This window comes from Polaribacter sp. (assembly GCF_049276715.1).
Lineage (GTDB): Bacteria > Bacteroidota > Bacteroidia > Flavobacteriales > Flavobacteriaceae > Polaribacter.
On sequence record NZ_JBASWY010000005.1, the window covers coordinates 57,672 to 115,342 of the forward strand.

At 30.5% G+C, this 57,671-nt stretch carries 51 protein-coding genes (2 of these 51 cut by a window edge); 11 read left to right on the plus strand and 40 right to left on the minus strand.

Translation table 11 applies throughout. The annotated features are described in order from the left end of the window. From WAO74_RS00650 to WAO74_RS00685, 8 genes are all read right to left on the minus strand, one after another. Window positions 1-1,118, minus strand: the 5' portion of a protein-coding gene (locus tag WAO74_RS00650; protein ID WP_422158823.1) for a cytochrome c oxidase subunit I. The gene continues 664 nt to the left of window position 1, outside the view; 1,118 of the gene's 1,782 nt are visible here — the first part of the coding sequence; it begins with the start codon at window positions 1,116-1,118; its stop codon lies beyond the left edge, outside the window. A gap of 31 nt (window positions 1,119-1,149) precedes the next feature. Then, on the minus strand, window positions 1,150-2,154 hold the full coding sequence (locus WAO74_RS00655; RefSeq protein WP_422158824.1) for a cytochrome c oxidase subunit II: 1,005 nt from the start codon (window positions 2,152-2,154) through the stop codon (window positions 1,150-1,152). 35 nt (window positions 2,155-2,189) lie between these two features. Continuing rightward, window positions 2,190-3,629 (minus strand): quinol:cytochrome C oxidoreductase, encoded by a 1,440-nt coding sequence (locus WAO74_RS00660; protein WP_422158825.1) that lies wholly within the window; start codon window positions 3,627-3,629, stop codon window positions 2,190-2,192. A gap of 26 nt (window positions 3,630-3,655) precedes the next feature. Continuing rightward, on the minus strand, window positions 3,656-4,207 hold the full coding sequence (locus WAO74_RS00665) for a c-type cytochrome (RefSeq protein WP_422158827.1): 552 nt from the start codon (window positions 4,205-4,207) through the stop codon (window positions 3,656-3,658). 10 nt (window positions 4,208-4,217) lie between these two features. Further along, window positions 4,218-4,745: a DUF3341 domain-containing protein gene (locus tag WAO74_RS00670; RefSeq protein ID WP_422158828.1), complete on the minus strand. Its 528-nt coding sequence runs from the start codon at window positions 4,743-4,745 to the stop codon at window positions 4,218-4,220. A 4-nt stretch (window positions 4,746-4,749) separates the two neighbouring features. After that, the gene (gene nrfD, locus WAO74_RS00675; RefSeq protein WP_422158829.1) at window positions 4,750-6,204 is read right to left on the minus strand and encodes an NrfD/PsrC family molybdoenzyme membrane anchor subunit; all 1,455 of its coding nucleotides are present in this window, start codon (window positions 6,202-6,204) and stop codon (window positions 4,750-4,752) included. A 21-nt stretch (window positions 6,205-6,225) separates the two neighbouring features. Continuing rightward, window positions 6,226-9,291, minus strand: a complete 3,066-nt coding sequence (locus WAO74_RS00680) for a TAT-variant-translocated molybdopterin oxidoreductase (RefSeq protein WP_422158830.1) — start codon at window positions 9,289-9,291, stop codon at window positions 6,226-6,228. Between the two features lie 73 nt (window positions 9,292-9,364). Further along, window positions 9,365-10,669 carry a c-type cytochrome gene (locus tag WAO74_RS00685; protein WP_422158832.1) on the minus strand — a complete coding sequence of 435 codons (1,305 nt, stop codon included), beginning with the start codon at window positions 10,667-10,669 and terminating at the stop codon, window positions 9,365-9,367. A 197-nt stretch (window positions 10,670-10,866) separates the two neighbouring features. On the opposite strand from WAO74_RS00685, the gene WAO74_RS00690 reads away from it, so the two are divergent. Continuing rightward, entirely contained in the window at window positions 10,867-11,235 is a 369-nt protein-coding gene (locus WAO74_RS00690; RefSeq protein WP_422158833.1) for an SPOR domain-containing protein, read from the plus strand. A 76-nt stretch (window positions 11,236-11,311) separates the two neighbouring features. On the opposite strand, the gene infB is transcribed toward WAO74_RS00690, so the two are convergent. From infB to rimP, 3 genes are all read right to left on the minus strand, one after another. Then, on the minus strand, window positions 11,312-14,137 hold the full coding sequence (infB, locus tag WAO74_RS00695) for a translation initiation factor IF-2 (protein ID WP_422158834.1): 2,826 nt from the start codon (window positions 14,135-14,137) through the stop codon (window positions 11,312-11,314). A gap of 63 nt (window positions 14,138-14,200) precedes the next feature. Then, window positions 14,201-15,454 carry a transcription termination factor NusA gene (gene nusA / locus WAO74_RS00700; RefSeq protein WP_422158836.1) on the minus strand — a complete coding sequence of 418 codons (1,254 nt, stop codon included), beginning with the start codon at window positions 15,452-15,454 and terminating at the stop codon, window positions 14,201-14,203. An 11-nt stretch (window positions 15,455-15,465) separates the two neighbouring features. Then, a complete protein-coding gene (gene rimP, locus WAO74_RS00705) occupies window positions 15,466-15,930 on the minus strand; it encodes a ribosome assembly cofactor RimP (RefSeq protein WP_422158837.1) in 465 nt (154 codons plus the stop codon). A 176-nt stretch (window positions 15,931-16,106) separates the two neighbouring features. Between rimP and WAO74_RS00710 the strand changes: the two genes are divergently transcribed. Then, window positions 16,107-16,940 (plus strand): universal stress protein, encoded by an 834-nt coding sequence (locus WAO74_RS00710; protein ID WP_422158839.1) that lies wholly within the window; start codon window positions 16,107-16,109, stop codon window positions 16,938-16,940. A gap of 3 nt (window positions 16,941-16,943) precedes the next feature. On the opposite strand, the gene truB is transcribed toward WAO74_RS00710, so the two are convergent. The 7 genes from truB to WAO74_RS00745 form a co-directional block, all read right to left on the minus strand. Then, window positions 16,944-17,639 (minus strand): tRNA pseudouridine(55) synthase TruB, encoded by a 696-nt coding sequence (truB, locus tag WAO74_RS00715; protein WP_422158841.1) that lies wholly within the window; start codon window positions 17,637-17,639, stop codon window positions 16,944-16,946. Window positions 17,640-17,690: 51 nt separating this feature from the next. After that, window positions 17,691-18,485 carry an undecaprenyl-diphosphate phosphatase gene (locus tag WAO74_RS00720; RefSeq protein WP_422158842.1) on the minus strand — a complete coding sequence of 265 codons (795 nt, stop codon included), beginning with the start codon at window positions 18,483-18,485 and terminating at the stop codon, window positions 17,691-17,693. 3 nt (window positions 18,486-18,488) lie between these two features. Beyond that, entirely contained in the window at window positions 18,489-18,731 is a 243-nt protein-coding gene (locus WAO74_RS00725) for a DUF3098 domain-containing protein (RefSeq protein ID WP_422158843.1), read from the minus strand. A 3-nt stretch (window positions 18,732-18,734) separates the two neighbouring features. Then, window positions 18,735-19,613, minus strand: a complete 879-nt coding sequence (locus WAO74_RS00730) for a cell division protein FtsX (RefSeq protein ID WP_422158845.1) — start codon at window positions 19,611-19,613, stop codon at window positions 18,735-18,737. A 72-nt stretch (window positions 19,614-19,685) separates the two neighbouring features. Beyond that, window positions 19,686-20,087 (minus strand): methylmalonyl-CoA epimerase, encoded by a 402-nt coding sequence (mce, locus tag WAO74_RS00735; protein ID WP_422158847.1) that lies wholly within the window; start codon window positions 20,085-20,087, stop codon window positions 19,686-19,688. A gap of 72 nt (window positions 20,088-20,159) precedes the next feature. Then, window positions 20,160-21,548, minus strand: coding sequence for a DUF5689 domain-containing protein (locus WAO74_RS00740; protein WP_422158848.1), 1,389 nt, complete (start codon window positions 21,546-21,548; stop codon window positions 20,160-20,162). A 19-nt stretch (window positions 21,549-21,567) separates the two neighbouring features. Further along, on the minus strand, window positions 21,568-24,318 hold the full coding sequence (locus WAO74_RS00745; protein WP_422158850.1) for a carboxypeptidase-like regulatory domain-containing protein: 2,751 nt from the start codon (window positions 24,316-24,318) through the stop codon (window positions 21,568-21,570). Between the two features lie 144 nt (window positions 24,319-24,462). Between WAO74_RS00745 and WAO74_RS00750 the strand changes: the two genes are divergently transcribed. After that, on the plus strand, window positions 24,463-25,518 hold the full coding sequence (locus tag WAO74_RS00750; protein ID WP_422158851.1) for an endonuclease/exonuclease/phosphatase family protein: 1,056 nt from the start codon (window positions 24,463-24,465) through the stop codon (window positions 25,516-25,518). 83 nt (window positions 25,519-25,601) lie between these two features. Here WAO74_RS00750 and WAO74_RS00755 read toward each other — a convergent pair whose 3' ends face one another. Together WAO74_RS00755 and WAO74_RS00760 are read right to left on the minus strand one after the other, a co-directional pair. Further along, the gene (locus WAO74_RS00755; protein WP_422158853.1) at window positions 25,602-27,134 is read right to left on the minus strand and encodes an Rne/Rng family ribonuclease; all 1,533 of its coding nucleotides are present in this window, start codon (window positions 27,132-27,134) and stop codon (window positions 25,602-25,604) included. A 288-nt stretch (window positions 27,135-27,422) separates the two neighbouring features. Continuing rightward, entirely contained in the window at window positions 27,423-27,713 is a 291-nt protein-coding gene (locus tag WAO74_RS00760) for an HU family DNA-binding protein (protein WP_298782135.1), read from the minus strand. A 140-nt stretch (window positions 27,714-27,853) separates the two neighbouring features. On the opposite strand from WAO74_RS00760, the gene mutY reads away from it, so the two are divergent. The 4 genes from mutY (at window position 27,854) to gldD (ending at window position 31,322) form a co-directional block, all read left to right on the plus strand. Then, window positions 27,854-28,900: an A/G-specific adenine glycosylase gene (mutY, locus tag WAO74_RS00765; protein WP_422158854.1), complete on the plus strand. Its 1,047-nt coding sequence runs from the start codon at window positions 27,854-27,856 to the stop codon at window positions 28,898-28,900. Between the two features lie 86 nt (window positions 28,901-28,986). Further along, a complete protein-coding gene (locus WAO74_RS00770; protein ID WP_422158855.1) occupies window positions 28,987-29,424 on the plus strand; it encodes a single-stranded DNA-binding protein in 438 nt (145 codons plus the stop codon). 19 nt (window positions 29,425-29,443) lie between these two features. Then, complete coding sequence (locus WAO74_RS00775) at window positions 29,444-30,772, plus strand: gliding motility-associated protein GldE (protein ID WP_422158856.1); 1,329 nt, start codon at window positions 29,444-29,446, stop codon at window positions 30,770-30,772. Next, window positions 30,765-31,322 (plus strand): gliding motility lipoprotein GldD, encoded by a 558-nt coding sequence (gene gldD / locus WAO74_RS00780; protein WP_422158858.1) that lies wholly within the window; start codon window positions 30,765-30,767, stop codon window positions 31,320-31,322. Before WAO74_RS00775 ends, gldD begins: the two co-directional genes overlap by 8 nt. Window positions 31,323-31,428: 106 nt before the next feature. On the opposite strand, the gene WAO74_RS00785 is transcribed toward gldD, so the two are convergent. The 15 genes from WAO74_RS00785 to rplU all read right to left on the minus strand — a co-directional run bounded on the left by WAO74_RS00785 (window position 31,429) and on the right by rplU (window position 43,044). Beyond that, on the minus strand, window positions 31,429-33,198 hold the full coding sequence (locus WAO74_RS00785; protein WP_422158859.1) for a MutS-related protein: 1,770 nt from the start codon (window positions 33,196-33,198) through the stop codon (window positions 31,429-31,431). Between the two features lie 5 nt (window positions 33,199-33,203). Then, entirely contained in the window at window positions 33,204-33,680 is a 477-nt protein-coding gene (locus tag WAO74_RS00790) for a hypothetical protein (protein WP_422158861.1), read from the minus strand. Then, window positions 33,680-34,786 carry a HesA/MoeB/ThiF family protein gene (locus WAO74_RS00795; protein ID WP_422158862.1) on the minus strand — a complete coding sequence of 369 codons (1,107 nt, stop codon included), beginning with the start codon at window positions 34,784-34,786 and terminating at the stop codon, window positions 33,680-33,682. The genes WAO74_RS00790 and WAO74_RS00795 overlap by 1 nt, the downstream gene beginning before the upstream one ends. Continuing rightward, entirely contained in the window at window positions 34,783-35,913 is a 1,131-nt protein-coding gene (gene mobA / locus WAO74_RS00800; RefSeq protein ID WP_422158863.1) for a molybdenum cofactor guanylyltransferase, read from the minus strand. The genes WAO74_RS00795 and mobA overlap by 4 nt, the downstream gene beginning before the upstream one ends. 92 nt (window positions 35,914-36,005) lie before the next feature. Further along, window positions 36,006-36,479 (minus strand): cyclic pyranopterin monophosphate synthase MoaC, encoded by a 474-nt coding sequence (gene moaC, locus WAO74_RS00805; protein WP_422158865.1) that lies wholly within the window; start codon window positions 36,477-36,479, stop codon window positions 36,006-36,008. Window positions 36,480-36,504: 25 nt separating this feature from the next. Then, window positions 36,505-36,861 carry a four helix bundle protein gene (locus tag WAO74_RS00810; protein WP_422158866.1) on the minus strand — a complete coding sequence of 119 codons (357 nt, stop codon included), beginning with the start codon at window positions 36,859-36,861 and terminating at the stop codon, window positions 36,505-36,507. A 51-nt stretch (window positions 36,862-36,912) separates the two neighbouring features. After that, window positions 36,913-38,100, minus strand: a complete 1,188-nt coding sequence (locus WAO74_RS00815; protein WP_422158867.1) for a molybdopterin molybdotransferase MoeA — start codon at window positions 38,098-38,100, stop codon at window positions 36,913-36,915. Next, on the minus strand, window positions 38,101-38,394 hold the full coding sequence (locus tag WAO74_RS00820) for a type II toxin-antitoxin system RelE/ParE family toxin (protein ID WP_422158868.1): 294 nt from the start codon (window positions 38,392-38,394) through the stop codon (window positions 38,101-38,103). After that, window positions 38,381-38,623 (minus strand): type II toxin-antitoxin system ParD family antitoxin, encoded by a 243-nt coding sequence (locus WAO74_RS00825; protein WP_422158870.1) that lies wholly within the window; start codon window positions 38,621-38,623, stop codon window positions 38,381-38,383. The genes WAO74_RS00820 and WAO74_RS00825 overlap by 14 nt, the downstream gene beginning before the upstream one ends. Before the next feature lie 151 nt (window positions 38,624-38,774). Continuing rightward, window positions 38,775-39,767 carry a GTP 3',8-cyclase MoaA gene (moaA, locus tag WAO74_RS00830; protein WP_422158871.1) on the minus strand — a complete coding sequence of 331 codons (993 nt, stop codon included), beginning with the start codon at window positions 39,765-39,767 and terminating at the stop codon, window positions 38,775-38,777. Further along, window positions 39,768-40,181 carry a YeeE/YedE thiosulfate transporter family protein gene (locus WAO74_RS00835; RefSeq protein ID WP_422158872.1) on the minus strand — a complete coding sequence of 138 codons (414 nt, stop codon included), beginning with the start codon at window positions 40,179-40,181 and terminating at the stop codon, window positions 39,768-39,770. A gap of 1 nt (window position 40,182) precedes the next feature. Further along, the gene (locus WAO74_RS00840; RefSeq protein WP_422158874.1) at window positions 40,183-40,740 is read right to left on the minus strand and encodes a YeeE/YedE family protein; all 558 of its coding nucleotides are present in this window, start codon (window positions 40,738-40,740) and stop codon (window positions 40,183-40,185) included. 2 nt (window positions 40,741-40,742) lie between these two features. After that, window positions 40,743-41,993 carry a 3-deoxy-D-manno-octulosonic acid transferase gene (locus WAO74_RS00845; RefSeq protein ID WP_422158877.1) on the minus strand — a complete coding sequence of 417 codons (1,251 nt, stop codon included), beginning with the start codon at window positions 41,991-41,993 and terminating at the stop codon, window positions 40,743-40,745. Between the two features lie 92 nt (window positions 41,994-42,085). Then, window positions 42,086-42,346: a 50S ribosomal protein L27 gene (gene rpmA / locus WAO74_RS00850; protein WP_036782547.1), complete on the minus strand. Its 261-nt coding sequence runs from the start codon at window positions 42,344-42,346 to the stop codon at window positions 42,086-42,088. A gap of 38 nt (window positions 42,347-42,384) precedes the next feature. Further along, the gene (rplU, locus tag WAO74_RS00855) at window positions 42,385-43,044 is read right to left on the minus strand and encodes a 50S ribosomal protein L21 (protein WP_422158880.1); all 660 of its coding nucleotides are present in this window, start codon (window positions 43,042-43,044) and stop codon (window positions 42,385-42,387) included. A 266-nt stretch (window positions 43,045-43,310) separates the two neighbouring features. On the opposite strand from rplU, the gene WAO74_RS00860 reads away from it, so the two are divergent. Together WAO74_RS00860 and WAO74_RS00865 are read left to right on the plus strand one after the other, a co-directional pair. Further along, window positions 43,311-44,630: a M16 family metallopeptidase gene (locus tag WAO74_RS00860; protein ID WP_422158882.1), complete on the plus strand. Its 1,320-nt coding sequence runs from the start codon at window positions 43,311-43,313 to the stop codon at window positions 44,628-44,630. A 19-nt stretch (window positions 44,631-44,649) separates the two neighbouring features. Continuing rightward, a complete protein-coding gene (locus WAO74_RS00865) occupies window positions 44,650-46,695 on the plus strand; it encodes a M16 family metallopeptidase (protein ID WP_422158884.1) in 2,046 nt (681 codons plus the stop codon). Between the two features lie 71 nt (window positions 46,696-46,766). Here WAO74_RS00865 and WAO74_RS00870 read toward each other — a convergent pair whose 3' ends face one another. Continuing rightward, window positions 46,767-47,639: a DMT family transporter gene (locus WAO74_RS00870; RefSeq protein WP_422158886.1), complete on the minus strand. Its 873-nt coding sequence runs from the start codon at window positions 47,637-47,639 to the stop codon at window positions 46,767-46,769. 94 nt (window positions 47,640-47,733) lie between these two features. On the opposite strand from WAO74_RS00870, the gene WAO74_RS00875 reads away from it, so the two are divergent. After that, window positions 47,734-48,159, plus strand: a complete 426-nt coding sequence (locus WAO74_RS00875) for a cation transporter (RefSeq protein WP_422158888.1) — start codon at window positions 47,734-47,736, stop codon at window positions 48,157-48,159. A 66-nt stretch (window positions 48,160-48,225) separates the two neighbouring features. Here WAO74_RS00875 and WAO74_RS00880 read toward each other — a convergent pair whose 3' ends face one another. Together WAO74_RS00880 and WAO74_RS00885 are read right to left on the minus strand one after the other, a co-directional pair. Then, window positions 48,226-49,443, minus strand: coding sequence for a multidrug transporter (locus WAO74_RS00880; protein WP_422158890.1), 1,218 nt, complete (start codon window positions 49,441-49,443; stop codon window positions 48,226-48,228). 33 nt (window positions 49,444-49,476) lie between these two features. Beyond that, entirely contained in the window at window positions 49,477-52,281 is a 2,805-nt protein-coding gene (locus tag WAO74_RS00885; RefSeq protein ID WP_422158892.1) for a TonB-dependent receptor domain-containing protein, read from the minus strand. Between the two features lie 266 nt (window positions 52,282-52,547). On the opposite strand from WAO74_RS00885, the gene WAO74_RS00890 reads away from it, so the two are divergent. After that, complete coding sequence (locus WAO74_RS00890; RefSeq protein WP_422158893.1) at window positions 52,548-54,800, plus strand: inorganic phosphate transporter; 2,253 nt, start codon at window positions 52,548-52,550, stop codon at window positions 54,798-54,800. Between the two features lie 22 nt (window positions 54,801-54,822). On the opposite strand, the gene WAO74_RS00895 is transcribed toward WAO74_RS00890, so the two are convergent. Continuing rightward, window positions 54,823-57,021: a patatin-like phospholipase family protein gene (locus tag WAO74_RS00895; protein WP_422158895.1), complete on the minus strand. Its 2,199-nt coding sequence runs from the start codon at window positions 57,019-57,021 to the stop codon at window positions 54,823-54,825. Further along, on the minus strand, window positions 57,011-57,671 hold the 3' end of the coding sequence (gene uvrC / locus WAO74_RS00900) for an excinuclease ABC subunit UvrC (RefSeq protein ID WP_422158897.1). It continues 1,145 nt past the right edge of the window; only the last 661 of its 1,806 coding nucleotides appear in the window; the start codon falls outside the window, past its right edge; its stop codon occupies window positions 57,011-57,013. Before uvrC ends, WAO74_RS00895 begins: the two co-directional genes overlap by 11 nt.

A 57,671-nucleotide genomic window follows, 5' to 3' on the forward strand; every position in this document is an offset into this window, starting at 1 on the left:
GCTGGATTTAACTGTAAATTACCTTTCCACAAAGTGGTTATATAGTTAAAAGCTTTTACAGCTGATGGAATTGCAATTAACAAAGTTGTGAATGTAAATACAGATCCTAAAAATGGATTCATTCCAGAAATAAACATATGATGCCCCCAAACAATTGTAGATAAAAATGCAATTGCCATAATAGACATAACCATTGCTCTATATCCAAAAATTGGTTTTCTAGAATTTGTTGATATAATTTCTGATGTAATTCCTAAAGCTGGTAATAATACAATGTATACTTCTGGGTGCCCTAAGAACCAAAATAAATGCTCAAACAACACTGGTGATCCTCCTTGATAATGCAAAACTTCTCCAGAAATAAAAATATCTGATAAGTAGAAAGATGTTCCAAAACTTCTATCAAAAATTAACAATAATGCTGCTGACAAAAGCACTGGAAATGAAACTACACCAATAATTGCTGTAATAAAGAATGCCCACATTGTAAGAGGCAATCTTGTCATTTTCATTCCTTTCGTTCTTAAATTAAATACAGTAACAATATAATTTAATGCCCCAATTAAAGAAGAAGCAATAAATATAGACATAGAAACCAACCATAAAGTCATACCTGTTCCAGAACCTGGAATTGCTTGAGGCAAGGCACTTAAAGGTGGGTAAATTGTCCATCCTGCTGAAGCTGGACCTGCTTCAACAAATAATGATATTACCATGATTATACTTGACAAAAAGAATAACCAGTAAGAAATCATATTTAAAAAACCAGAAGCCATATCTCTAGCTCCAATTTGTAAAGGAATTAAAAGATTCGAAAACGTACCACTTAAACCTGCTGTTAATACAAAGAATACCATTATAGTACCATGAATAGTTACCAAGGCTAAATACATATCTGGTGCCATTATCCCATCAGTTTGATGAGAACCTAGAAATGCTTCAATAATTGTAAACGATTTTTCTGGCCATGCCAATTGTAGACGAAATAACATCGACATCATAACTGCAATAATCCCCATAAACATCCCTGTTACCAAGAATTGCTTAGAAATCATTTTATGATCTTGACTAAAAATATATTTTGTTACAAATGTTTCTTTATGATGATGATCTGACATAATCTTGTAATTTGTAGAATCTTTTTTATTATTATTGAATAACTGTTGCTAAAGTTGGTTGTTCTGCAATCCATTTTTCATATTCTTCTTGCTCAACAACTGTAATTTTCATTTGCATACTGTAATGAGATGCTCCACATATTTTATTACAAAGTAATAAATAATCGAATTCATATAATTCCTCACCTTTTTCTGCTCTTATTATATTTATACCTTTCGTTTTTTCTATTACCTCAGATTGTTGTCTCATCTCTTCAGTAGTGTATTTGGGTGTAAAACCAAACTCAGTAACCATACCTGGTACACAGTTCATTTGCGCTCTAAAGTGAGGCATATAAGCTGAGTGCAATACATCTTGTGAACGAAATTTAAAATGAATTTTCTTTCCTTTAGGTAAATACAATTCTGTTACTTGAACATCATCTTGAGAATTTTTATCAGACATGTCAACACCCATTGTATTGATGCCTTTAATATAGTTTACGTTTCCTAAACCTAACGTATTATCTTTACCTGCATAACGTGCATCCCATCTAAATTGTTGAGAATAAACTTCTATTACAATGGCATCGTCATCAGATAAATCCATTACATTATTCCATTGCCATAAACCATAACCAATTAACCCTACCAAAACAATGGCTGGTGTAACTGTCCAAATTAATTCTAACTTGTGACTGTCTGCATAAAATTTAGCTTTATTAGCTTTATTTCCTCTATATTTAAAAGTAAAATAGAAGATTAAAAATTGCATAATAAACTGCACTATACCAATTAACCAGAAGGTTAAATCGAATAATCTATCATCATGTTCTCCTTCAATAGAAGCAGATTCTGGCAGCATTATAACATTCATAGCTATTAAGCAATAAATCATCATAGCATAGAAAAACACCATAAAATAGAGTGCATATTTACCTTGCTTTGCATTGTCTTCATCGTTAGCAATAACCTCCCTAAAATTTAGAATTCTAGTGATTTGCCAAAAACTTACACCTATTGCAACACCTATAAAAATATAAAATAGAGCTAGCATATATATCTTTTCTTAATTGTTTAAATCTTTATTTATTAATGATGATCTGCTGATCCTTCTCCTCTGTGTTCTATGTTGTAATAATGGAAATGTTCACTTTCTTCTAAGAAAGGGTTTCCTTTTGGAATAGGATTCGCTTTCGCGAAAGCACTAAATACAGTGTATATAAATATTCCTAAAAAGAATAATAAAGCACTAATTTCTGCATATCCAAAAGACCAATAAGCACCAACAGTTCCTGGCATAATCATTACGAATACATCCACATAATGACCGGCTAAAATTACCAACCCCCCAATAATAACAAACCAAGGAATACTTTTATAATCACTATTGATTAATAATAATATTGGAAAAACGAAATTCATAACAACCATTGCTAAAAACGGTAATTTATATTCGTTAAATCTCGCCACGAAATATGTTGTTTCTTCTGGAATATCTGCATACCAAATTAACATAAATTGAGCAAACCATAAGTAGGTCCAGAATACTGAAAAACCAAACATAAATTTTGCTAAATCGTGAATATGGCTATCATTCACTCTTGGTAAAGCTCCTTTAGAGCGCAAGTAAATAGTTACAAATGCGATAACCGTTAATGCACTTACCAATAAACTTGCTAAAACATACCATCCAAATAATGTTGAGAACCAGTGAGGATCTAAGCCCATAATCCAATCCCAAGACATCATAGATTCTGTGATCATAAACAAGAAGATAAATCCAACAGAAACATTGTAATTTAACTTATATGTTTTTCCACCATCATTTGCTGTATCTTCTTTAATAGAGTTTCTTCTAATAAACCATCTATATGCGTTCCAAATTGCTAAATAAAGAACTCCTCTTATAATCCAAAATGGCAAATTCATCCATCCAGATTTTCCATCAATTATGGCATCATACTTATCACTTGTAGGATCAACAACACCTTCTGCCATCCATGGGAAAATGTGTGTTATGTGCATTGCAGCACAAATAATTACTACCAACATAATTATTGATGTTGGTACCAAGTTCGCAGTAATAGCCTCCATGACTCTGAATAAAACAACAGACCAACCAGATTGTGCTACTCTTTGCGAAGCGTAAAACGCCAACACTAATAATGAAACTCCCAAAAAGAAAAACAATGATACATATAATGCAGACCAAGGTTTATTCTGTAATTGATGTAAAACATGTTCTGCATGGGCATCATCATTATGATGTTCTCCATGAGCTTCTGCAGCCCCATGTGCCTCTTTCTTTTCAGAATGATGAGCGTCAGCATCACTATTATGATGAGCTTCTTCTTTAGTTTCTACATGCGAAGTTTCATGACCAGCATCGTGAGACGATTGATGAGCAATTATTTCCTTAGCTTCTTCTAAAGAACTTGGTGCATTTATAAAACTTAAACCAATACCCAATGCTCCGATTATAATAAGAGCTATTGAGAGTATTTTTAATTTACCTGAGAATTGATACATATCTTTCGTATTCTATCTTTTTGTAATTATTGAGCTAATAAATCTGTACGTAGTTTTTCAACATAATGTACTATTTGCCAACGTTCATTATACGTTAATTGAGATGAATGAGAACCCATTAAATTTTTACCATGCATTATTACATGATAAATAGAACCTGCGTTTATATCTCTATCTTTATAATTAGGAATTCCTTCAAATTTTTCTGCTTGAGATAAATAACCATTTCCATCTCCTTTTTTCCCATGACAAGAAATACAATAAACATCGTATAAAACCTGCCCTTTTTCTAAATTCGCTTCTGTAGCCTCTAGAGGATTTATTACTTCTGCTTTCGCTTTTTCATATCCTTCTGGAGTATCTGGAATATCATATGCTGGATGCCCTCCTCTTGGAATTGTTCCAGCAACAGGTTTACTATTCACTGGTTTTCCATTAAGACCTTCATCACCATCCGTATCATAAGGTACAGATACGTACATGTCTGGCATATATTCAAGTTGTGGTGTTCTTTTGTTATTACAAGAAATAAAACTTGCAAAAACTATTAAACCGATAATTAATTTTAAACTTTTCATTATCTATTTATTAGTGCTTATCAACTACATTAATTTCTACAGCGCCTGTTTTTGTTAATAAGGCAGTTAATTCTTCTACATTATTGTGAACAGGTATTTCCATTAAAAAATGATCGTCTGTAGTTCTTGGGTCCGGATTTTCAGCTGTTTTAAATGGCCAAATTCTACTTCTCATATAAAAAGTAATTACCATTAAGTGTGCTGCAAAAAATACAGTTAATTCGAACATAATTGGCACAAATGCTGGCATATTTTCGAACCAAGAAAAACTTGGCTTACCACCAATATCTTGAGGCCAATCTTGAATCATCATATAATTGGTCATCCAAATTGCAACAGCTAAACCTGTAATTCCATACATAAATGCAGTGATTGCCAATCTAGTTGGTGCTAAACCCATTGCTTTATCCAAACCATGAACAGGAAAAGGACAAAACACTTCTTCTATATGATGATGTTCTGCTTTTACAGCTTTCACTGCATCCATTAGAACTTCATCATCATTGTAAAACGCGTGAATAACTTTTGATGATTCCATATAATTATTCTTTATTTTTTTTATCTGATGTACCTTCTGAACTAGCAAAATTAATAGCTGGCTTTGTAGGTATACCTTGTTCTCTTCTCTTCTTATAAAACTCACCAGAAGATTTTAATATTGTTTTTACTTCTGCTTGCGCTATTACTGGAAATGTTCTTGCATACAATAAAAATAATACAAAGAAGAATCCAATAGTTCCTATAAAGATACCAACATCTACAAACGTAGGTTCAAAACGCCACCAAGTTGATGGTAAATGACCTTTACTTAAAACAATTGCTATGATATCAAAACGCTCAAACCACATACCAATATTAATAGCAATAGAAATTATAAAAGTCCAAATAAAACTTCTTCTTATTTTCTTAAACCAAAGGAACTGTGGAGTAATGATATTAAATATAATTAATGACCAAAAAGCCCATGCATAAGGCCCTGTTGCAGCACCTATTGATAAATATGTATAATTCTCATAAGGTGAACCTGTATACCAAGCAATAAAGAATTCTGTTGCATAAGCTACAGCTACAATTCCACCTGTAAGAATAATTACAATATTCATATACTCAATGTGCATACGAGTAATGTAATCTTCTAAATTGGTAACCTTACGCATTATACCTAATAACGTTTGTACCATTGCAAATCCTGAAAAAATTGCTCCAGCAACGAAATAAGGTGGAAAAATTGTTGAGTGCCAACCTGGATTTATTGAGGTAGCAAAATCCATAGATACAATTGTATGTACAGAAAGTACTAAAGGTGTTGCTAAACCTGCAAGAACCAAAGAAACCTCTTCAAAACGTTGCCAATCTTTAGCTCTACCTGACCAACCAAATGATAATAAAGAATATATTTTCTTTTGAAAAGGCTTCACAGCTCTATCTCTAATCATTGCAAAGTCTGGCAATAAACCTGTCCACCAGAAGACTAATGACACAGATAAATAAGTTGAGATTGCAAAAACGTCCCATAATAATGGTGAATTAAAGTTTACCCATAAAGAACCAAATTGATTCGGTATTGGTAAAACCCAATATGCATTCCATGGTCTTCCCATGTGAATTATTGGAAACAATCCTGCTTGAAAAACGGCAAAAATTGTCATGGCTTCTGCAGATCGGTTTATGGCCATTCTCCATTTTTGACGGAATAATAAAAGTACTGCAGAAATTAATGTTCCTGCATGACCAATACCTACCCACCATACAAAGTTAGTGATATCCCAAGCCCAACCAATGTTCTTGTTCAATCCCCAAACTCCAATTCCTGTTCCTACAGTGTAAAAGATGCATCCAAATCCCCAAAGCATTGCTGCCAAAGAAATATAAAATGCGATGTACCAATTCTTATTTGCTTTACCTTCTATGGCTTTAGCAATGTCTTCGGTAATATCGTGATAACTTTTATCACCTAATACTAAAGGTTCCCTAATAGGTGCTTCGTAATGAGACATATTCTATATCTTAAATTTTAATTACGCTTCGTTTGTATTTTTAATTTTTACCTGATAGATTACATTCGGTTTTGTCTGTAAATAATCTAACACATTGTACGCTCTTTTATCTACTGCTAAAGCAGCAACTTTATCTTCTTTATTATTAACATCCCCAAAAACCAAAGCTCCTGTAGTACAAGCTGATGAACAAGCTGTTTCAAACTCGTCTGTATTTACAGCTCTACCTTCTTTTTTAGCTTTTAATATTGTTGCTTGTGTTAATTGAATACACATAGAACATTTCTCCATAACCCCTCTTCCACGAACAACAACATCTGGGTTTAATACCATTTTACCATATTCGTTATTCATATTAAAATCGAACTGATTGTTATTTGAATATTCAAACCAGTTAAATCTACGAACCCTATATGGACAGTTATTTGCACAATATCTTGTACCAACACATCTGTTATATGTCATCTGATTTTGTCCTTGACGACCATGAGTTGTTGCTGCAACAGGACAAACAGTCTCACAAGGAGCATGATTACAATGTTGACACATCATTGGTTGAAAAGTAACTTCAGGATTTTCTGCTTCAGTTTCTAAACCTTTGTAAGTTTTACTTATGCTTAGCCCTAATTCTTTAGCTTCTTCTCTAGTTTCTACATCAGAAGAATAATATCTATCAATACGCAACCAGTGCATATCTCTACCAACTCTAACTTCTTTTTTACCAACAACTGGTACATTATTTTCTGCATGACATGCAACAACACAAGCTCCACAACCTGTACAAGATGTTAAATCTATTGATAAATTAAAGTGATGACCAATTTCTCTATTATGCTCATCCCATAAATCAATTTTATTAGCTTCTACTTCTTGGTGGTCATAAGATACATAAGCTGGTTTATTCCATCCATGATGATGATCTTTAGGTTCAACAGTATTGTATTCTTTTAAAGATGCTACTTTTAAAATATCATGACGTCCTGCAATTGTTTTTTGGACTTGTGTACAAGCAAATTGATGTGTGCCAGAAACTTTTTCTACAGTAACATTGTATTGTATATTATTTGCATTTGCATAAAGTGGATATGCATTTACACCTACTTGCATTTCTTCTTTTAATCCGAAAGTTCTTCCATAACCTAAAGCAAGTCCTACAGAACCAGGTGCTTGTCCTGGCTGAACCATTACTGGAACAGTAACTTCCTTACCATTTAAAGTAATTTTTGCGTAATCTCCATCAATAGCTCCATTATCTTTAACAGGATTTGTAAAACCTAAATCTCTAGCATCTGACATAGAAATGGTTAAATAATTATCCCATGAAGCTCTTGTAATTGGATCTGGAAATTCTTGTAACCAAGGATTGTTTGCTTGTTTACCATCTCCTAAACCTGTTTTTGTATATAAATTTAATTCAAAACCTGAAGCTTTCTTCGCTGAACTTGCTAATTGATTTGCAGCATCAGAAATTGAAGTACTTGATTCAAACTCTTCAATAATTTCAAAACCTAATTCTTTTTTAAAGAATCCATTATGCAAAGCAGTGTTCCATGAGCTACCTCCTAGAATATTATCAGTAGCGTAGGTTTTTAAATAATCGTAATAAGTAGTTGTACTTCCTGTCCATTTTAATAATGTTTCCTGAATTTGACGCGTATTAAATAAAGGTTGTATTGTTGGTTGCGATAAACCATAAGTAACTTCATCAAACTGTGTATCTCCCCAAGATTCTAAGAAATGTGGAGTTGGCAAAGCAAATTCCATTGCATTTACAGTATCATTATTTTCAGTCGATAACGCAACTTTTAATGATACATTTTTCAATGCTTCAGAAAAATCTGATGCATTTGGTAAACTGTAAATTGGGTCTACATTATAAGAAATGATTCCTCCAATTTTTCCAGCTTTCATATCTGAAACTAATTGTGCAACTTCTGCATCATTTCCTTGGCGAATATTTAGTGTATTTGTTACATCCATAACTTCGCTATTTAAAGCTTTATTGATTGCCAAAGTAATTAACTGTGCATTTTTATCATTTATACCAGTTAAAACAACACCTGCAGAACCAGCCTTTTTAAGTTCTTTTGCTATTTCTTTAATCTCATCATCTATAGGTGTAACTTTTGATGCTACGCTATTTCCAGTAATTGCATTGTATAAATTTAACAAAGCAAATATTTGATGGGATGGTTTTACAACAATTCTTTTATCCGCATTTGCTCCAGTTAAAGACATATTACTTTCTAACTGAACATGATAAGACATTTTACCTGTTTCAGGTTTTCTACCAGCAATAAAGCTTTTTTCGAATCCTCCATGAAAATCTCCTAAGAAATCTGCGCCGAAAGAAACAATTGTTTTCGCCTTATCTAAATGATAATTTGGTAAAGCACGCTTACCATACATTGCCATCATTGCATCTACAGCACCAGATTCTGAAACTGCATCATATATAACGTGTTTTGCATTTGGGTAAGCTGCAATAAATTCTTCTACAATTTTAGCTGTAGAAGGACTTGCCATTGTTCCTGTTAATATAACAACTGGTTTATTTGATTCTTTTAATTCATTTAGTTTTGAAGAAATTGCTAAATCTGCATCTGCCCAAGAAATTATTTCACCAGATTTGGTTGGCTCTTTTAATCGAAGTTTTTCATCATACAAAGATAAAACAGCTGCCTGTACTCTAGCGCTTGTAGTACCATTTGCTTCTTTGTTTGGCATTATTTGAATTGGACGACCTTCGCGAGTTTTTACTAAAACATTTGCAAAATCGAAACCATCTGCCATAGATGTTGCATACCAATCTGCAACACCAGCAATAATATCGTCTGGTTTAACAACATAAGGAATAGACTTTCTTACTGGTCCTTCACAAGCAGCTAAGGAAGCTGCTGCTGTTGTAAAACCAACATATTTTAAGAAATCTCTACGAGATGTAGATGTATTCTCTAATGTTTCTTTATCACCTAAAAACTTATCTGTAGGTATTTCTTCTACAAACTCATTTTTACTTAACGTTTCAACAATAGAACTATCTTTTAGTTCCTCAACACTTTTCCAGTATTTTTTGTTTGAAGCCATTTATTATTTGTTATTAGTTGTTAGTTTTTAGTTGTTAGTTTTCACCAAAACCAAACTATCTTTTCTTCTTTAATTAATAGTGGCATTTACCACATTCTAAGCCACCAAGCTGAGCAATTGTTACTTGTTCAACATTGTATTTTTCAGCCAATTCCTTATGAATTTTTTCATAGTAATCAGTACCTTTTAGATCTACTTTCGTTTCTCTATGACAATTAATACACCAACCCATAGTTAATGGAGAGAACTGACGCATTTCATCCATTTCCTCTACAGGGCCATGACATTTTTGACATTCTAGACCAGCAACAGTAACGTGTTGAGAGTGATTAAAATAAACAAAATCTGGTAAATTATGAATTCTTATCCATTTAACAGGTTTTGTTTCTCCTGTATATTCAAGAGTTTCAGTGTCCCAACCTGCAGCATCGTAGATTTTAGCAATCTCTTTGTCTAGTTCTGTTTTTCCATAAGTAACTCCATCCCATTCAATTTTTGTTCCTTCTGCAACTTCAGCAATATTTTTATGACAATTCATACAAACATTTACAGATGGAATTCCTGAATGTTTGCTGTGTTTTGCTGATGAATGACAATATTGACATTCAATTTTGTTTTCTCCAGCGTGAATTTTGTGAGAAAAAGCAATTGGCTGCAAAGGAGTATAACCCTCATTAACACCAACTTTAAATAGCGTACCAAAAACTACATAAGCACCTATCAACAATAAAAATATAGTAGACAAAACTTTTAAGAAAGTGTTTTTCTTAATACCTTCCCATAACTCATGTAAATCTCTTTTAAGATCTGAAGTGGATTCTGGTGATGTGTTTCCTTTTAATTCGTTTACTTGCTTTAGTAAGCTAGCAATCATTAAAAAAGCCACAATGATTGCGCCTGCTAAAAGATAAATAATCCATTTTGGAGCACCATCTGTGTTTCCATCACCCCCAACAACATCAGGATCTTTATCAGAAACAACTACTGGATCTCCAACAGTTGTGTAATATAAAATATCATTTACTTGCTGATCGCTTAATTGTGGAAAAGCAGACATTGCAGAACCATTGTATTCTTCGAAAATAGCAATGGCATCTCTGTCTCCAGAAGCTCTTAATTCCGCATTATTTTTAATCCAAGCTAATAACCAAGAATTCTCTCTTCGCCCTTCCACACCACCTAAGGCTGGCCCAACTAATTTTTTATCTAGTTTGTGACAAGATGCACATAAAGACTTGAATAACTTTCTGCCCTCTGTTTGACGCGCAGCATCTACATCTTGTGAATAAGAAGACGAGCTAAATGCAAAAAACAGAATAATTGTAAAACTATTAAGAAGTACTTTGACTAGTTTACTGTGTAACGCTACACTTTTCATATTTACAAACTATTTTTAGTATCGTGTATAAAATAGCTCAAAAAACGCTTTTTGAACAGTTTGACAAAAGTACTACATATTGCTAAATTTTGGAAAAGTAAAAGAATGTTAAATATTAATTTATAATAATTCTAAATAATACTTTAATCCAATTTAATTTGCCCTAAGTCGTTACTTTTGTAGAAACAAATTTAGTAATGAAAAATAAATTTTTTACAGTTTTTTTAATCCTTTTTTTAACAGGTGGATTATATACTTTAAATGCTCAAAATAAAACAAATAGCAGCCAAGAAGTGAAAAACTTAATTGCAAAAAAAAGAGCTTTTAATAAAGAATATGGTTATGGCTATAGGATTCAGATTTACTATGGAGATGAAACTAAAGCTAGAAGTTTACAAAGTAAATTTAGAATTAATTTCCCAAATGTTTACACAAAATTAGATTATGACCAACCAAACTGGAAAGTTCAAGTTGGTAATTATAAAACAAAATTAGAAGCTGATAAGGCTGCAATTAATTTTTCAGAAAAATTTTCGGGACTAATTGTCATTCCTTTGGGTAAATAAATTTTAACAATAAATCAAATAAAAAAGGGAAATTTCGAAAGAAATTTCCCTTTTTTATTTGATTAAAATTGAAGTACTATCTCAATTTCTTTTTCACTGCTACTTCTTTATAAGCTTCGATAGTATCTCCTTCTTGAATTTCATTATAATTCTTTAATTGAAGTCCACAATCATATCCTTTTGCTACTTCTTTTACATCATCTTTGAAACGTTTTAAAGATGATAAAACTCCATCATGAACTACAATTCCATCTCTAATAATTCTAATTTTAGAATCTCTAAAGATTTTACCTGAAATTACCATACAACCAGCAATGTTGCCCACTTTAGAAATTTTATATACTTCCCTAATTTCTACATTACCCGAAACTTCTTCTTTCATCTCTGGAGATAACATACCTTCCATAGCATCTTTAAGATCGTTAATAGCATCATAAATAATAGAATAAGTTCTAATATCTACTTCTTCTCTATCTGCTATTACTCTTGCATTTGCCTGAGGACGAACATTAAAACCAACAATAATGGCATCTGATGCAGTTGCTAATAAAACATCACTTTCTGTGATGGCACCTACACCCTTATGCAAAATATTTACTTGAATTTCTTCTGTAGATAATTTTTGGAAAGAATCTGTTAGCGCTTCTACAGAACCATCTACATCTCCTTTTAAAATAATATTTAATTCTTTGAAGTCTCCAAGTGCAATACGTCTTCCAATTTCTGCAAGTGTTAATGTTTTTTGAGTTCTTACAGATTGCTCACGTTGTAATTGAGAACGTTTAGAAGCAATTTGTTTTGCTTCTCTTTCATCATCAAAAACAATAAATTTATCACCAGCTTGTGGTGCACCATCTAAACCTAAAATTGATACTGGTGTTGAAGGTCCTGCTTGTTTAAGGTTATTTCCTTTATCATCAAACATAGCCCTTACTTTTCCACTGTGTTTACCTGCTAACAAGTAATCTCCAATTTTTAAAGTCCCTGCTTGTACTAAAATTGTAGAAACATATCCTCTACCTTTATCTAATAAGGCCTCCACAACTGCACCAACTGCATTTTTATTTGGATTTGCTTTTAATTCTAAAATCTCAGCTTCTAACAATACTTTTTCTAACAATTCTGGGATTCCTGTTCCCACTTTAGCAGAAATATCTTGAGACTGAATTGTACCTCCCCATTCCTCTATTAGCAAATTCATTTGTGATAACTGTGTTTTTACATTATCTGGATTTGCATTTGGTTTATCAATTTTATTGATGGCAAATATAATTGGCACATTCGCGGCTTGCGCATGAGAAATTGCTTCTTTGGTTTGTGGCATTACATCATCATCTGCAGCTACTACAATAATTACTAAATCTGTTACTTGCGCTCCACGTGCACGCATTGCTGTAAAGGCTTCGTGACCAGGTGTGTCTAAAAATGCTATTTTTTGATCGCCAACTTTTACAGAATATGCTCCAATATGTTGTGTAATTCCTCCACTTTCTCCATCAATTACATTTGCTTTTCTAATATAATCTAATAGCGAAGTTTTACCATGATCTACGTGACCCATTACTGTAATAATTGGCGCACGTGTAATTAAATCTTCTGGCTTATCGATTACTTCTTCTATGGATTCTTCTACTTCTGCACCAACAAATTCTACTTTATGATTAAATTCTTCTGCAACAATTACTAATGTTTCTGCGTCTAAACGCTGATTCATTGTAACCATCATTCCCAAAGACATACATGCCGAAATAATTTGAGTTACAGGCACATCCATCATTGTAGCTACTTCACTTACTGTAACAAATTCTGTTACTTTTAGTATTTTGCTATCTAATGCTTGAGCTTCTAACTCAGCTTCTGTATGCTCTCTATGAGCATCTCTTTTATTTCTTCTATATTTAGCACCTTTACCTCTAGAAGATTTTCCTTGAAGTTTTTCTAAGGTTTCTCTTACTTGTTTTTGGATGTCTGCCTCTGTTGGTTCTTCTTTTTTAACTGGAGTATTTCTAGTATTTCCTCTTCCTCTAGAACCTGGCTTATTGTTTCCTTGACCTGCTCTACTACTTTGTCCTCCTCTGGTATTTGGTGTATTAGTTGTAGATGTATTTGGCTTGCTAATACGTTTACGTTTCTTTCTAGGATCTGTACTTGAGTTCGCCTTTTTTACTTCAGGTTTTTTCTTTTTAGGTCTTTCAAATTGTTTTAAATCAATTTTTTCTCCTGTAAAGTTAGGACCATCTAATTTTTTATATTGAGTTTTTATTGTTTCTGCATTTTCTGCAGTAATTTCTACTTCTACTTCAATTTCAGTTTTTGTTTCTTTGGCTTTTGGAGACTCCTTTTTTACATCTTTTGCAACAGGCTCTTCTTTTTTAACTTCAGGAACTTTGGGTTTTTCAACTTCTTTTGGTTTTTCAACCACTTTAGGTTCATCAACAACTATTACTGGCTTTTCAACCAACTTGGTTTCTTCAACTTTGGGTTTTTCAACTATCTCCTCAATCTTCTTTTCTTCTACTACCTTAACTTCTGGCTTTTTACTTAAGTTATTAATATCGATTTTACCAACAGTTTTAAACTCTAATTTATCTGCTTTAGCCTTTAGAACTTCTTCTTTCTTTAAATCTTCTGCTCTTTTCTTTTCTAATTTAGCCTCTATTTCTAATCGAATTGCTTCCTTCTCTTTACGCTTTTCTTCACCAACCTCTTTAGACGCAGCTTTTTTATTAGCATCTGTTTCAAAGCCATCTTGCAACACTTGATAGATATCATTAGAAATTTTAGTAGTAGGTCTTGCTTCAATTTCATGACCATTACTTGCTAAATACTCTACTGCTCTATCAAGAGAAATATTTAACTCTCTTAATACTTTATTAAGCCTCATTGTTTTGTCTACAGACATATATCTTTTTTAACTTTATAATTGTAAAAACGCACTTTTTACTTTACTTAAATATTCAAAATATTATTCGAATTCTTCCTTTAAAATTCTTTGAACATCTATAATTGTTTCTTCTTCTAAATCGGTTCTTTTTACTAATTCAGCAACACTTGTTTCTATTACGCTTCTAGCAGTATCTAAACCAATTTTCTTGAATTCAACAATAATCCAATCTTCTATTTCGTCTACAAACTCTGTTAACTCTACATCTTCTTCTTCTAAACCTTCTCTTTGAACATCTATTTCATAACCTGTTAACTCACTTGCCAAACGTATATTTACACCACCTCTACCTATGGCCTTAGAAACTTCTTCTGGCTTTAATAAAACACTCACACGTCCTTTTTTACCATTTTTTTCTTCATCATACATGGTAATTTCCATAGAAGTTACCTTTGCAGGGCTTAATGCTCTGGCTATATAAAGTTGTTCGTTCTTAGTGTAATTGATAACGTCGATGTTCTCATTACCTAATTCTCTAACAATACCATGTATTCTAGATCCTTTTACACCTACACAAGCTCCAACAGGATCTATTCTATCATCATAAGAATCTACAGCTACTTTTGCTTTCTCTCCTGGAATTCTTGCAACACCTTCTACAGTAATTAAACCATCGAAAACCTCTGGAATTTCTTGCTCAAATAATTTATTTAAAAATGCAGGTGATGTTCTAGACAATATTATTGCAGGCTTATTACCTCTTAATTCTACTGTTTTTATAACACCTCTTACAGAATCTCCTTTTCTGAAGAAATCTGAACGAATCTGCTCACTTTTTGGTAATACAATTTCATTACCATCATCATCTAACAAAATAATCGCATTGTGGCGAATGTGATGAACCTCTGCAGTATACAACTCACCTTCTAAATCCTTAAATTGTTTAAAGATGTTTGTACTATCATGCTCATATATTTTAGAAATTAAATTTTGACGTAAAGCCAAAATTGCTCTTCTTCCTAAATGAACCAACTTTACTTCTTCAGAAACGTCTTCACCAATTTCAAAATCTGGCTCAATTTTTCTTGCTTCAGATAATTCTATTTCTTCATTATCATCTTCAGAAAAACCATCTGCAACAACAACTCTATTTCTCCAAATCTCTAAATCTCCTTTATCTGGGTTTATAATAATATCAAAATTATCATCAGACCCAAACTTACGTTTTAAGGCAGCTCTAAACACTTCCTCTAAAATAGACATTAATGTTACTCTGTCTATACTTTTGTTATCTTTAAATTCTGAAAACGAATCAATTAATGCTATATTTTCCATTACATTTTTGCTTAAAATACAATCTTCACTTTTGCTTCTTTAATATCTTTATAGTTTATAGTTGCTGTTTTTTCTACAGTAACTTTACCTTTTCCTACAGGTTTTGGCTCTCTAGTTTTCCATTGTAAAACAATTTTTTCATCATCTACTTCTACTAAAGTTCCTTCTAATTCTTCTTCTGATGTTTTAATATTTAGAATTCGATTTACATTTTTTCTATACTGCCTCTTTTCTTTTAGAGGATGAGAAATGTCTGGTGTAGAAACTTCTAATGAAAAATCTTCGATTTCTCTATCTAAATTATGTTCTACATTTCTACTAATTCTAATACATTCGCTTAAGGGCACTCCTTGGTCGCCATCGACTAAAACTTGAATTTTGTTATTTGCTGATATCGATAAATCAATCAAAAACAACGACTCGTTTAATGCTAAAGCCTCCTCTACTAAATCCCTTACTTTACTACTTTGCTCCATCTTAAAATCTTAAAATAAAATATAAAAAGAGGGGACTTTTAGTCCCCTTCATCTTCTCAATTATTGTGATTTTTCGGTGCAAATATAGTAAATCTTTGGTATTTACCAAACTATGTTTCATTGAAATATTTTTCGTAACTTTAAAATATCTTGATGTTAACTTAAAATAGGAACAGATGAAAAAAATTTTAGTCCCAATTGACTTTTCAAAAAAATCTGAATACGCCGCTAAAATGGCTGGTAAAATTGCTAAAAAATCTGGAAGTGTTGTTTATCTGTTACACATGATAGAATTACCTACAGGTATCGTAGATATGGGCGCTGGAACCAATTTTAGTATACCAGAAAGCATGCTGTACTTGAGAAAAGTAAAAGAAAGAATTTTAGAATTTAAAGAAGAATTTTTTGATAAAAAACAAGAAGTTCATCATTCTATAAGATTTCAAAACCCTTATGAAGGTATTTTAAAATATGCTGATAAAATTGAAGCAAATATTATAATTATGGGTTCTAAGGGGCATTCAGATTTTGAAGAAATACTAATAGGCTCTAACACAGAAAAAGTAGTAAGAACATCTAAAGTACCTGTAATTATTGTTAAAAAAGATACAGAAAACTTTAAAATGAAAAATTTAGTTTTTGCTTCTAGCTTTAAAAATGATGATAAAAAAGAAGTTTTTAAAAAATTTTTAGATTTCGCAAATTCTTTTAACAGCAAAATTCATTTATTAAAAGTTACAACTCCTTCTCAGTTCGAAAGCACCCACGATGCCACAGAAAAAGTAAAATCTTTTATAAAAGATTTTAGCTTACCAAAACACACTATAAATATTTATAATGATACAACCATTCAGAAAGGAATATTAAACTTTTCTAGAAATATAAATGCAGATTTAATTGCTCTAAGCACTCATGGAAGAAGTGGTTTATCTCACTTATTTTCTAGTAGTATTTCTAAAAATTTATCAAAAAAAGCTTTAAAACCTATGCTAACAATTAAGGTTGAATAGTTTTTAAATTTCTAAACTTTTGATAAAAGCATCAATAGAAACAGCATTTTCAACTGAGAAATTACCAATTTTAGTTCTTCTTAATACAGATAAATGTGCGCCAGATTTTAAAGCTTTTCCATAGTCAAAAGCTAAAGAGCGTATATAAGTGCCTTTGCTACAAACCACTCTAAAATCTACATTTGGTAAATTTATATTGGTAATTTCAAATTCAGAAATGGTAACAGTTCTTGCTTTAATTTCTGTAGTTTCGCCTTTTCTTGCTAATTCATATAATCGTTTTCCCTCTTTTTTAATCGCTGAAAAAATAGGTGGTTTTTGCTGAATATCGCCAATAAATTGATTTATGGTTTCGTTTAATAGAGATTCAGAAATATGTTCGATGGAGAAAGTTTCATCAATTTCTGTTTCCAAATCGTAACTTGGTGTTGTTGCACCCAATGTAAAAGTGCCTGTATATTCTTTTATTTGGCCTTGATAGGTATCAATTTCTTTGGTTTGTTTTCCTGTACAAATAATTAATAAGCCAGTTGCTAACGGATCTAAAGTTCCTGCATGACCCACTTTAATTTTTTTAATATTAAAACGTTGTTTAATATGCCAGCGCATTTTATTTACTGCTTGGAAAGAAGTCCAATTCAGGGGTTTATCAATTAATAATACTTGACCGTTTTTAAAGTCTTCTTCAGTTTTTATCATGATCAAATAAATTTTGAAAACAGATTCCTGTCTGCACAAGAATGACAAAAATTAGTTTAAAAGTGCATAGCCAATTGCGATACAACCAACAATTGCACAGTATAAGGAAAAGTACGAAAGTTTACTTTTCTTAACCAAAGCAATCATCCATTTACAAGCTAATAAACCTGCTAAAAAAGCAGCAATAAATCCTATCGAAATTGGAAACATTTCTGATGATTGAAAGTTTAAATCACCACTTAAAACATCTTTTCCTATTTTACCAAAAATTAATGGAACTACCATTAAAAAAGAAAAACGCGCAGCTCTTGTTCTATCAATTCCTAATAAAACAGATGTAGAAATTGTTGCGCCAGACCTCGAAATTCCTGGTAACATCGCAATAGCTTGTGAAATTCCAATAACTACAGAATTTGAAAACGATACTGGTTTATTTGTGTTTTTTGATTTGTCTGCTAATAAAAGCAAAAGAGCAGTTACTAATAACATACAGCCTACTAATAAGATTTTGCCTCCGAAAAAAGATTCTAATTCTTTCTCAAAAAGCAAACCTACTATAACAGCAGGAATCATGGAAATAATAATTTTTAGAGAAAATTTTAATTCATCATTCCATTTAAACTGAAACAATCCTTTAAAAATTTCTGCAACCTCTTTTCTAAAAATAACAAGGGTACTTAATGCTGTTGCAAAATGCAAAACTACTGTAAAAGTTAAACTTTCTTCTGGCACTGAAGTATCACCTAAAATAGCTTTTGCCAACTCTAAATGACCACTAGAAGAAACTGGTAAAAATTCTGATAATCCTTGAATTACCCCAAGAACTATTGCTTCTAAAATATCCATAAATTATTTTTTAGAATCTGCCAAAATAGCATAAATCTCTATTCCCAATCCAATAATAACCAATGTTGGTGCTAAACGAATTCTTTGCCAATTGTAAATTTCTTCGTTAAAAACTTCTGGATTATCACTACCTCCACCCACCATGAAAATAAAGCCTATTGCAATAAATGCTATGCCCACTAACATAATGATATAGTTTTTTTTACCAAATAAAAACTCTTTTTGTTGCGTGTTTTCGTTATTCATATCTTAATAATAAAGTTCGTCTGTTTGTAGGTTTAAAAAACGTTGGGTTGCAAAAAAAGTACTAAACCATGTAATTAAAAATGCAGATAAAAGCACACCAGACGCAATGTAAACTAAGGTTGTATAATCTTCTAAAAGGTATAAACTTGGTGCGTATTTATCGATATAAAAAATAACAATTGCCAAGCCAATTAAAGCTAAAATTGCCCCAATAATTCCTAATTTTATACTTCTTAAAATGAATGGTTTTCTTATAAAACCTTTGGTAGCTCCTACCATTTGCATGGTTTTTATGTTAAATCTTTTTGAGTAAATTGATAATCGAATGGAGCTATTAATTAAAATAATTGCAATTAAGCCAAAAAAACTACTTAAAACCAACAACCAAAAACTAATTCTTTTGATGTTTTTAGTTAACAGATTTATTAGAGGTTTATCATAAGAAACATCTGCAACAAATGCATTTGTTAAAAAACGGGTTTCCATTTCTTGCATATTTTCTGGGGTTACAAAATCTGCATTTAAATAGATATCTAAACCATTTTTAAGAGGGTTCTCCCCTAAAAATTTTAAAAAATCTTCCCCAATTTCTTCGCTATAATTTTTTGCTGCTTGCTCTTTGCTTGTGTAAATTACCATTCTTGCAAATGGTTCGCTTTCTAAAGATTCTTTAAAACTTTCTATTTGCTTTTGGGTTACTTTGTCTTTTAAAAAAAGAGTCATTGCCACCTTTTCTTTTACACGATTCGCAACTTTTGTAGATTTTAAAAGTATCAACCCTAAAATACCAACCATAAAAAGTACCAAAGCAATGCTAATTACAACTGAAATGTAAGAAGATTGTAAGCGTCTTTTTTGATAAGAATCATATTTTATAGACATATTATCACTTTTAAAATCGTTGCAAGATAATAATTAGTAAGCAGTTGATTGTAGTTGTTTGCAGTATTTTAACTATTCTATTTCTTGGCATAATTCAATAAGAACTCCATTGGTGGTTTTGGGATGCAAAAAAGCAACTAATTTATTATCTGCACCTTTTTTTGGAACATCATTTAAAACTGTAAAACCTTCCTTTTTAAGTCTTTTTATTTCTGCTTTTATATCATCTACAGCAAAAGCAATATGATGTATACCTTCTCCTTTTTTTTCTATAAATTTTGCAATTGGGCTCTCTGGATTTGTTGCCATTAACAACTCAACTTTATTAGGCCCAGATTTAAAGAAAGATGTTTTTACACCTTCTGTTAAAACCTCTTCTAATTTATAGTGAGATTTACCAAAAATGGAAGCAAAAAGTTGATTCGATTTTTCTAAATTTTTTACTGCTATTCCAATATGTTCTATTTTTTTCATAGTGTAAAATTGGTTGAACTAAAAAAAGCCTCAAAATAAAAATTTGAGGCTTTCCTTTTTATAAATTTTAATTTACTGCGTTAACACTTTCAAATTATCGATTTGAAAAGTTGCGGCATCACTTGTTGTTGAGGTATATTTAAAGGCTACAAAAACATTTCCACCTGCTGCTGCAGAAATATCTACTGCACCAGAAGACGTCCAAGAAGTCCAACTATTAACATTTGTGTCTAATGCTGGGCTTAACTTTACCCAAGTTCCGTTTGCTGCTACAGTTGGGTCTCCACCTGTATAATCTTTAGAATAGAAAAATTCTAAATCGTTACCACCAAACCTTTTAACGGTTTCGAAAATTACGAATGCACTTGAAGATGTTGAAATATCTATAGCTTTAGAAACTAACCAGTCTTCATTTGTTTTTGCTGAGCCACTATAACCTGAAGCTCTTGCTGCTGTTCCTGGATTTCCAAAAGTAGTTGTTCCCCAAGTTTCTGCACCAGAAATGTTGTAGGATGTCCAGTTTGTTGTTATGTTATTAAACTCTTCTACAAAAGTTTGGTTAAATGTAGAAATGTCTAAAGCTTCGCATTTAGCTCCCCCTAGTTTTACATCTGATGTAGAGTTTAGTGCTAAAACTAAATCGCTTCCATTGAATGTTTTAGACACTACTCCAGAAATTGTACCTCCTCCAGCAGGAATTGTTGAAAATTTAAAGTCTGCAAATGCACTGGTTTCTAAAATAAAATTTGCGATATCGAAACCACTACAACCATTAAAAATTCTTTGAGTATCGAATTGATCATCTGCATCCACATAAGTTTTACCAGCTAAATTATCTGCAAAAAATACATTTTGTACTTCTACAAACATTCCTATTTTTGCTTCATTAAGTTCAGAAATCAAAGCAGGTAAAGCTACTATTGCTTCGGTTTTTGAAGATCTAAACATTTTTGCAGTTACTTGATTTATGGAAAGATTTTCTACTTCATCATCATCATTTTTATCACCACCAATGGCAACTATACCATCTCCAGATCTAACTTCTCCAATAAATAATCCGTTTAAATCTATATAAATTTCTCTACCAATATTAAATTTATTGTAAGAATCTGTTAATTCCATAACAACTTTTATAGCTGCTGTTGGATTTTCTGCTTTATCTTGAATGTAAAGTTCTTTATAAAAATTACCTGTTTGATCTGATGATGTAACAAATCCTTTTACAACTGTATTCGAAGTAATTTCTGTTACTTGTCCATTAACAAATAATCCTTTTAAGTTCGCAACAGTAATTTCTGATTTTGTACCAGCTGTAATATCTGCTATAATTTTTACTACAGCATCATTTTCTGCAATACCTAAATCAGAAGGCACAGTGTAGTCTCCATCTTGCACACATGATGTGAATGAAATACTAGTTATAAAAGCTAGTAAAAGAATGATTATTTTATTTGTTTTCATTTTCGTTTATTTATTTTATTTAAAATCTTAAGTTCACATTTAAAAAGTAGGTTGTACCTCTTCCATACCAATATTTGTTTCCAAATACTGGGTTATCTAACGCTTTATCATCTCTTAATTGTCTGAAGTTTGCGTTTCTTCCTTGCTCAAATCCACCAGATTTGTATTCCTGGTTTAACAAGTTATTTACAGTTGCAAATACACTAATAAATTTATCACCAATTTTCCAAGATTTACCTCCAATTAAATTTACAACCATATAGTCATCAAATTTTTCTTGTTGTAATAAATCTCTTGCCAAAGCTGGGTCGTAATCTGCAAAAGGCAAACCATCTGCATCTTCATAAAAATTAGACGATCTAGTTAATGGAGCTACATCTACATAGGTATTTGTAAAAAAGTTAGCTGTTGCACCAACCCACCAATAATCTGGATCTCTATATTCGAACCCTAAAGAATATGCATTTTGTGGACCAGCTGCTAACTTATAGTTTTCAAGCAAAGCAACATAATCTTTCGATCTAAAATTACTATCAAAACCACCATTATCTGCAACATCTGAAGTTAAATATAAATTTGGATTGTTTGCATAGGTAAATTGACCTATTGAAGCTGCTCCTTTTAATTTAATTGTTGGAGTAACTTGGGCTTCCAGTCCTAATTCTAAACCAATATGTTTTCTTTCTATGCCTGTAAGAACTTCTTGAACGAATGCTGTATTATCTCCACCAACACCATCTGCAAAGTAAAATGATATTTCTGTTGCATCAGAAACATTTGTATAATAAGCTGTAAATCTAGAGGTGATAATAGGACTTCTTACAATGTAACTAAAGTCTGTTGAGAAAATCTTTTCACTTTGTAAATTATCTACTGTGTTATTGTTTTCTCTTGAATTAGAAAACGAGTTTCTTATAGTTGGTGCGTTAGTCATGTAAGCTACATTTGCGTCAATTAAATGACGTCCTGTAATTTTATAAGTTGCACCCGCTTTTACACCAAAATTTGTAAACTCTAACTTTTCTGACAAACCTAAAGAATTGTTTACAAAACGTCCATTTTGAAACAATCCTTCTCTTTGATGTGTTGTTTTAGAAACGTCTACAGCACCATAAAAATCTATTTTATTGTATTTAAACTGTGTTTGTAAATATGCTCCCATAACATCCGAATTTAGATTGTAATTATATCTAAAAACATCTCCTTCTCCAACTACTCTATTAGGATCCAATAAGTTATTTTGTTGACCATCTTGAGTGTTTGCAAAAGGGTTAACGTCTAAATAACCAATACCACCCAATAAATCGATTACTTCTGCAAAACTATTAGAGCGTAATCTTTTGTATTCTAATTTTGCATTTAAAGTGATATTGTTTGTTAATTCTGAATTTAAAATGGTATTTACAGTTAACTGTTTATCATCATTTCTGTCTTCGTATAAAACATAAGCATTGTTAACACCTACAGATGCGTTTGTAACGTTTGCGTCTATTATTCTATTCCAATCTACTTGACCATCTGCTCTAAAATCTTTTTGAGCCTCGTAAGCACCCCCTAAATCACCATTTCTTTCAAAAAAACTTGGTAAATATTGGTAATAAGTTGGACTTGGGTTTGCACCACCATTAAAATCTAAACGACTGTTACCAATTTTACCAAACTGATAAGCAATATTGGTTTGTAAAGAAGTTTTATCGTTTAAATCCCAATAATGATTTAACATTAAAATTGGCTCTTCTACTTCTTTAATTCGAGAGTTTGTTTTTCTTCCATTCAAATATCCCCAATATTCATTGTAAGCAATTCCTTTTAAATCAATTACTTCTTGAGTTGCAGGAGAAGATTTACCTCTTCTGTTTGGTGTAAAAATAGAAGTAAAAGTTAAACTGTGGTTTTCATTAATCTTCTTTTCTAAAGCACCAAAAATTGAGTACGCATTATAAGTTGTTCCTTCGTTAAAGCCTTCTAAACCCGATCTTCTACTCGCAGAGAACGTGAAAGACCAATCATCTTCCATAATTCCAGAAGAATAAGTAGCCATAAGTCTATGCACATAACTTCTGTTAGAAGAGGAATAACTAATTCTTGTACCTGCTCTTTGCTCTGATGGCCTTGTGTTAATATTGGTTGACCCTAAAACACCTCCAAAAGTATAGTTTGATGGAGCCAATCCATTACTGAATTCTTGGTTTCTTAATACATCATTTAAGCCACCCCAATTACTCCATTGAGCTCTACCATCGTACAATTTGTTCATTTCTATTCCATTGATAAGCACTTTACCATAACCAGAATCTAAACCTTTAATTCTAAAAAAGGAAGAACTAAACTCAAAAGCTGCACTTCTTAAAAAGATATCTTGTGTAGCTTGTAGAAGTCCTGCAATATTATCTGCTGCACTTGCATCATCATTTAACTCATCGTCTGTAATGGTAATTAAACTTAAATCTCTGTCTTCAGTAACATCTCTATAAAGTAGAATGTTACCCAAATCTATCGTTTTTCCTGAAAACTCTAGAGGGAAATTTTGAATTTCAAAACCTACTAGTTTAATTTCTAAAATGTAACTTCCATTTGGAATGTCTTTTAACAAAAAAGAACCACTTGCATCAGTCATTTGCTTAGATGATGTATCTTTCACACTAACTAACACACCTTGCAATGGCTTTTCAGAATCGCTATCTGTAACAATTCCTTTCACAATATTTTGTGCATTAATTCCTGTTAGAAAAAATAACATTATAAATATTGAAAAAATAATTTTTCTCATAAACGTTTGTTTGTATTTTTATATTTTTTAGCAAATAATTGCATGCAAAATTAACAAATTTTAACAAACTCTAATGTTAAAATAACATTATATCATCTTTGGCTTGAATATTGTTTTATAAATTTGTCAAATAAATAATTAAAAATGAAAAAATATTTACCATTTCTAACAATTCTTTTTTTTGTAATTTTTACAAGTTACTCTCAAGATAAAGGAAAAAAATACAATATTAGAACGATTGCTTTTTACAATGTAGAAAATTTATTTGATACCATTAACGACACTTCCATTAACGACGAAGCTAGCCCAATGATGGAACTTAAGGCGAACAGATCTCAGATATACTGGGATAAAATAGACAAAATAGGAAGCGTAATAGCACAGATTGGAGAAGATATGGCAAATACCAGCCCTGCAATTATTGGGGTTTCTGAGGTAGAAAACCTAAGTGTTTTAGAAGATTTGGTAAAGTCGAAGCATATTGCCAGTAAAGATTATGGAATTATTCATTACGATTCTCCAGACAAACGTGGTATTGATGTGGCTTTACTATATCAAAAAAGATATTTTAAACCTGTTTATCACGAAGCATTTAATCCTAATATTTACAGGGATGGCTACAAAGTATATACAAGAGATCAATTGTTGGTATCTGGTTATTTAGATGATGAATTAGTGCATATTATTGTAAATCATTGGCCTTCCAGAAGTGGTGGAGAAGCAAAAAGCAGACCTTCGCGTGAAAAAGCGGCTTATCAAAATACAAAAATTATAGAAAAAGTTAGAGAAAAAGACCCAAATGCCAAGATTATAATTATGGGCGATTTTAATGACGATCCAACAAATACCAGCTTTAAAGAAGTTTTAAAAACTAAAAGTGATAAAAGCGAAGTTGGTGATTTAGATATTTACAATCCTTACGAAGATTTGCACAGAAGAGGTTTTAACACCTTAGGCTATAGAGATAATATTAATTTATTTGATATGGTTTTAATTTCTTCTCCTCTACTAGATAAAGGAGAAAAAGATTTTTCGAGCTATAAAATGTTTAAAGCCATGATTTTTAACAAGCGCTTTTTAACCGGTAGAACTGGCCAGTTTAAAGGATATCCTTTTCGAAGTTTTTCTTATGGTGGTTATACAGGTGGTTATTCAGATCATTACCCAGTATATATGTACCTGATTAAAGAGAAAAAATAAAGTACTTTTTTTGCAAAACACAAAACCCCACAACTTTTAAGTTGTGGGGTTTTTTGATAAAAAATTATTGCCTTAATTATAGTTTATTCTGTTTCAGAAACAAACTTATAATATAAATATGTGTAAGCATCTCTAGGTATAATTGTAATCCACTTTTTGTGTTTTAAATACCATTTAAAACGAATTGAGTTTACTCCTTTGGTTAAATACGCAGCAATAAAAGGATGTATATGTAATTGTATCTTTTTATTGTCTTTAGAATTTGACATCAATTTTTCTAAATCTGCTTGAATTTTATCTAATAAAACTATTGGAGCCTCTACTTGTCCATTTGTATTTGGGTTGTCTTCGGTAGTTTTAATACTTAACTCTGGTCTAACCCTTTGTCTTGTAATTTGTACTAACCCAAATTTACTTGGAGGTAATATTTTATGTTTTGTTCTGTCGAAAGACATTTGCTCTTTTAAGTACTGAAACAGTTTATTCCTATTTTCAGTTTTATGCATATCAATAAAATCGATTACTATAATGCCTCCCATATCACGCAGTTGTAACTGACGTGCTATTTCAGCAGCAGCAATTAAATTTACTTCTAATGCTGTTTCTTCTTGAGAGCCTGCTTTGTTAGAACGATTTCCGCTATTAACATCAATAACGTGTAAAGCTTCTGTATGCTCTATAACTAAATAGGCACCTCTGCTCATAGAAACAGTTTTTCCGAACGAAGTTTTAATTTGTCTTTCAATTCCGTATTTCTCAAAAATAGGAACTGTAGAATCGTGCAGTTTTACAATATCTTCCTTTTCAGGATAAATTTCTTGCAAATACTCTTTAATTTCTACTTTCAAGGTTTCATCATTTGTAACAATGTTTGTAAATGTTTCATTCATAATATCTCTTAAAATAGAAGATGCTCTGTTTAATTCGCTCAGAATTTTGGTTGGCGTATTTGTATTTGCTATTCTTTTACACATTGTTTTCCAACGCTCTAAAGAGTTTTGCAAATCTTTATCTAGTTCTGCTACTTTTTTGCCTTCTGCAACCGTTCTTAAAATTACGCCAAAACCTTTTGGTCTTATACTTTTTGCTAATCTTTTTAAACGTTCTTTTTCTTTTGGATCTGCAATTTTTTGTGATACAGAAACTCTGTTAGAAAAAGGAACTAATACCAAAAATCTACCTGCAATAGAAAGTTCTGAACTTAATCTAGGACCTTTTGTAGAAATTGGTTCTTTTACTATTTGTACTAAAAGATTTTGTCCTGTTTTTAATACTTTGTTAATACTACCGTCTTTGTGGATGTCTTCCTCTTTCTGGAAATTTTTTAAAGTGAATTCTTTATACTTACCTGTGCTTACTTTCTTAATGAACGTATTTAATGAGTTTACTTGCGCACCTAAATCATGATAATGTAAAAACCCATCTTTTGGGTAACCTACATTTACAAAGGCTGCATTTAAACCTGTTAACACCTTTCCTATTTTGGCTAAAAAAATATCGCCAACAGAGAATTTGTTATCAGTTGTTTCATTATTTAATTCAATAAGTTTTCCATCTCTTAATAAGGCAAAATCAATATCAGATGAATTTGAACGAATTATTAATTCTGTTTTCATGCTGAACTGGTTTTAACACTGCACATTTTTGTGCAGATGGATTAATATTGTCAGGTATTTGTAATACCATTTGAGGTGTGTGTAACCTCGATGTCAATGAACTTTTTGTTTTTTTCGCTAAACTATAAACGAAAAAGTAAGCATTAGCTTACTTTTTCTTTTTATGTCTATTTGCTCTAGCTCTTTTCTTTCTTTTGTGCGTAGAGATTTTTGCTCTCTTTCTTTTTTTACCACTTGGCATAAATTCTGATGTTTTGAAAACCTTTAACGGTTTAGATTAATATTTTGTTACTTAACAGCCACTTTATTTTTTACACCTTCTGTAAAAGTTTTCGCTGGTTTAAAAGCTGGAATATTATGAGCAGGAATTTTAATAGTAGTATTCTTAGAAATATTTCTACCTGTTTTTTCTGCTCTTGTTTTGATAATAAAACTACCAAATCCTCTTAAATAAACGTTATCACCACTTTCCAATGCATCTTTCACTTCAGTCATAAATGCTTCTACAGTTGCCAAAACATCTGTTTTTTCTATTCCTGATTTATCTGAAATTTTTGATACGATATCTGCTTTCGTCATGTTCTTTATTTTTACTTTTTTTATTAAATTAATTCCAAAAATGCGGATGCAAATATATGATAATTAATCAATTCCAAAAACAATAAGACTTAAAATTATGTGAATTTTAAAATGTAATATTGCATTTCTATTTTTTTAAAATGATTTTTTCTAACACATTAATTTACTGGTACTTACAAAATAATAGAGATTTACCTTGGCGTAAAACTAAGAATCCATATTTTATTTGGCTATCAGAAATTATGCTTCAGCAAACAAGAGTTGCTCAAGGTTTGGCTTATTATGAGAAATTTACACACCAATTTCCAACAGTTTTCGACCTTGCAAAAGCAGATGAAACCACCGTTTTAAAAATGTGGCAAGGACTTGGATATTACTCTAGAGCAAGAAATTTGCATTTTACTGCAAAACAGATTGCGAATGAGTTTAATGGCGAATTTCCAGAAACATTTAAAGAAATTATAAAACTAAAAGGAATAGGCGATTATACAGCCTCAGCAATTGCTTCTATTTGTTTTAATAAACCAACAGCTGTTGTAGATGGAAATGTGTACAGAGTTTTAGCTAGATATTTTGGCATTAAAACAGCCATAAATTCATCAGCAGGTATAAAAGAGTTTAAAAAATTAGCACAAACTTTGCTTGATGAAACTCAACCAGGCACTTTTAACCAAGCAATTATGGACTTTGGTGCCTTACATTGCAAGCCTCAAAATCCACTTTGTGAAACTTGTCCCTTTTCTAATAGTTGCGTAGCTTTAGAAAAAAATCTGATAAAAGAAATACCTGTTAAAGAGAAAAAAACGAAAGTTAGAAATCGTTATTTTAATTTTCTGGTGGTTAAAACTAATGATGATAAAACCATTTTAAAAGAAAGAAAAGGAAAAGGAATTTGGCAAGGATTGTATCAATTTCCTTTACTTGAAAGTGATAAAATAATTGATAAAAATGAATTGATGTCATCAGAAAAATTTATCAATTTATTTCAAGAGGAAACTACTATTTCTCTTTTCAACAAAAAAGAAATTGTGCATAAATTATCTCATCAACATTTAAATACGCAATTCTGGATCGTAGAAACTAAAAATTTATACGAAGCAAAAACGAAATGGTCTGACATAGAAAAATATCCTGTACCTGTTTTAATTGCAAATTTTTTAGACAAATATCAACCAAAAAGTAATTAATATTTTTAGTACTTTTGATATACTAAATAATTTATCAGTTCTAGTGATTTTTTGAATTGATAAATGATAAAAATTGTATCGAGAACATGGCAGGAACTATAAATAAAGTAATTTTAATTGGCAATTTAGGCGATGATGTGAAGATGCATTATTTTGATGATAAAAATAGTGTTGGACGTTTTCCTATTGCAACCAGCGAAAGTTATACAAGCAAGCAAACAGGTGAAAAAGTTACCACCACAGATTGGCACAACATTGTTGTTAGAAATAAATTAGCAGAAATTTGCGAGAAATATTTATCGAAAGGAGACAAAGTTTATTGTGAAGGAAAACTAAAAAATAGACAATGGGAACAAGATGGAGTAAAACGTTACTCCACTGAAGTTCAAGTTACAGAAATGACTTTTTTATCTACCAAAAAGAGTACAGAAAACAGCCAAGATAATCATCAACCAAACAACGAATCATCATCTACAAAATCAAAATCTGTAACAACAGAAGAAGATGACGATTTACCATTTTAATCAATAAAAATTATACCATTTGGACCCAGATCCTGAACCTTTATTTATTTTATTTTCATCAATTGATTTTCTTTCTGCTATTAACGCTATTGCAATAATTATTTTACTTATCAGTTCTGCAATAATTTCTGGAACAGAAGTTGCTTTTTTTTCTCTTTCACAAACAGATTTAAATCAACTGTCTAGTGATGGTAAAAAGGAAAATATTATTGTAACTTTATTGGAGAGGCCAAGAAAATTATTGGCTGCAATTTTAATTACAAATAACTTTATAAATATTCTAATTGTTTTACTATTTGCTTCTTTAGCAGATAATTTATTTGGCGATTTTAACTACGAATTAGATCTTCATTATTTTAAAATTCCTATTCGATTTTTAATCGAAGTTATTTTAGTTACTTTCTTAATTTTATTGTTTGGTGAAGTGTTACCTAAAGTGTATGCCTCTAGAAATGCCCTTCGTTTTTCTAAAACAATGTCTAAGTTTATTCATGTAATTAACGTTCTTCTAACACCTTTTACACTGCCTTTAATTGCGCTTACAAAATTTATAGAGAGGAAGTTAGGTAATAAAAATTCTAGCTTTTCTGTGGAAACTTTATCACAAGCATTAGAACTAACTTCTGAAGGAGCAACTACCAAAGACGAACAAAAAATTTTAGAAGGAATCGTAAATTTTGGGAACACAGAAACAGTGCAAATAATGAAACCTAGAATTGATATTTTTGCACTTTCAGATGAAGAATCTTACGAAAATGTTTTGGCTAAAATTTTAGAAAATGGCTATTCTAGAAACCCTGTTTACAAAGATAATATAGACAATATTATTGGTGTTTTATACGCAAAAGATTTGTTAGCCCATTTAAATAAAAAAAGTTTTAAATGGCAAAGTTTGTTAAGAGAAGCTTTTTTTGTGCCAGAAAACAAAAAATTAGATGACTTATTAGACGATTTTAGATCTCGAAAAAATCATTTGGCAATTGTGGTCGATGAATATGGAGGAACAAGTGGCTTGGTTACTTTAGAAGATGTTATAGAGGAAATTGTAGGCGACATCAACGATGAATTTGATGATGAAGATTTACACTACTCTAAAATAGATGAAAACAATTATATTTTTGAAGGAAAAACAACCATAAAAGATTTTTGCAGAGTTTTAGACGATGAAGATGAAGAAATTTTTGAGCAAGAAAAAGGTGAAAGTGAAACTTTAGCTGGCTTTATTTTAGAAATTTCTGGCAAGTTCCCTAAAAAAGGAGAGAAAATAAACTTTAAGAATTATACGTTTACTATAGAAGCGTTAGATAAAAAACGCATCAAACAAGTAAAAGCAACTCGCAATGCGTAATATTTTTCTCTCTTCTCTTTTCTTTCTTCTCTTTTTTCTTGTTTCTTGTAATGATGCAGTTCTGCCAAAACCAAAAGCCTATTTAAGTTTAGAGTATCCTAAAAAAGAATATAAAACATTAGAACTAGAAAGACCTTATTCTTTTGAAATTGAAAAGAATACAAAAATTATTAATGATAAAAATAATTGGCTGAAAATTAAATATCCGAACTTAAAAGCATCAATAGATATTACATACAGACCTATAGAAAACAATTTACAAGAACTTTTAGTAGAAGCAGAAAAATTGGTTTTTAAGCATGCTGTAAAAGCTGATGAAATTAAACCCAAAGACTTTGTAAACCCTAAAAAAAGAGTATTTGGCAGTTTGTATGAAATTACAGGAAATGCAGCATCACATTTACAATTTCATATAACAGACAGCACAAATCATTTTATAAAAGGTTCTTTGTATTTTTATGCAAAACCAAATTACGATTCTATTTTACCTGCAGTAGCCTATATTAAAGAAGATATTTTGCATTTGATTGAGACTTTAGACTGGAAATAAAAGTCCATCCTACCCTTGCCAAAGGTAAAGAACTACTTTTTTAGCTAAAGCAATAGGTTTTTTTAGTCTTGTCTCTTGAATCTTTTCTTTCCTGTCTCAAATAAAACTAAACAATCTCCATTTTCTTCAACAAAAAGGAAGCATTCATATTCTTGCAAACTCCGTTTTTTAAAGCGTAATCAAAGTAAAGTTCATTATTTACAATTTCAGCATCAAAATAATAGTTTTTTATAGTTGGGAACTCATTTTCCAAATCGCACAAACTCACATCGTGTGTTGCAATAATTCCTGTAGATTTAGATTTCGTTAGCTTTTCTACAAACTTTTTAGAGCCAATGGCTTTGTCTTTACTATTGGTTCCTTTTAAAATTTCATCTAAAATTATTAAATAGTCTTCATTCTCAATTTTATCAACAATAAACTTTAAACGTTTTAATTCAGAATAAAAATACGATTCATCTTCTGTTAAAGAATCTGTTGTCCTCATACTCGTAATTAACTTTATAGGTTTGTATAAAAACGATTTTGCACAAACAGGCAAACCACAATTTGCCATCACAATTGATAAAGAAACCGTTCTTAAAAAAGTACTTTTCCCAGCCATATTTGCCCCTGTAACAATAAAAAACTGTTCATTATTTATGGTAAAATCGTTGTCTATTCTTTTATCAACTTTTAATAAAGGGTGTCCTAAATTACTAGCTTTTATAATTTCTGTTGATTCAATTATTTCTGGAAAAACAAAATTTGGATGATTGAATTTAAAATTCGCCAAAGAGTTTTGAGCATCAAAATATGCCACAACTTCAAACCACTTTTCCACAGTTTGTTTATATTGTAGAAGCCATTTTTCTACTTTGCAAGCATTATAAATTTCAAATAAAAAAAGTCCATTTCCAACGATAGCAATCACGTCGTTATTTCTTTGATCGAAACTGTTTAAAATTTTAGAAATTTCTTTAAAAATTTCTGAAGCTTTTTTATCCTCAGAATTGATAACTTTTTGCTTCTCTTTTAAGTTTTTAGCATTAAAAACTTTATTTTCAATCTCGTTTAATAATTGATGATATTGCTTAAAAGTATCGCTAACCTTATCTATTTCTGTATAAATTTGACTTGTTTTTTTTATATATCTACTTGCAACAAAAAGACCTATAAAAAACCAGATAATTAAATAGGTAAATGAGACAAAACCAAAAGAAATAAGCAAAATTAAAAGAAGAGAAATAATTGAAAAACCCAATTGAATTATCTTAGAAAATTTTGGTAAAATAGTGGTATAATTTTTAATCCATTGCACTGTGAAATCTGCACTCTTTTTAACCGAAACCAAACTTGCTAAAGCCGAAAAATGCTGACGCCATTTCACGTTTTCTGAAAGCTCTTCAATTACTTCATGCTTATGCAGAATTCCATCTATTTTATTTTCTGTAAATGTGTTTGCTAATTTTATTTTTCCATCATTTGTTTTTGTTCTATTTATATATTGAAAAAAAGAACCTTTGCCAAACAAATCAATGTCATTGCTATAAAAATGAGACGGATTTACAAATTCTAAACCAGTATCTAAATGATGAAAATCTCGATTTAAAACTCGTATTTCTATTGTATTAATGTCAATTTTTGCATCAATAATTTCTTTTTCTTTTTTAATGTTGATAAATTTTAAAACCAAAAAAGTAAATAGGCCAATCCCCAAAAAAGCGATGATAAATACAACTGGATAATCACCAAAGGTTGTATAAACTAAAAAGCAAATTGTTAAGAAAATGGCGAATCTAAAAATACCTAAATTTAAAAGTTTACTTTTTAGTTTAGAAGACTCGCTTTCTAGTTCAGCTTTTTGCTGATTGTAAAAATCTAAAGGGTTTATCATCTATATTATTTTCGTTCTAAAAACTTTATTTTAAGAGTTTCTGCCAAATCTCTTCCATACAAAACAGCGTGATCTACTTCATCAAAAATGGCAATTTCAAATCTATTATTTCTAATATCCCAAATGTTTACTTCACATTCATTTCTACTATTTAAAAAGGTAGAAACTCTATCTAATTTTTTAAATTCTTTCCAAGTTCCATAACCAATTGGTCCTACATAATAAAATTTTCGATACTTCATCTCTTCAAAATTAAAATGAAAACTTACGTTTAAAGAAAATCTAACAGCAAAAAATAGTAAAATGAAAATTGAATAGAACCCATTTCTCATTTCTATGTATTCGTGAATTCTGACAAATTTTTTGTGAAGAACAAAATAATTATAAATAAGAAAAATAGCAGTTGCATAAAATAAAGCAGCTAAAATTCTGCTTAAAAGAAATCTTTTACCAAAAGATATAACAACTATTTTTTTATCCATTACTCATAACTAGAAATTCCACCAGTTAAATTTAATACTTTTAAATCAGGATATTTATTTTTTAATTTTTCGGTTGCTTTGTAACTATTTAAGCCTCTTTGACAAACCATGACATAGGTTTTATTATAATCAATATCGATTTTTTCAGCATCAAAATTGTTAATGTGAATGGTTTGATTTACTTTAAAAGGTAATTTTAAATTTTCTAAAACCGCAATAATTTCTAGATTTCTCGACTGCGTTCGAAATGACAAGCGTTGTTTTAATTCAGCTGCAGATATTTGCCAATCAGCATTTTGACTTGCACAAACCACATCAACATATGTTTGTACTTTAAAAATCTTCTTAATTTTTTCTTTGGTAAAAACCGATTTCAACTTCATTTTAAACTGTGTATTTTGCAACGAATTATAAATTAGCAATTCGTTTGTTAAGGGTTTTCCTATTCCTGTAATAATTTTTAAAACCTCATTAACTTGCTGCATTGCAATGATTCCTACAATAGAATTTAACGTTCCAGCTTCTTCACAATTAGGAATATCTGTGCTTTCGAGCGAAGACGAGAAATCTGGAAAAGCATCTCTTAAATTTGCTGAGTAATTTCCATCTTTTTGCAATACATTAAAAGTTGCAACATAACCATCAAACTTGTACAAAGAACCATATACCAAAGGTTTGTTTTGGATGACACAAGCGTCATTTAACAAATATTTAGTGGGTAGCGAATCTGTTCCATCCACAACAATATCAACGTTTTCAATCAGCTCAAAAACATTCTCTTTTGTGATTGGTTTGTTCATGGAATTAACCTCTGTGAAAGGTGCTCTTTCTTTGATAAACTTACGTAGAACTTTAGATTTTGGTTTGCCAACATCTTTTAAACTATAAAAAACTTGTCTGTGTAAATTAGAAATATCAATTGTGTCAAAATCTACTAAATGAAGTTTTCCAACTCCACTTGAAGCCAAATACACTGCAATCGGACTTCCCAAACCTCCACAACCAACCACCAAAACTGATGCGTTTTGTAGTTTTTGTTGCCCAACTTCACCAATTTCTGATAAAGTAATTTGACGATTAAAAAGTTGATTTTTTGTTGGTTTCATAATCGATTATGAATCTCTTTTTTAGCCATTTCAAACTCTTCTTTTGTATTGATATTCCTGATAAAATCATCATCAATTTCTACGATTTCAACATCAGAATTAATTAACATTTTTCTTGGACAAGAATACCCTTGTGCCAAATATTGTAATAAAATAGGATATGCTTTGGGTTCGTAAATGGAAATCAGTGGCTCAACAAATTCCTTATTTTTTCCTTTAATTGCTGTCGCAACTTTACTCGGATTTCGATGTTTTAATAATTGTTGAATTATTTCATCATTTATAAAAGGAACATCTGTTGCCAACACTAACCAAGCTGAATTTGGGTCTTTTTGAAACGCAGAACAAATTCCGCCAAAAGGACCTAGATTTAGAAATTTATCTGAAATTTCATCCTCATTATTTATTACTTTTTCAACAGAATAAAACGTTTCTAAATTGCTATTTTCTAGTAATTCTTTTGCGAATTCTTTTTGTGGTTTCCCATAATAACTGAGTTCAGATTTATCTGTTCCCATTCTTGTGCTTTTTCCACCCACCAAAACCAAACCTTTTATGGGTGCAATTTTTTCTTGGATTAGGTTATTGATGTGCATAGAAATTTTATCAACCTGATCAATTGTATAACAAATTTTATTTTTGATTTTCGGATATTTCTCCACCAAAAAAGAAAAGAATTCGGTTTCCTTTTTTAGTTTGATAATAAATTGAATACTGTCTAATTGCTCTAATCTTTTTAAAACGGAAGCTTCTTTTGCTTCGTCTAAAATTAAAATTTGTTTGGCTCCTTGATAATGATTTCCATTGATAAAAACATAATCATATTGTGCAAAATCTAGACGTTGTTGATATACATTTACATACCCAGAAGTTGTAATTTGGACATTTCCTTTATGATGAAAAGTATATTCTGATAAAACGTAATTGCTGTCATCTCGAGCGCAGTTGATAGATTTTGCATGAGAAGCATCAAAATAAGCCAATTTATAGTTTGATAATTTTTCTGAAACTTTATGCACTAAGTCAGAAATAATAGTACAATTTGTGCCCAAAATAGCAATTTCATTGGGTGCAAAATTATCGCTATTTCTTCTTTCTAAGTTTGTATGTTTTTTGTGTTTACTCATTTTTTACTTTGTCATTACTGCAAAAGCAGAAATCTTATAATTTTTTACTCTTGGTGTTTTGGATTCCTGCCTACGAAGGAATGACAGAAGGATTAGCTGTTTTTAACATCCGATTTTCCTCCTGTTTTTTCTAACAACTTCACTTCTTTAATTACCATTTTTTGACTGATACTTTTGCACATATCATAAATAGTTAAGCAAGTAATATTTGCGCCAGTTAAAGCTTCCATTTCAACACCAGTTTTGCCTTCAATAGTTACTTTACAAAAAACTTCTATATTTTCTGAATCAATGATATTAATATCAATATCTACTCCATTAATTAATAATGGGTGACACATTGGAATTAATTCAGACGTTTTTTTTACACCTTGAATTCCTGCTATAATCGCCGTTTGAAAAACAGGTCCTTTTTTGGTAATTAATTCATCATTTGTAAAATGAGAAATCACTTCTTTTCCTAAAAACATCGTAGCTTTTGCAATTGCTGTTCTTTTGGTAATTTTCTTGTCAGAAACATTTACCATTTTAGGGTTGTTTTTGGAATTTAAATGTGTAAAATTCATTTAAATAGTTTTTAGTTTTAAATGTTTAGTTTTTAGTTATGTTGCCTTGAGAAGTTTTAACAATAGAAGTTAAAATTCTAATTAATTCGTGAATATCCAAAATTAATGAATTCACATCTAAATTTGTTAATTCACTTTCTTTTAATAATCGTAACCAATATTTAGTTTCTCTTGCTTCTTTTGAGGAAATAGACATTTTGGCAATAAAATCTCGCTTACTTTGTCCTGCCAAAGCCTCTTCTATATTTGCACCAATTGAAGTTCCACTTCTTAAAATTTGTTTTGAAATTATAAATTCTTTTTCTTGTTGCAACTGTTTATATAGCGAAATTATTTTTAAAGAAAATTCGAAACTTTTTCTTTGAACGATACTTTCTTTCATAACTCCTATTTTTTTACTTAACTCTCAAAACTAAACACTTAAAACTAATGATTATCGATATATGATTATTTTAAAAACTTCTCCTGATTTAAACTCGTTTTTATCATTTGGCAATTCAATAAAAGCATCTGCATTTACTAAACTTGTTAAATCTCCAGAACCATTTCCAATAATAGGAGTTGCAATTAAATGCCCAAATCTGTAGCTTAATTTTACTTGTAAAAAATAAGTTAAATTAGGTTTAAAAGTTACATCTTCTGCTAAAATTGCAGTTTCTTCTTGCTTTTCTAATCCTACTGATTTGAAATACCAAGGATAAAAATACGCCAAACAATTTACAAAAGTTGATACCGGATTTCCAGGAAACGCAAATATTTTACACATATTTGTCTGTCCAAACCAAAATGGTTTTCCAGGTCTTTGAGCAACTTGATGAAATAGTTTTTCTACCCCTAATTCTTTAAAAACTTCTGGTAAAAAATCGAACTTACCTTTGCTAACTGCTCCACTAAAAAGCAAAACATCATATTCTTTTAAATAGGTTTCAATTTTCTGTTTTAAAACTGGTTTGTCATCAGTAATGTGATCAGTCTCTGAATAAATTTGCAACCTTTCTAACAAAGAAACCAAAGTAAAAACATTGCTTCTTCTAATTTGATGTTCCAATGGAAATTGATGCACTTCAACCAACTCATCTCCTGTAGAAATAATCATCACTTTTGGCTGTTTGGCAACTTTTACAAATTCTTTTCCAACAGTTGCTAAAACACCAATTTCAGCTGAGGAAATAATAGTATTTTTAAAAATTAAAATATCTCCTTCAGATTTGTCTTTTCCTTTCTGATGAATATTCTGAAAGTGACAGACTTCATCTATTAAAATTTTTGCAATTCCGTTTTCAATCCTTACATCTTCATATCTAATAACAGTATTTGCATTTTTTGGCAAAACTGAACCTGTCATTACTTCTATGCAATTTTCGAGGTTTATTAAAGTGATTTGTTCACTTCCTGCAGCTTGAATTCCTTCAATTTTAAAACTTCTTTGTCCGTTTTTAAATGATGAAAAATCAATTACAATTCCATCCATAGAAACTCTATTAAATGGTGGAAAATCTCTGTCTGCAAAAATATCTTCTTTTAAAACTCTACCAACAGATTTTAGAAATGGAATTTCTTCAACTCCAAAATTTTGGGTTGAGTTTAAAATGATATTTTTTGCTTCTTTTACTGTAATCATCTATAAATGTTGAATAAAGTCCATTCTTTTTCCTAAAATTCTTATAATAAAAATCTCTTCTGATGCATCAAAAACATAAAAAATTACATGAGATTTATAACGATAATATTTCAGATTTCTCGCAAAAATTGAGGCATCTCTTGCTAATTCATTTCTTGAAGCCAACTCCTTAATAAACCTTTCTAATGAATTTACATAACTTTTAGCTTGATTACTCCCAAAAGTTTTAATTCCAAATTTATAAATACCAATAATATCCTTAGTAGCGGCTGTCGATAATTTATAAGTTCCCATTATCAACTTCTTTCATCAAATCAGAAATACTTTTAGAACTTACTCCGCTATTAAAGCCTTCATCTATTGCATTTTTTAATTCTAAAAGTTTTAAGTTTTCAGATTGATCTTTTCTTACTAAATCTCTTATATACTCACTATCGTTGGTAAAATCTCCTTTTTCAATTTGAAGACGAATCCATTCATTTTGTTGACTTGTAAATGTTATTGATTTTCTGACAGTTTCCATATTGAATCATTTTGATGCAATATAGTTATTTTTTGCATCACTTTAAATAAAGAAAATCTTTAGATATTTTTAGATTCTTGGCTACTAAGAAATGACAATGCTAATAAAACACTAGTATTTCTTCTCTTTGGTAATATTAAGATGGGCTTTTCTAACCTCCAATTGTACTCATACTTTCAGAAACGCTCCCTTTTTTTCTATTTGCTTCTGCAATAAATCCGTTTTCTGGTTTTTCTTTTATCAAACTTAAAAAAAGCTCTTTTAAATCGTCATTAGAGGCTCCTTTTCTTATAAAATCTCGCAAATTAAAAACTCCATCATCAAACAAACAATTTTTAAAAGTACCTGTACTTGTAATTCTAATTCGATTACAATCGTTGCAAATTGTTCTTGTAAATGCAGGAATTATGCCAACAGTTCCTAAATGATTATCAATTTTATAATTTCTAGAAGTTGACGATTTTTCTGATTTTATTTCAGCTACAGAAAACTCGGTTTTTATTTCATTTAAAATTTTATTAAATGTCCAATTCTCCTGCATTTCACGCTGACCTTTTCCATTAAAAGGCATTTCTTCAATAAATCGAACAGCAACATTTTTATCTTTTGTCAATCGAACAAAATCAACAATTTCATCTGTATTAAAACCTGATTGCACAACCACATTTAATTTTAAATTTAAACTGCTTTTTTCAAGCAATTCAAAAGTTTTATAAACTTCTGGAAAAACGTCTCTTCTTGTAATTTTCGCAAACTTTTCTCTTTGTAAACTATCGATACTTAAATTGATATTCTTTACTTTTTTAAGCTGCTCAATTTTATCAATATGATGCGAAATTAATGCACCATTTGTAGTGATGTTTATGGCATCTAACAAATCGTTATAAGACAACATTTCTAAAAACCCGACAAAGTCTTTACGCACAAAAGGTTCTCCTCCTGTTAAGCGCACTTTATTCACGCCTAATTCTGTTAATACACGAATTAAGCGATACATTTCTTTAAAAGTGAGTAACTCTTGTCTTGGAACGATATCAATTCCATGAGCAGGCATACAATATTGGCAGCGCAAATTACAGCGATCAGTAACTGCTAATCGCACATATTCTATTTGTCTTCCAAAACTGTCTGTTAATTTGCTCATTTAATTTGGTAGTTTTTTACTTACCAAGCCATACACAAAAGCTCCAATTAATGCTGAAAATAGCAATATGATTGCTGGTACTAACTCAAAACCCAACATTACAAAAATTGGCCCTGCACAAGCTCCAGAAATACCCCAGCCTAAACCAAATAAAGTTCCTCCAAAAATGGTGCTTACAACTCCTTTTTTCTTTGGTGTTGGGGCTATTTTATTCCCATTGATATCTTTTATTTTTCCACTTTTAAACAATTGCATAAAAACAAGAGAAACTGCGACTGCTCCACCTATAATTCCAAACATATGAAACGATTGAAAGCGAAACATTTCATAATATCTGAACCAAGAAATTGCCTCTGTTTTACTCAAAACAATTGCAAAAAATATACCTAATAATAAAAATCTACTATTTTTCATTTTAAAAAATTAAAGGGATGATAAACCAAGCTGCAATAATTCCTCCAATAAAGAAACCAATAACAGCTAATAAAGAAGGAAGTTGCAAGCTACTTAAGCCAGTTATTGCATGACCAGAAGTACAACCACCAGCATAACGTGTTCCAAAACCAACTAAAAAACCAGAAAGCACTAAAATGATAAACCCTTTTAGAGAGAGTGCTGATTCTGCACTAAAAATTTCAGCAGGAAAAAAGCTTTCACGCACATTTGTAAAACCAATTTCTTGCAATTCTTGAACTGTTTTTGGATTTAAATCTATACTTTGATTTGGAATTAAAAAATGATATGAAATAGCACCGCCTATAATTAAACCCATTACAAAAAGTAACGCAAAATCACGTTCTTTCCAATCCTTTTTAAAGTACTCAGAAATTTTTCCAGCGCCAGATATTGTACAAAGCGTTTCGAAATTTGTTGAAATTCCGAAATTTTTACCAAAATAAAAGTACAATAAAAGTGTAATTGCTATTAAAGGACCTCCTACATACCAAGGCCAAGGTTGTAATATAAAATCCATTTTTACAATTGTGTTTTTAAATAATTCATAATTAATTTTGTTGCTCCAAGATTTTCTTGGATATATTTTTTATTTATTTTTCCTGTTGATTTTCTAAAATCTTCATTTTCCTTTAGTTTTATAAAAATACTCGAAAATTCTGATTGATTTGCTATTGAAATACATCCATTTAATTGAACTAAATCTACAGCTTCTTTAAATTTACTATATTCATTGCCAATAACCACAGGAATCCCAAAAGTTGCTGGCTCTAAAATATTATGTAAGCCTGTTTTTAAACCTCCACCAACATAAGCAACGTCTGCCACTGCATAAATTTTAGTCAAAATTCCAATGGTATCAATTATAAAAACTTGGTATTCTGATAGTTTTAAAGAATTCTCGACTGCGCTCGAATTGACAGTACTATACAAAATTGTTTTTTTATTAATAGATTTTTGCAATTCAAAAATCGCATCACTATTCATGTTATGTGGAGCAATTATAAACTTTTCATTTTCAGATGCATTTTTATTAATGTAATTCACCAATAATTCTTCATCTTCTATCCAAGTGCTTCCAGCAACCATTAAGTATTGATTATTTTTAAATTCATCAATAAAATAAAGCGAATTATCTTGTTCTAAAATTTTAGAAACTCTATCAAAACGTGTATCTCCTGCAATTGTTATATTTTTAAAATTGATAGCGTTCAATAAGTCTTTTGATGTTTGATTCTGAACAAAAAAATGATGAAAAGCTTCTAACGATTTTCGCATAAAACCTCCATACCATTTAAAAAATACTTGATTTTTTCTTAAAATTCCTGATACTAAAATAGTTGGAATTTCTTTCCTTTTCAATTCATTTAAAAAATTAGGCCAAAACTCATATTTTATAAAAATTGCCATTTTTGGATTTACAATTTCTACAAACTTTTTGGCATTCGATTTAGAATCTAATGGCAAATAACAAACAACATCTGCCAACTTATAATTTTTGCGAACTTCATAACCTGAAGGAGAAAAAAAAGTAACTAAAATTTTATAATGATTGTAGTCCTTTTTTATCTTTTCAATAATTGGTATTGCTTGCTCAAATTCACCCAAAGAAGCTGCATGAAACCATATGGTATTTTCATTTTTTAGAGAACTAATTTTAGAGAATGTTTCTTTTCTTCCATCAATAAAAAGGTTTATTTTTTTATGAAATAAACCTATTATTCCTAAAAAGAAAGTGGCTACAAAAACAATAAAATTATATAAAAATTCCATCTTGGTAAAAGTACAAAATGCAAATGTTTAAAAAAGCAAAAACGCTCAAACAAATAAATGTTTGAGCGTTTATAATTTGTTAACTTAAAAAATTAAGCTTCAAATGGAGTTATAGAAACATAAGACCTATTGTCTTTTTTCTTACGGAATTCAACTACTCCATCAACCTTTGCATGTAAAGTATGATCTTTACCCATGTAAACGTTTTCTCCTGGATTGTGAGTTGTACCTCTTTGACGAACAATAATATTACCTGCAATTGCAGCTTGTCCTCCAAATATTTTTACTCCAAGTCTTTTCGATTCTGATTCTCTACCATTCTTCGAACTTCCTACACCTTTTTTATGTGCCATTTTCTTGAGTTTTTATAGGTTAAAATTAAATTGACGGGTTATTTTGCAATACCACCATCTAATTTATCTTGTAATTCTTTTAATTCGTCCCACTTACCTTCAGCAGCTAAACTAGCTTGCGCTGGCCAAGTATCTGTAACAATATGAGAAAGCCTAGAACTTGCTTCTGTTAAGATTTCGCTTAATTTAGCAGCATCTGTTTTTGCAACTTTTGCAAAAGTATCTAAACCTGCATTTACTAAAGCTTCTGCAGCTTTAGGTCCTGCTCCTTCAATTTTCTTTAAATCGTCTGCTTTATCTGATTTTTTTGCAGTAGCTTTTTTAGCTTTCGCTTTTGGAGCTTCTACTTTAGCTTCTTCCTTTTTTGGAGCAGCTTTTTTAGAACCAGTTGCAGCAATAGATTCAATTTGAATTTCGCTTAAATATTGTCTGTGACCATTTTTCTTTTGGTAACCTTTTCTTCTTTTCTTTTTGAAAACGATTACTTTATCACCTTTTAAGTGACTTAGAATTTGAGCTGTCACTGAAGCTCCTTCTATAGCTGGGGCGCCAATTGTTATACTACCTGCATTATCAAGTAAAAGAACGTTATCAAAAGTTACCTTCGATCCTTCTTCACCTTGTAAACGATGTACGTATACTTTTTGGTCTTTTGCTACTTTAAACTGCTGCCCTGCTATCTCTACGATTGCGTACATACTATTTGTTTTGCGTATTAATACTAATTATAAGCACTTTACTTCTTTAAAATGCGGATGCAAATATACATATTTTTTACATATCACCAACTTTGATAAATATAAATTTATCTTATTCAAATTATTAGGATATTCGTGAGTTTTAACTCTTTTTTTAGAAAAAGCTTTATTATTTTTGGCATTGGCAATTTCTGAGTATCTTATGTAACAAAAGGAAAAAGATTGCGTCAAATTATAAATGTAAATTATTAACTAAATAAAAATCAATGAAGAAAAGTATTTTATCTCTTGCTTCTGCAATGTTATTCGCTTTTACAGCAAATGCACAGAAAGTAGAGTTTGAAGAGTATGATTTAAGTAATGGAATGCATGTAATTTTGCATCAAGATAACTCTGCACCTGTAGCTTTTATAGCTACTTACTATCATGTTGGCGCTAAAGATGAACAGCCAGACAGAACTGGAATGGCTCACTTTTTTGAACATTTACTTTTTGAAGGTACAAAAAATATAGAAAGAGGAGAATGGGATAAAATTGTATCTTCTGCTGGAGGAAGTGGAAATGCAACTACAGATGATGACAGAACTTACTACTTTGAGCAGTTTCCTTCTAATGAAGTTGCAACTGGTTTATGGTTAGAATCTGAAAGATTATTACATCCTGTTATAGAACAAGTTGGGGTTGATACGCAAAATGAAGTAGTAAAAGAAGAAAAAAGGTTAAGGGTAGATAACCAGCCTTATGGTAAGTTTTTAGAAAATGTAAAAAAACATATTTTTCAAAAACATCCATATAAAGGAACTACTATTGGTAAAATGGAGCATTTAGATGCAGCTACTTTAGAAGAATTTAAAGCCTTTAATAAAAAATATTATGTGCCTAATAATGGAACATTAGTAGTTGCTGGTGATATTAACAAAACAGAAGTTAAAAAAATGATTCAAGATTACTTTGGATCTATTCCTAGAGGTGCAGAAATTGAAAGAAACTTTCCAAAAGAGGATCCAATTACTGAAACTATAGAAGCTAAAGCTTATGATGCTAATATTAGCATCCCTGCAATTATGGCTGCTTACAGAACACCTTCTATGGTTACGAAAGACTCTAGAGTTTTAGATATGATTTCTTCTTATTTAAGTACAGGTAGAAGCTCTGTATTATATAAAAAATTAGTTGACGAAAAGAAAATGGCATTACAAACTGGCGCTATCAACCTTAGTCAAGAAGATTATGGAACTTATATATTGTATGGATTAACGCAAGGAGAAACTACATTAGAGGCATTGCTTAAAGAAATTGATGAAGAAATCGTGAAGCTACAAACGGAGTTAATTTCAGAAAACGATTATCAAAAATTACAAAATCAATTTGAAAACAGATTTGTAAACTCTAATGCTACAGTTCAAGGTATTGCAGGCTCTTTAGCTCAATACTATGTAATGTTTGGAGATACCAATTTAATTAATACAGAAATTGATATTTTTAGATCAATTACTAGAGAAGAAATAAGGGAAGTAGCAAAAAAATATCTAATGCCAAATCAAAGATTAGTTTTAGAATATTTACCAGAATCACAAAAGAAATAATACACAAGATATGAATATTATGAAAACAAAAATAATATCGCTTTTAGCCATTTTAACAATTTGTTTTACACTAAATGCGCAAGTTGACAGGACTAAAAAACCTAGTCCAGGCCCAGCTCCTGAAGTAAAATTTGGAAAAGCAGAAAAATTTAAATTAGACAATGGCTTAACTATAATTATGGTAGAAAACCATAAATTACCAAGAGCTTCTGCAACACTAACAATAGACAATCAACCTATTTTTGAAGGTGATAAAGCAGGAGTATCTAGTATGATGGGAAGTCTTTTAGGAAGAGGAACTCCTTCAATAACTAAAGATGCATTTAACGAACGTGTAGACTTTTTAGGAGCAAACATTGGCTTTGGTAGTTCTTCTGCTTATGCTTTTTCTCTTAAAAGATATTTCGAAGAAGTTTTAGGTTTGATGGCAGATGGCGTAAAAAACTCACAATTTTCGCAAGAAGAGTTTGATAAAGAACAAAAGATAACTTTAGACGGAATAAAAAGTAATGAGAAAAGCGTTACAAGTATTGCAAGAAGGGTTGAGAATTTATTAACTTATGGTGCAAATCATCCTTATGGTGAGTTTGTATCTAAAGAAACCGTTAACAATATCACCTTAGCTGATGTAAAAGAAAATTACAATACTTATTACAGACCTAACAATGCCTATTTAATTATTCAAGGAGATATAAATCCTAAAGAAATTAAAAAGTTAGTAAAAAATTTATTTAGTGAATGGAAAGCTAGTGAAATACCAACAGTTGATATTCCTGAACCTACAAATGTTAAAACTACAGAAATTAATTTTGTAAATATGGATAATGCAGTGCAATCTGAAATTGCAATTATCAATAATATCGAACTAAAATTAGGAGATAAAGATTATTATGCAGTTCTTTTAGCCAATAGTATTTTAGGTGGAGGAGCTACTGCACGTTTATATTCTAACTTAAGAGAAGATAAAGGATATACTTATGGCTCATACTCGAATGTAAGGCAAAGTAGAAATGCTGCAACATTTAGAGCAACTGCAAGTGTAAGAAATGTAGTAACAGACAGTTCTGTAGTTGAAATGATGAAAGAAATAAATACAATTCGTTATCAAAAAATTACAGAAGAAGAACTAAAACAAGCAAAAGCAAAATATGTTGGTAGTTTTGTGATCAATGTTCAGAAACCAGAAACAATTGCGAGTTATGCATTAAACAGAGAATTATATAATTTACCTGATGATTATTACGAAAACTACTTAAAAAATATAAATGCAGTAACTATAGAAGATGTTCAAAACGCAGCAATTAAATACTTTAGAGGAGACCAAGCAAGAATTGTAATTACAGGAAAAGGTATTGATGTTCTTGATAATCTTGAAAAAACAGATTATGTAATTAAATATTTTGACAACGAAGGAAACCCAACAGAAAAACCAGCAATGACATTACCAATTCCAGAGGGCATGACAGCTGCAAATGTAGTTGACAAATATTTTGAGGTAATTGGAGGTAAAGAAAAAGTGATGGCTGTTAAAAGCACAATGATGGTTGCAAATGGTAGCATTCAAGGAACACCTTTAGTTTTAACCATGAAAGCATCTGAACCCAATAAAACTTCCCAAGTAATTTCTGTGATGGGTAATGTAGCTTCTAAAGCTGTATTTGATGGCACAACAGGTTATCAAGAGGCAAGAGGTCAGAAAATGGATATGCAACCAGAGCAAATTGCTGAAGCAAAAGCTAATTTAGTTCCTTTTTCTGATGTTGCTTACGCAAAAGGTACGTTAGATAGAATAGAGCCTATAGATGGTGAAAACTATTACGTTATTGTTTTTAATGATACACAAGTTTTTTACAATACAAAAACAGGTTTAAAAGCGAAAGAAGTAAAAACAGTGAAAACTCCAAATGGAGATGTAGAAAGCCCAACAACTTTTAGCGATTACAGAGAAGTGAATGGAATTCTATTTCCATATGCTATTGGTCAAAAAATGGGTCCTATGGATTTAAAGTTCGAAGTAAAAGAAGTTAAAATAAATGAAGGTGTTACAGATGCCGATTTTAAATAAATCTTTTCAACAATAAATTTGATAAAAGAGCCAAAACTTTACGTTTTGGCTCTTTTTATTTTTCTGATTATTTACTTTTTCTTATTCACCAAATACACACCCAATAAAATAATTATACCTGCAAAAAACTGAAGTATACTTATTTTTTCGCCATCTAAAACTCCCCAAAAAATAGCCACTATTGGAATTAAATAAGTAACAGATGATGCAAAAACAGGAGATGCCATGTGTACCAATTTATTATAAAATATTTTGGCAATTCCAGTACCAAAAACAGCCAAAATAGTAATATAACCTATAGCTGTTAACTTTGTTTCTGTAGCTTCGAAGGTTTCGAAAAAACCTGTAAAAGACAAAACAATTGCAGCAGGAATAACCATTAAAAGAAAATTACCTGCAACTATGCTTAATGCACTAAGATCACTTAAATGTTTCTTTACAATATTTACATTAAAAGCATATCCAATAGAAGCAAAAACAACTAAAATAGCAAACCAATAATTCTGATTTGGATTCAAATCTGCCCCTTTTAATATCAATAAAAGAGTGCCTAATAAACCTATAAAAATTCCAATAAATTGTTGCCTTTTAAATGTAAATCCAAAAGCCAAAACTCCTACAATAAAAGTGTTAAATGGTGTTAGAGAATTTAAAATTGATGTAATAGAACTATCTATACCTTTTACAGCATACGCAAATAAAAATACAGGTAAAAAAGTACCTAAAATTGCTGTAGATAAAATATGCTTATAATGTTTTTTTTGTATTTTTTTTAGACTTTTAAAACCTATCAATAATAAAAAAAACCCTGCAATTAAAATTCTTAAAGCTCCTAATTGTATTGGCGTTAAACCAATTAAGGCTTTCTTCATTAGAATAAAAGAACTACCCCAAACTAAAGAAAGTAAAATTAAATACAGCCATTTTTTTTGTTGATTGTTCATCGCTTTTCTTAAATATGATGTAAAAGTCGTATAAAACTTTAAATATCAACTTGATTATTAATAAATTTGTAAGATAATTTAATAATTAAATACAATGAAGATTCAAAAAATATTAGGAGCCATCGCAATTTCTTGTTTTATTTTAACAGGTTGCAAAAAAGAAGTAAAAGAAGTTAAAACTGAAAATGTGTCTTTGGCAATTTCTGGAATGACTTGCGAAATAGGTTGTGCAAAAACCATTCAATCTAAATTATCTAAAAAAGAAGGCGTTTTAAATGCGAAAGTTGTTTTTACTGATAGCATTGCAAACATCGAATTCGATGCTAACAAAACCTCAAAAGAAGATTTAATTGCTTTTGTTGATGGAATTGCAGGAGGTGAATTATACAAAGCTTCTGAAAGTTCTAAGCAAGCTCATTCTTGTTCTGACGCTTGTAAAGAAAAATGCGAAATGAAAGCAGAAAAAATGGAATGTAAAAAAGATTGTAAAATGGCTTGTTGTACTGACAAAAAAGTTTAAAAAAACATTTTTATAAAACAAAAAAGCAGGCTTAAAGCCTGCTTTTTTGTTTTATAAAAATTAAGTTTATTGTCTTGTCCAACCTGCACCCCAAGTTGCATAATCAGTTCCTGTTACTGCTGCATCTTCAGTATAGAAAGCTGAGTTAGCAAAAGTATTTCCAGTGTCATTCTTTAAAATTAAAGTTACATCTGTAACTTTAACAGAATTTACTTTTAAATCTCCACTTAAAACTCCAGCTCCTGTTGGGTTATCTCCTTGGTCTCCATCTAAATCAAAAGCTTCTGCAAAACCTTGAATTAAAACATTGTTAAAAATACCCTGAGTACCAGCTCTTAAACGAACTGCTTCGTTTCCAGTTCCAGAACCTAAACCAATAATTGTTAAGTTAGTAACAGTTGGTTTAGAAAAATATTTTGGGTTCGAGTTATTACCAACATCTGTATTGTAACCATCTGCTTCAACACCTTTGTCATGACTTGTACCATGTTTTACATAAGCATCAGTAATAGTTCCTGTGTAACCTTCTGTCCAGTCAATTGAATCATCTTGTGCATTTACAACAGATACTTTAGTTACATTAACTGTACCTCCAAAAAATTCTACTCCATCATCTGCTCCTTCAAACATTTGAATGTTTTCTACAACTGTCATGTTTCCAACACCGTAAAAAGAAAATCCATTATTTTCTGATTGACCAGATGCTTTACCTCCAGAATATTCTACTCTTACAAAGCGTAAAATACCAGAGTTGTCATCTGTTGCAGTGCCACCATAAGGTAAATTTCCAATTTCTGAAGTTGCAGTTGCTCCTTGTGCAACAACATTAGTAGGAGCTTTTCCCAATAAAATTAAACCACCCCAATCACCAGCATTAGGAGTTGTAGCTCCTGAAGTGAAAACGATTGGTTGAGAAGATGTTCCTTCTGCCATTATTTTTCCTCCTTGTGCAATTGCTAAATAAACGTCTGCACCAGTTGCATCAGCTTTAATTATCATTCCAGCAGGAATTGTTAAAGTAGCTCCAGACTCTATAACTGTTGGTCCAGTAATTACATAAGTATTTGCGGCATCTAAAGTTAAACTTGATGTGTAAGTTCCGTTCAAATTAATAGTTTGACCTTGGTTACCAGTGTTTCCTCCACCATTATTATTAATTACACTGTTATCGTTTATAACGATATCTGCTGTACCATCTTCTCCACAAGAAGCGAATAGTGTTGCTGCAATTGTCATTGCAAATAAAAATTTATTTCTCATTTTTCTAAAGTTTAATTTATTCATTTTTAATTTAGTTCTTAGTTTGATATTCTATTTTTAAAATTTATAGTTAAAGCCTAAGCTTATGTTACTTCCTCTTTTATAACCAGATAAAACAATGTCTCCTAAAGGTGTTCCTTCTCTTACTCTTTCTATACTTGGATCTAAAATGTTTTTTGCATTCAAATTAATTTCTAAGTTGTCTCCTATTTTATTTCTCCAGATAAAATCTAAAGTAGGTACAGATTTTTCTACAATATTTCCAATTTGTCCTGAACCTAAAGCATCTATTCTATCAGCAAAATAAGAGAACACTAATGTTGCAGTTGGTTTATAGTTTTCCCAATTTGTAGGACTATAATTAATATTTGCGTTTATTAAATATGGAGATGCTCCTTGTAATTGGTCTGTAGTTCTATTAAATGATGTAGAAAAAGATCTTCCTACAACATTTGCATATAAATCTTGTTCTGTATGCATGTAAGTAAAGTTGAAGCCAGCAGATAGTTGTACATCATCATTTTCATTTTTAATGATGTTTTTTCTTGCTTCTAGCTCAACTCCTAGAATAGTTGCTTTATCACCAGTTCTGAAATAACGCTGAACTCCTGTTGCATCACTTGCAATTACTAAGTTTACAGGATTGTTAATTTGCTTACCAAATGTGCTTAGTGATAAGATTTCATCTCTAGTGATAAACCACTCATACTTTAAATCTAAATTGAAAACCTCAGAAAAAGTTGGGTCATCTAATAAATCTGGATTTCCTCCAATTCTTTGTGTAACTCCTTCGTAAACAAAAGGTGCTACTTCTTTAAATTCTGGTACAGAAACTGTTTTACTAAAAGTAAAACGTAAGTTTTGATCATCATTTAAAGCATATTTAATATTTAAAGATGGTAACCAAAAAAGTTCATCAGCTTTTCTAAATTTAGGATCATTTGGGTTGATGTTAATTACCTCGTAATTAATTTCTTGTTTAAATGATTCTAATCTAAGACCTGGCACAATTGTAAATTTTTCACCTGCATTAATTACTCCTGAAACTGAAGTACCAAATACATTTAATACCCCAGAATATGTGTTTTCGTTACTTCCTGGAAAATTTGAAGTACCATATCTTGAAGGATCTATAGATTTAAATACTTCTGTATTATATAAAACTCCGAAATTTTGAATATTAATTAAACTGTTTAAATTACTTGGATCTGCAACTGCAACATTTGGCGTTAAAAAGTCGTAACCATAACGTATATTCTCGAAATCTCTTGTTTTTCTTCTACCATTAAAACCATAATTTAAAGAGAACTTATCTGAAACCTTGTGCTCTAAATTTACTCTACTATTAAATTCTGAATCGATAATCTTTTGAAAATATCTTTGATTATCAAACACAATGTTATTGTAAAAAGACGCATTTGTATTTGGATCGTTGTCTAAAGAGAATTGATAATTTTCTAAACTAAATCTTTTTCTATCTGGTTCGTGTGCAAAAACATTGTTAAAACCAATTCCCCAAGTTAAATTAAAAGTTGGGTCATCATTTTTATCATTATAAAATTTGTGCTCACCTGTTAATTGATTTACAAAAATTAAATCTTGATTAAACTGAACGTTCATTTGATAAAAACCTTCATCAGTATTTAAAATGGCATCTCTATTTTCTCCTAAACCATTCACCCCAAAATAACCAACTTGATCTGAAGAACTATTCAAAAACATTGAAGTGTACTTAAGTTTATGGTCATCATTTATTTTATATAAAGCGTTACCCATAACAGTTGTTGCTGTAGAGTACTCAAATTCTTGTGCTGTTGGATATCTTACTTTAAAGACATTTGTAAAATCTACTGCTGGCCCTTCTCTATATTCGTAACCATTTTGAAAAGACGCTGTTGCATATAAACTTAAACGAGAATTGTCTTTAAAATCGTAAGATTTACCTCCACTAAAACCAATATTTAGATTAATTGGAGCTGCTCCATTTTCTGGGTCTACTCCATGAGAAAGCACTACAGCAAAAGGATTGTGATTATATCTTCTATAAAAACCTATATGACCTGAACCTTGTGTCTTTTTAAAGTTTTTTCCTGCAGCTCTTGTGTTTACTCCTGTACCAACAGAAACATCAAAAAATCCATCTCCTTTATATTCTTTTGAAGTAATATCTACATTACCTGCAGCAAAATCTCCGTAAAATTCTGGAGAATACGCTTTACTAATAGAAACACTTTGAATAACTTCTGATGGAAAAAGGTTTAAATCTATGTTCTTTTTGTTTACATCATTAGAAGGTAAAGACAAACCATTCATGGTAGTGTTTAAATATCTATCTCCTAAACCTCTAACATATACATTACTTGAGCCTTCTTGTCTAGAAACACCAGATATTTTTGATATTGCACCAGATGCATCACTAACTCCTTTTTGTGAAAGTTCTTCTGCTCCAATACTTTCTTTAATTACAGTTGCTTTCTTCTGTTCTAGTAAAAGAGCGCTTGCAGTTTCTTTACTTGTTGTAGTTGTTATTACAATATCGTCTAGAGAAACTCCTTCTTCTGCAGACATTAATTGATTAATTGTAATTGTTTCACCTGCTTTAATAGTAAATGGCTTTTCGATAGTTTTGTATCCTAAAAAACTAAATACTACAATATGGTTTCCAGCAGGAACTTGAATTGAGTATTGTCCGTCAAAATCTGTTGTGCTTCCTATTGTAGTTCCTTTTATTAGCACATTTGCGAAAGGAAGTGATTCGTTATTAGACTCTTTATCTGTTAAAATACCTTTTAAAGTACCTTTGCTTTGAGCAATTATTAATTGACTAATTGCCAAAAAAACTATAAATAAAATTTTCTTCATTACTAAGTTTAAATTTACACTACAAAAGTCTGTTAGTTTTGTAAACTCTATGTTAGTTGTAAATTATGCTTGAGTTAAAAGCTTGTTAAGTAAATGTTAGCTGTTTTAACTTAGAAATATTTTGAAATAGTCATTTATTTTATATTTAATAGGATTTAAATCGATAAATTTACCCTTTTAGGTTGATGAAAATTTCATAACATTAACATAACATAACCAATATAAGTAGTATTTAACTTTGCCTTATAGAAAATTAAATAACTAAAATGGGAGATCCATATATTTTAATGCTAGTTGCTTTAGCTGTTTTGGCTATTGTAGATTTAGTTGTAGGTGTTAGTAATGATGCTGTGAATTTCTTGAACTCAGCAATCGGTTCTAAAGCCATTTCTGTAAAAAATATAATGATTATTGCCAGTATTGGTGTTTTCTTTGGAGCTATTTCATCTAGTGGAATGATGGAAGTTGCAAGAAAAGGCATCTTTAATCCTAGTATGTTTGTGTTTCAAGATGTGATGTTCATTTTTATGGCAGTTATGATTACTGATATCTTATTGTTAGATATTTTTAACTCTTTAGGAATGCCAACATCCACCACAGTTTCTATTGTATTCGAACTTTTAGGATCTGCTGTGGTAATTGCATTCATTAAAATTTCAAAAAACGATGCAGAGAGTATTTCTGCAATTTGGAATTATATAAACTACGAAACTGCAAACGAAATAATTTTAGGTATTTTGCTTTCTGTTGTGATTGCTTTTACAGTTGGGGCCATTGTGCAATATTTCTCAAGACTAATATTCTCTTTTAATTTTAATAAAAGGCCTGCTTATATTAGTTCTCTTTTTGGTGGATTTGCAATTACAGCCATCACCTATTTTATAATAATTAAAGGAATAAAAGGCACCGAGTTTTACGACAGTATTGCCCACTTAATGGAGGGTAAAACTTTTACAATTATTACTATAAGTTTTCTAATCTGGACCATTCTATCTCACATAATAACCAAATATTTTAAGTTAAATATTTTAGTTATCATTATAGGTATTGGAACCTTTTCTCTAGCAATGGCTTTTGCTGGTAATGATTTGGTAAACTTTATTGGTGTGCCTATAGCTGCCTTAAATTCTTATGAAGTTTGGAGTATTTCTGGTGTAGATGCTAATTTATTTTCTATGGGTAGCTTGGCCTCTAAAGTAAAATCGAATATCTGGTTATTATTAATTGCTGGCTTGGTAATGGTTATAACATTATGGACCTCTTCTAAAGCCAAATCTGTAATAGAAACAGGTATTAATTTATCTAGACAAGGAGAAGGACATGAGAAATTTCAACCTAATAATTTATCTAGAATCGTTGTTCGTTCTGCCATGTTTGTGAATATTGGTATCAATTATTTAATTCCTTTAAAAACACAAGTATTTATAAATTCGAAATTCGAGAAACCTACTGCTAAACTTCCAAAAGAGAAAACTTCTGAAATGCCAGCTTTTGATATGGTAAGAGCTTCCATAAATCTAATTATGGCAAGTGTATTAATATCTATTGCAACATCAATGAAGCTTCCACTATCTACAACTTATGTAACTTTTATGGTGGCAATGGGTACTTCTTTGGCAGACAGAGCTTGGGGACGTGAAAGTGCTGTTTATAGAGTAGCTGGAGTTTTAAATGTTATTGGAGGTTGGTTTTTAACTGCATTAGTGGCATTTGTTTCTGCTGGTATTGTAGCCTATTTAATTAATTTACATATGGTATTTATACCTATTTTATTAGTTTTAGTTGCCCTTTTAATCACAAAGAACTCTATTGTACACAGAAGAAAAGCGCTAGAAATAAAGAAAAAAATATTTATTGAAAGAACTGAACTGATAACAATTAATGGTGTAATTGAAGAGAGTGCAGACCATATTTCTGGAGTTGCTAGTAGAATTGATAAATTGTACACAAATGTTGTTAATGACCTGGCAAATCACGATTTAAATAAATTAAGAAAAACAGATAAACATGTAGAAAAACTGAATGATGAAATAGATAATTTAAAAGATAATGTATTTTATTTTATAAAATCTTTAGATGAAACCTCTGTACAAGCAAGTAAGTTTTACATTATGGTTTTAGGTTATTTACAAGACTCAGCTCAATCTATTAGTTATATATCTAGAGCAAGTTATAAACATGTGAACAATAATCATAAGAACTTAAAAAAGCCACAAATAAAAGATTTAAAAGAAATAAATAACGAGCTAACAGATATTTTAAGCAATGTAAGCGATGTGTTTAAAACCAGAAGTTTTGATGATTTAGATTTTCTTTTAATTAAAAAAAGAGCTTTGCTAAGAAACCTGTCATCATCTATAGAAAAACAAGTTTCAAGAATTAGAACAGACGAAACAAGCCCGAAAAACACAACATTATATTTTAGTGTTCTTTTAGAAACAAAAGATTTAATGAAAGCTTTAATGAATTTACTAGAAACTTACGAAGAATTTTATTTAAGTACTAAACAAAAATTATAGCCAAAATTCTAGAGGTCTTTATTTAGAACCAAAAACCTAAATTAAATAACCAAGAAGCCCTATTTGTGTCTGGAGACCAGCTGTATTTTAGTTCTAATGGCCCTAAAAAAGAATCGTAACTATACCCAATTGCATAGCCAGATTTTACATCTTTAAACAAATCTAAATCTTTTAAAACGTTATCATCTAAACGTGCGTAGTTTGCAATAAAGGATGCATAATGTTTCTTACTTATTCTATACCTAAGAGCTATTTCAGTTTTAAGGAAAGAATTATCAGAAAGTTCAGCAAATTCATAACCATACAAGGATACAAAGGTGTTAATAAAGTTTTGATTGTAGCCTCCTAAATAAAAATCAAAAATATTAGAAGTTGGATTTTCGAACGTGAATCCAGCTTCGTTAGTTAATTGAATTGTAAATCTCTTTGCAATAGTTTCTGCAATACCAATTGTACCTTTTGCTTGAGCAAAAGGCTTAAAATTGTTGTTATAATCTGATGAAGTTAAATACCATTTAAAGCTTAAATCTGCATATAAACCTTTCGTTACAAAATATTTATGATCGTAAGTGTCTAATTTTAAATAACCAAAAACATTCAAATAATCGCTTCTATCTAAAATTGTTTCATTATCTATTAAAGTAGATAACGTTTCTGTTGATACTGTTAATCCTTTATGCTCTGCTCCAATACCTAAAGCAAACTTTCTGTTAAATGTAGTTTGTACAAAAAATTGATTTGTAAAATCGGTATAATTTAAATTAATTGTATTTACTCTAGGAATATCTGAAGTAGAGTTAAATTTAGAATTCCCAGTAAAGTGGTTGTATCTAGAGCTAAAACCGTAACTCCAATAAAAACCATTATCTACAAAATAATTTAAATTATATCTTAAGTTATCCCCTAAAATTAAATCTAAATTGAATAAATCATTATTTGTTAAAAGATCTTTTTCTTGGTAATTTGCTAGAACTCCAGATTTATATAACAAATCGTAATGAACACCCAAACTTAACTCAGCAGCTGCTTTGGTTTCTATTAAATAGAATTGCAATTTAAATTTATCATCCTTTAATTTTATTAGTCTGTAATCTATTCTTTCATAATTTCTTGTTGCAGATAATAATTCTATTCTTTTGGTAATATCTCGTCTATTTAAACTATCTGCTTCTCTTATATTTAATTTTCCCAAAACATAAGCCCTCGTATAATTTTTACTTCCAATAATATCTATCTCTTTTATAAAAACCTTATTATCAATAATTTTAAGAGGTTTTCGTTCTCTTTTTACCAATTGTTTTTTTGCCAATTCTTCAAATACTTTGGTATATTCTTTTGCTGATTGCGAACCAATTTTTATAATATCTTTTTTATCATCGAAATCCATTACTGTATAATCTGTAATTTCTGGATGAATGTAAATATCTATTCCTTCTTTTTCTAAATTTGTTTTTTCAGCTATTTGATACGCAATAATTTGATTTAAAATAGTAATTGCAGAGTTTAGTTCTTCCCTTTTATGTAACTCACTTTGAACATTTACACCAATTATTACATCTAAACCCTTTTTTTTCATGTGGCTTACTGGAAAATTATTTACAACTCCACCATCTACCAATAATTTATCATTTAATAAAACAGGATTTAATAACGTTGGAAAAGAACCACTTGCCCTTAAAGCCAAAGGCATAAAACCATTATCTAAAATAACTTCTTTACCTGTTTCTACGTTTGTAGCAATACAATAAAATGGAATTTCTAATTTAGAAAAATCGGCATTATTATCAATTGGAGCCAATAATTCCGCTAATAAATTTAAAACATTCTGCCCTTTAGAAATTGCTATTGGAAGACCAATTCTACCTCTAGATACAGGAAGCGTAACCACTGTATTTTCTCCATGTTCTTTTTCAAAAAAAGTCGAACCGTTTCTTGAAAGCCTATCTCTAAGTAGACTCATAAAATCGGTATCCATCACAATTTTTTCGATTTCTAGTCCAGAATAACCTATGGCATATAAGCCGCCAACTATTGCGCCCATACTTGTTCCTCCAATATAATCTATTTGTAAACCTGCACTATCTATCTCTTTTAAAATACCAATATGTGCAAACCCTTTTGCGCCTCCACCACTTAAAACTAAACCAACTTTTGGTTGTTTTTCTTGACCAAATATGAACAACGGAATTATTAAAATTAAGAAAAGTAATTTATTTTTCATTTTCTTTTTCTGGATGATAATACTCAAATACTTTTAGAGCTCTGGCATTTCCAATTACTTCTTTTAAATCATCTAAAGAAGCTTCTTTAACACGTTTAGCCGACTTAAATTTACGCAATAAAGTTGTAATTGTCTGTGCACCAACATCAGGTATTTGTTCTAATTCACTTTGTATGGCACTTTTACTTCGTTTATTTCTATGAAAAGTAATACCAAATCTGTGTGCTTCGTTTCTTAAATACTGAGTAATTTTTAGTGTTTCAGATTTTTTATCTAAATATAAAGGAATTGGATCATCTGGATAATAAATTTCTTCTAAACGTTTTGCAATTCCAATAATGGCAATTTTGCCTCGCAAGCCAAGAATATCTAAACTTTTTAATGCGGATGATAACTGTCCTTTTCCACCATCTATAATAATTAATTGTGGCAAAGACTCGTCTTCTTCTAGCAAACGTTTGTATCTTCTGTAAACAACCTCTTCCATAGACGCAAAATCGTCTGGACCTTCAACTGTTTTTATATTGTAATGTCTGTACTCTTTTTTACTCGGTTTTCCATCTCTAAAAACCACACAAGCAGCCACAGGATTGGTTCCTTGAATATTAGAATTATCGAAACATTCTATATGTCTTGGTTCTTCTTTTAAA

Bases quoted from the DNA above. Each gene is read 5' to 3' on its own strand.
- WAO74_RS00655 (WP_422158824.1), bottom strand. From the start codon at position 2,154: ATGCTAGCTCTATTTTATATTTTTATAGGTGTTGCAATAGGTGTAAGT.
- WAO74_RS00660 (WP_422158825.1), bottom strand. From the start codon at position 3,629: ATGTATCAATTCTCAGGTAAATTAAAAATACTCTCAATAGCTCTTATT.
- WAO74_RS00665 (WP_422158827.1), bottom strand. From the start codon at position 4,207: ATGAAAAGTTTAAAATTAATTATCGGTTTAATAGTTTTTGCAAGTTTT.
- WAO74_RS00670 (WP_422158828.1), bottom strand. From the start codon at position 4,745: ATGGAATCATCAAAAGTTATTCACGCGTTTTACAATGATGATGAAGTT.
- nrfD (WP_422158829.1), bottom strand. From the start codon at position 6,204: ATGTCTCATTACGAAGCACCTATTAGGGAACCTTTAGTATTAGGTGAT.
- WAO74_RS00680 (WP_422158830.1), bottom strand. From the start codon at position 9,291: ATGGCTTCAAACAAAAAATACTGGAAAAGTGTTGAGGAACTAAAAGAT.
- WAO74_RS00685 (WP_422158832.1), bottom strand. From the start codon at position 10,669: ATGAAAAGTGTAGCGTTACACAGTAAACTAGTCAAAGTACTTCTTAAT.
- WAO74_RS00690 (WP_422158833.1), top strand. From the start codon at position 10,867: ATGAAAAATAAATTTTTTACAGTTTTTTTAATCCTTTTTTTAACAGGT.
- infB (WP_422158834.1), bottom strand. From the start codon at position 14,137: ATGTCTGTAGACAAAACAATGAGGCTTAATAAAGTATTAAGAGAGTTA.
- nusA (WP_422158836.1), bottom strand. From the start codon at position 15,454: ATGGAAAATATAGCATTAATTGATTCGTTTTCAGAATTTAAAGATAAC.
- rimP (WP_422158837.1), bottom strand. From the start codon at position 15,930: ATGGAGCAAAGTAGTAAAGTAAGGGATTTAGTAGAGGAGGCTTTAGCA.
- WAO74_RS00710 (WP_422158839.1), top strand. From the start codon at position 16,107: ATGAAAAAAATTTTAGTCCCAATTGACTTTTCAAAAAAATCTGAATAC.
- truB (WP_422158841.1), bottom strand. From the start codon at position 17,639: ATGATAAAAACTGAAGAAGACTTTAAAAACGGTCAAGTATTATTAATT.
- WAO74_RS00720 (WP_422158842.1), bottom strand. From the start codon at position 18,485: ATGGATATTTTAGAAGCAATAGTTCTTGGGGTAATTCAAGGATTATCA.
- WAO74_RS00725 (WP_422158843.1), bottom strand. From the start codon at position 18,731: ATGAATAACGAAAACACGCAACAAAAAGAGTTTTTATTTGGTAAAAAA.
- WAO74_RS00730 (WP_422158845.1), bottom strand. From the start codon at position 19,613: ATGTCTATAAAATATGATTCTTATCAAAAAAGACGCTTACAATCTTCT.
- mce (WP_422158847.1), bottom strand. From the start codon at position 20,087: ATGAAAAAAATAGAACATATTGGAATAGCAGTAAAAAATTTAGAAAAA.
- WAO74_RS00740 (WP_422158848.1), bottom strand. From the start codon at position 21,548: ATGAAAACAAATAAAATAATCATTCTTTTACTAGCTTTTATAACTAGT.
- WAO74_RS00745 (WP_422158850.1), bottom strand. From the start codon at position 24,318: ATGAGAAAAATTATTTTTTCAATATTTATAATGTTATTTTTTCTAACA.
- WAO74_RS00750 (WP_422158851.1), top strand. From the start codon at position 24,463: ATGAAAAAATATTTACCATTTCTAACAATTCTTTTTTTTGTAATTTTT.
- WAO74_RS00755 (WP_422158853.1), bottom strand. From the start codon at position 27,134: ATGAAAACAGAATTAATAATTCGTTCAAATTCATCTGATATTGATTTT.
- WAO74_RS00760 (WP_298782135.1), bottom strand. From the start codon at position 27,713: ATGACGAAAGCAGATATCGTATCAAAAATTTCAGATAAATCAGGAATA.
- mutY (WP_422158854.1), top strand. From the start codon at position 27,854: ATGATTTTTTCTAACACATTAATTTACTGGTACTTACAAAATAATAGA.
- WAO74_RS00770 (WP_422158855.1), top strand. From the start codon at position 28,987: ATGGCAGGAACTATAAATAAAGTAATTTTAATTGGCAATTTAGGCGAT.
- gldD (WP_422158858.1), top strand. From the start codon at position 30,765: ATGCGTAATATTTTTCTCTCTTCTCTTTTCTTTCTTCTCTTTTTTCTT.
- WAO74_RS00785 (WP_422158859.1), bottom strand. From the start codon at position 33,198: ATGATAAACCCTTTAGATTTTTACAATCAGCAAAAAGCTGAACTAGAA.
- WAO74_RS00790 (WP_422158861.1), bottom strand. From the start codon at position 33,680: ATGGATAAAAAAATAGTTGTTATATCTTTTGGTAAAAGATTTCTTTTA.
- WAO74_RS00795 (WP_422158862.1), bottom strand. From the start codon at position 34,786: ATGAAACCAACAAAAAATCAACTTTTTAATCGTCAAATTACTTTATCA.
- mobA (WP_422158863.1), bottom strand. From the start codon at position 35,913: ATGAGTAAACACAAAAAACATACAAACTTAGAAAGAAGAAATAGCGAT.
- moaC (WP_422158865.1), bottom strand. From the start codon at position 36,479: ATGAATTTTACACATTTAAATTCCAAAAACAACCCTAAAATGGTAAAT.
- WAO74_RS00810 (WP_422158866.1), bottom strand. From the start codon at position 36,861: ATGAAAGAAAGTATCGTTCAAAGAAAAAGTTTCGAATTTTCTTTAAAA.
- WAO74_RS00815 (WP_422158867.1), bottom strand. From the start codon at position 38,100: ATGATTACAGTAAAAGAAGCAAAAAATATCATTTTAAACTCAACCCAA.
- WAO74_RS00820 (WP_422158868.1), bottom strand. From the start codon at position 38,394: ATGGGAACTTATAAATTATCGACAGCCGCTACTAAGGATATTATTGGT.
- WAO74_RS00825 (WP_422158870.1), bottom strand. From the start codon at position 38,623: ATGGAAACTGTCAGAAAATCAATAACATTTACAAGTCAACAAAATGAA.
- moaA (WP_422158871.1), bottom strand. From the start codon at position 39,767: ATGAGCAAATTAACAGACAGTTTTGGAAGACAAATAGAATATGTGCGA.
- WAO74_RS00835 (WP_422158872.1), bottom strand. From the start codon at position 40,181: ATGAAAAATAGTAGATTTTTATTATTAGGTATATTTTTTGCAATTGTT.
- WAO74_RS00840 (WP_422158874.1), bottom strand. From the start codon at position 40,740: ATGGATTTTATATTACAACCTTGGCCTTGGTATGTAGGAGGTCCTTTA.
- WAO74_RS00845 (WP_422158877.1), bottom strand. From the start codon at position 41,993: ATGGAATTTTTATATAATTTTATTGTTTTTGTAGCCACTTTCTTTTTA.
- rpmA (WP_036782547.1), bottom strand. From the start codon at position 42,346: ATGGCACATAAAAAAGGTGTAGGAAGTTCGAAGAATGGTAGAGAATCA.
- rplU (WP_422158880.1), bottom strand. From the start codon at position 43,044: ATGTACGCAATCGTAGAGATAGCAGGGCAGCAGTTTAAAGTAGCAAAA.
- WAO74_RS00860 (WP_422158882.1), top strand. From the start codon at position 43,311: ATGAAGAAAAGTATTTTATCTCTTGCTTCTGCAATGTTATTCGCTTTT.
- WAO74_RS00865 (WP_422158884.1), top strand. From the start codon at position 44,650: ATGAAAACAAAAATAATATCGCTTTTAGCCATTTTAACAATTTGTTTT.
- WAO74_RS00870 (WP_422158886.1), bottom strand. From the start codon at position 47,639: ATGAACAATCAACAAAAAAAATGGCTGTATTTAATTTTACTTTCTTTA.
- WAO74_RS00875 (WP_422158888.1), top strand. From the start codon at position 47,734: ATGAAGATTCAAAAAATATTAGGAGCCATCGCAATTTCTTGTTTTATT.
- WAO74_RS00880 (WP_422158890.1), bottom strand. From the start codon at position 49,443: ATGAATAAATTAAACTTTAGAAAAATGAGAAATAAATTTTTATTTGCA.
- WAO74_RS00885 (WP_422158892.1), bottom strand. From the start codon at position 52,281: ATGAAGAAAATTTTATTTATAGTTTTTTTGGCAATTAGTCAATTAATA.
- WAO74_RS00890 (WP_422158893.1), top strand. From the start codon at position 52,548: ATGGGAGATCCATATATTTTAATGCTAGTTGCTTTAGCTGTTTTGGCT.
- WAO74_RS00895 (WP_422158895.1), bottom strand. From the start codon at position 57,021: ATGAAAAATAAATTACTTTTCTTAATTTTAATAATTCCGTTGTTCATA.